We start from the raw sequence: 52,778 nt of genomic DNA on the forward strand, positions 1-52,778 counted from the left end.
CAAGCCAGGCAATGCCGATGGCCGTGATGACGACGGGCTTGGCCGACGGCGAGGCTGCGCCGCATGCCGCCGGCGCCGCTTACGTGGCGCAACTGCACACCAGTCTCGAAACGGTCAAGCCGCTCTGGCTGCGTCTCGAAGCGGCGGGCGTGTGCACCGGCCACCAGCATTTCGCCTGGGCCGAAGGGATCGTCGAAGGGCTTGTGCCGGAGAATGCCGATCTCGCCATCGTGGAGGTGCGGGATGTCGCCACGGGCGAACCGAGGATGCTTTTGCCGCTGATGCGGCGGCCTGCATTCGGCCATCGGGTAATCGAATGGCTGAGCTGCGGCGTGTGCGACTATGCAGCGCCGCTGCTGGCCGACGCGTCCCCTTGGACCCAGCAATCCGCCGAGGCCGCGTGGGCGGCAGTGCTTAACGTGCTGCCGCGGGCTGACCGCATCCACATCGCCGGCATCCCTAAGCAGGTCGGCGGTGTCGACAATCCGCTGGCGCTGCTGTCGCAGGCGCGCGATTCAATCCACTCGCATTACGGGATCGCCATGGACGGCGATGCCGAAACCGTCGTCAAGCGCATTTGCCGCCCATCCTTCGTCAAGGCGCTCAACAAGGATCTCCGCCGGCTCGATCGCAATGGCGGCTTGGCGCTGGTGGAAGCCGACACGCCGGCCCTTGTCGATTCGATCTTCGGCAAGCTGGTCGACATGCGGCTCAGCCGCTTCCGCGAGCTCGGCCGGTTCGATCTGCTGGCGCAGCCAGCGGTCGTCGATTTCTACCGCAAGGCCGCGCAGCGCGGTCTTGCCGACGGTTCGGTGCGGATCTTCGGCCTGCGCGCCGGCGACGTGACGGTCGCGGTCCAGTATCTGGCAGCCCATCTCGGTACCTTGCACGCGCTGCTGATCGCGATCGACCAGGCCGCGGTGCCCAATGTTTCGCCTGGACTTTGCATCATGGGCGAGCTGATCAGATGGGGGCGCGGCGCGGGCTTCAACTATTTCGACCTGTCGGTCGGCAACCAGAGCTACAAAGAGCATATGGGCGCGGTGAAGTCGGTTCTGTCCGAGCTTTGCTTCGGCATCACGCTGAAGGGCGTGGCCGCCAGCGAGGCCATCAAATACCGCGGCCGGGGCGTCGCTTTCGTGCGTGACAATCCACGCCTGTTCAAGGTCGCGCAGGAACTCATGCAGCGCTGGCGGCGGCTTCGGTCGGGTAGCTGAGCGGCGGCTTTGGCCAGCAAATTGACTCACATTCCGCTCTCCGCCATGCTTACGGGCAGCCGCATCTTTGGCGGCAGCGTGTTCGAGTGAGGCCATGGCCAGTCCCGTCGCCAGAGAAAAGTCCCGCCGCGCCGCGGTGAAGACCGCGCTCGAGCGCCACAAGGTCTATGTCACCGCGCAGCGCTTTTCCGGCGGCTCCTACAGCGCCCGGGTGCTGGTCGATGGCGAGGCATATTGGGTCGACGAATTCCGGCTCTCGCAACTTAAGCAAGGGCTGACACCTGCGGAGCTGGAATTGACGCCGGCGATTGACGATTGATCTTGGTGCCTTGCTCCGCCGCGATTTAGGAAAATCCGAAATGCTGGCGGGACAGCACCCCCCTCTGTCCTGCCGGACTGTCCGGCGGGACAGAGGGGGGTGTGACGGAACGCGACGTCGGCAAGGTGAGCTTGCCGCTGCAGCGGTCTGACCCATGTCCGCCAACCTCAAATCCTACCGGGCCAAGCGCCAATTCTCCCGCACCCCGGAGCCTGCCGGCGGCTTTGCCGGTGAAGGTGGCAACCGCTTCGTCGTGCATAAGCACCACGCCACCGCCGACCATTATGATCTGCGCCTCGAAGTCGACGGCGTGCTCAAAAGCTGGGCCGTCCCGCGCGGGCCCTCGCTCAATCCCGCCGACAAGCGCCTCGCCGTCGAGACCGAGGACCATCCGATCGAATATATCGACTTCGAGGGCGTCATCCCCGCTGGCGAATATGGCGGCGGGCCGATGATCGTCTGGGATACCGGCACCTGGGCGCCGATGGAGGATGTCGAGAAGAGCCTCAGGACCGGCGCCTTCAAGTTCCGGCTGGCCGGCCAAAAACTCAATGGCGGCTGGATGCTCACCCGGCTGAAGCCCAAGCCCGGCGAGGACGAGAACAAGAAGAACTGGCTGCTCTTCAAGGAGCGCGATCTCGCTTCCGACACCAAGCTCGACATCCTCGAGGCACGGCCTGAAAGCGTGAAGTCCGGCCGCCGCATCGAGGAACTGGTGGCGCCGCCAAAGAAGGCGGAACGCCTGCCGCCAAAGCGTGGCTCGCTGAAGCCCGGTGCGCTGCCCGGCGCGGTAAAGGGCGATCCGCCCGCCCGCATCGAGCCGCAACTGGCCACCCAGGTAGCGGAGCCGCCGGGCGGCGAACACCCCTCACGGAAAACGCCGGAGCTCTGGCTGCACGAGATAAAGTTCGACGGCTACCGCACCATGGCGCATGTGGTGGACGGCGAGGTGCGGCTGATCACCCGCGGCGGCATCGACTGGACCAAGCGCTATGGCGATCTTCCGCAGGCCTTTTCACGCCTGCCGGTTGCCCAGGCGATCATCGACGGCGAGATCATAGTTCTCGACGACAAGGGCATTTCGCGCTTCGCGCTGCTGCAGGACGCGCTGGCCGAAGGCGCGGGCTCGAAGCTGCATTTCTACGCCTTCGATCTGCTTCATCTCGACGGCTGGGACCTGCGCAAGGCGCCGCTCAACAAGCGCAAAGCGCTGCTTGCCGAACTGCTCGCCGGCCAGGCCGCCAATTCGGCCATCCAGTACAGCGACCATGTCGAGGGCGACGGGCAGGGTCTGTACGATCAGGCGTCCGAGCTTGGGCTGGAAGGTGTCGTCTCCAAGCGCGCCGACGCCATCTACATCAGCGGCCGCACCAAGAGCTGGACCAAGGTGAAGTCGCAGAAGACGGACGATTTCATCATCGCCGGCTATACGGTGTCCGACAAGGCGGAAGGGCTTGCGGCGCTCGGCATGGCCGAGTTCGAAAATGGCGAGCTGCAATATCGCGGCAAGGTCGGCACCGGCTTCGACAGCGACATGGCGCGGGATCTGCTCGCCCGGCTGGAGCGGCTGACCGCCGGCGCCAGCCCGCCCGAGGGCGTGCCGAGCGAGATCATGCGCGAGATGCATTGGGTGAAGCCGCTGCTGTCGGCGCGCGTGCGCTATTCGAACCGCACCGCCGACAATGCGATCCGCCACGGCGTCTTTCGCGGCTTGCGCGATGTCGGCGGGCTGACGACGCCGGTGCCGGTCAAGCGCAAGCGGCTGATCGCGGAATCCGATCTCGCCACCATCTGGGTCACCAATCCGGAGCGCCGGCTGTTCGGCAAGACCGGGCCCACAAAACTGGACATCGCGGTCTATTACGCGCTGGTCGGCGATTTCATGCTGCCGCATATCATCGGCCGGCCGGTGTCGCTGGTGCGCTGCCCGACCGGGCGGCCGCAGGACTGCTTCTTCCAGCGCCACGCCTTCACCGGCATGCCGCCCTCGGTGGCGGTGTTCGACAGCACCAATTCGGAAGGCGAGACCAAGACCTATCTCTCGGTCGAGGACGCCAAGGGCTATCTGGCGCTGGCGCAGTTCGGCGTCGTTGAGTTCCACACCTGGGGAACGCACCGAACAAAACTCGACAAACCCGACCAGATCGTCTTCGACCTCGACCCCGGCGAGGGGATTTCGTGGCGTGAAGTGGTGGAGGCGGCCGTGCACATCAAGACCGGGCTGGAGAGCCTCGGGTTGGTGCCATTCGCGAAGACCTCGGGCGGCAAGGGCATCCACATCACCGTGCCGGTGACCAGAAAGCAGAACTGGAAGAAACTGCATCAGGCCTCGAGTGCGATTTCGACCTTGCTGGCGGCAAGCGCGCCCGACACCTTCACCACGACGATGGGCAGGGAAAACCGCAAGAAGCGCATCTTCATCGACTTTCACCGCAACGCCCGCGGCCACACGTCAGCCGCGCCCTATTCGCTGCGCGCCCGCACTAATCTGCCGGCCTCGACCCCGGTGAGCTGGACCGACCTGGAGACGATCGATGCGCCGGAGGACCTGAACTACGCTTCGCTGCCGGGATTGCTGGAGACCTCGGGCGACCCCTGGGCGGAGATCGATGAGGCGGCGAGGGATCTGCCTTCCCGTTTTTCGTCATTCTAGGGTCTGCGCGCGTCGCTTCGCTCCTTGCTCCGCCCTAGAATGACGAAGCATCAAGGCTTTCGGCCAATCGCCAGCGTCTCAATCCCTCTCCATCGACGCTTGCTACAATTTGAACTATCCTCCGCGCCAACGCCGCCCGGAAAACACTTCGCTAGGATTTCGCGTCTATCATCGGGGGTCGGTGTAGGATTTCCACGGCGCTGCTCGTCCTACGGACGAAGCGCTGCAAAGAGCATGGGCCCAAACTGGGAACCGGTTTTGGACAAGACCATGCTCCAACATAGTGTCAGTGCATGGCCGCGTAGGAGTTCGTCATGGCGCCCAGGGCAAGTTGGAAAGGTTACCTCAAGCTCAGCCTCGTCAGCTGTCCGGTCCGGCTTTACCCGGCCACCAGCGCGAGCGAGCGCATCTCGTTCAACCAGCTGCATAAGAAGACCCACAACCGCATCAACATGAAGCCGGTCGATCCCGAGCTCGGCCTCGTCGAGCGTTCGGACCTCGTGCGCGGTTACGAATATGAGGATAAGCAGTACATCATCATCGACGACGCCGACCTCGATGCGGTCAGGATCGAATCCAACCACACGATGAACATCGAGGCCTTCGTCGACGAGGCCGAGGTGGACGTGATCTACCAGGACGCTCCCTATTACCTCGCGCCGGATGGCGCCATGGCGGAGGAGACCTTCGCGGTGCTGCGCGAAGCCATGCGCAAGTCCGGCAAGCTCGCGATTGCCCGCCTGGTGCTGTCCAGCCGCGAGCGCGTGGTGACGATCGGCGCGCGCGAAAACGGCATGTTCGTTTGCACCTTGAGGAATCCCAACGAAGTACGCGGCACAGCTGAATATTTCGGCAACATCCCGGCCGGCAAGCCGGATCCGGAAATGCTGGAGCTTGCGCTGGCGCTGATCAAGCAGAAGGAAACGCACTTCGATCCGAAGAATTATGAAGATCGCTATGAGGTGGCGCTGATGGCGATGATCCGCGAGAAGCTGAAAGGCCACAAGCCGATCATCGCGGCCGCGCCCGAGCGCGGCAATGTCATCAACCTGATGGATGCGCTGAAGGCGAGCCTATCGCAGCAGGCGAAGCCCCCGGCCAAGTCGAAGAGCAAGGCCGAGGAAGCGCCGGCGAAGCCGGCCAAGAAGGCGGCTGCGGCCGGCGCGCCTGAGAACCCGCTGAAGGCGAACCTGTTGAAGGCTGTCGGCAAGAGCAAGAAGTGACGGGAGGGCCAGTGATCGTTCCCGGCGCCGTCTTCGGCGTCATCGGCGCGCTGGCCGCCTTTCCGTTGCGCCTAGCTGCCCGCGAGGTCGAGCGCCGCCATGCGGAGCTGAGGCGCGGCGTCACCCGCCGCACCTCCCACGTCGTGTTCGGTCGCACGCTTCTGGCCAAGGTGGCGAAATCGGGCGATGCGGAGATCGAGCGCCGTGCGAAAGCGGAGCGCGAGGCCGGCCTTGCCCTGCTCAGCGAGAACGGCTTCCTGCGCCTGCTCGGCTTGATGAAGGCGCCCGACGCCTCGTCGCTCTCCAGGCAGTCGCTGATCGACCAATCGCGGCTCGACGGCGCCGATCTCGACATGCTGTCACTGTTCGATGCCTTCGAGCATGACGGCGAACCCTATTCCTTCCGCGACCTGATCCTGGCGAGGAAATATGCTGGGCTGATCGCCAGCGGCGCCACCTGGGGCGCGATCGCGCGCTCCGTGCACCGCTCTGGCCCGGTCGCCTCGCTTACCGCCAAGTCGCTCAATCTCGGCTCACAGCATGGCCGCCCGGATGCGATCTATCTCGACGAAGGCAGGAGCGAGCTCGACGGCCAGCTTTTGTTCGACCTCGGTTCACCCGAGGACGACACACTGGAGGAGCTCTTCGCCGAAGCCGAGATGGCGGAAGAGGAGGGGCGTCATGACGATGCGGCGGCCCTCTACCAGCGCTGCCTGACGATCGACCCGAAGGACGCGATCGCCGCCTTCAACCGCGCCAATTGCCTGCGCGGCGCTGGCCGCGTGGCGGAGGCCGCGCACGACTATGCCTGTGCCATAAAACTCGATCCGGGCTTCGTCGAAGCCTGGTTCAATCTCGCCGGCCTGATGAGCGACGAGGGCAAGATGGCTTCGGCGCGCAGGCATTTGCAGAAGGCGATGGCGCTGGACAAGACCTATGCCGACCCGGTGTTCAACCTAGCGCGGCTGGAGTTTGACGCCGGCAATCTGATGGAAGCCCGCCGGCTGTGGGTGCGCTATCTGGAGCTCGACGCGGACTCCGAATGGGCGCGGACTGCGCAGAAGGGCATACAGTTCGTGGATTTGCATATGGCAGGTGAGCGAGATGTTCGCGCTTGAGCACCCCCCTCTGGCCTGCCGCCCATCTCCCCCGCAAGGGAGGAGATTGGCAGCTCGCGCGCCCAGCTTATTCTTACAACGTCAGAGATTGGCGAAAGCTGAGGAGCGCTCAATCTCCCCCCTTGCGGGGGAGATGCCCGGTAGGGCCGAGGGGGGTGTGACGGAACACGGCCTCGCAAGCGAGACCCCTCCATGACCCACTTCCTCTTCGACGGCGACGACACCGCCCCCGTCACCATCCTTCTCGCGCACGGCGCCGGCGCGTCGATGGATTCGCCTTCCATGATCGCCACCGCCAAGGCGCTTGCAGCCGCCGGCTTCCAGGTCGCCCGTTTCGAGTTCCACTACATGGCGGCGCGTCGCTTCGGCCATCGCAAGCCGCCGCCGCGCGCCGAGACGGTGAACCCGGAATACATCAAGGCAATCGCCGATCTGCTCGCCAAGGGCGTGACCGGCAAGCTCATCATTGGCGGCAAGTCGATGGGCGGGCGCGTCGCCTCGATGGTCGCCGACGAGATGTTTGCCAAAGGCGAGATCGCCGGCCTGGTCTGCCTCGGCTATCCGTTCCACCCGCCGGGCAAGCCCGAGCAGTTGAGGACAAAGCATCTCGCTGACCTGAAGACGCCGACGCTGATCTTCCAAGGCACGCGCGACGAGTTCGGCACCAAGGACGAAGTCTCGACCTACGGGCTTTCCGACGCGATCGAGGTGATCTGGCTGGAGGACGGCGACCATGACCTGAAACCGCGCAAGGCGATCTCGGGGTTTTCGACCGCGGACCATTTGAAGACGGTGGCGGAGACCGTGAAGGCCAAGCTGGCGCCATGAAGCGCGAGCCGACAAATGAAGATCGCCACCTTCAACATCAATAACATCAACAGCCGGCTGGAAAACCTTCTGGCCTGGCTGGCCAAGGCCAAACCCGATGTCGTCTGCCTGCAGGAGTTGAAATCCCGCGACACCCAATTCCCGCTGACTAGGCTTGCAAAGGCAGGCTATGGCGCGGTGTGGAAGGGCGAGCCGACCTGGAACGGCGTCGCCATCCTGGCGCGCGGCGCCGAACCGGTGCTGACGCGCGACGCGCTGCCCGGCGACGACACCGACCGCCAGGCCCGTTACATCGAGGCCGCGGTCGACGGCGTCGTCATCGCCTGCCTCTATGCACCGAACGGCAACCCGCAGCCGGGGCCGAAATTCGCCTACAAGCTCGCTTGGCACGAGCGGTTCGCGGCGCATGCCGGGCAGCTTCTCGACACCGGTCTGCCGGTGGTGCTCGCCGGCGATTTCAACATCGTGCCCGAGCCGCGTGACATCTACGCCACCCGCTCCTACGACGACAATGCGCTGGTGCAACCTGAAAGCCGCGCCGCCTTCGCCGCGCTGATCGACCAGGGCTGGACCGACGCGCTGCGCAAGGTCTTTCCCAAGGAGGAGCGGCTCTACACTTTCTGGGATTACCGCCGGAACCGCTGGCCGCGCGACGCCGGCTTGCGGCTCGACCACATATTGCTGTCGAGGAAGCTCGCTCGAAAGCTGAAAGGGGCGGGCATCGACCGCGAGGTGCGGGGAGGGGAAAATCCCAGCGATCACGCGCCGGTCTGGGTGAAGTTGGAGTGAGAAAACAGAAACGCCAGCATCTCTTCGAGATAGCTTCCGCGAACATAACTTGCGGCGGCAACGCTCGACGCTAGTCTGCTAGGAAATTGAGGGGATTAAATCTTATGCTGTTGGTTTCGGTCATTTGTACCCGCCCATCGCTTCCCCGCCATGGCTGATACCATCCTCGTCGCGCTCATCTCAGCCCTCGTCCTTGCCGGTGCGATCGCCCTCATCGCGATCGCGCTGCGCTGGCGCCGCAAGCGTCGCAGGGCGCGCGGCAACCCCAATCCGGCCGGCGATTATGCGCCACGCGCCAAGTGGGCGCCGACATCCGGCAAGCTCAACTTCTCGTCCTTCGTCTACATGGATGTCGACGGCGACGGCACCTATGGTCAAGCCGACCGGCCGATGGCGGGCATCGTGGTGCGGCTTTATGACGAGCGCGGCGCCTTCCTTGCCTCGGCGCGCAGCAACGCCGCCGGTTTCGCCAATTTTCCAATGTCGTCGAAGCGCCGCAGCGCGGCGATCCAGAGGCCCGGCAGATATCGCTTCTCGGTCTCGGTGCCGCCCGGCTGGCGCGCCAGCAGCGCCAACGCGGACCAGGCGGTCCGCTTGATGGAAGCGCCGGGCTCCATGGTTGGCCTTGCCGGCGAGGGCCTGCCGAAGCCGGTCGGCCTCGCGGTGGGACGGGCGGCGGGCGGCAGCACGCCGGCTAGGGCGGAAGCGACGCTGTCGGTCATGGGCAAGGGCCAGTTGCTCCAAAGCCACGCGCTGCCTGCGGACGCGGCCTTTCGCTTCCCGCTGAGCGTCGATGCCGATGAAATCGTCATTGTCGGCTCAGGGCTCGATCGAAGGCTGACGCTGTCGGCCTACCCGGTCAATCTCGGCCTGTTGGCGCCCGGCGCGCTCGCGCCCGACGCGCTATCCGGCGCTGGGCGGCAGGCCGCCGGCGGCGGCGCGCCTGGAAATCTTCGGCGCGGCCGGCGTGCTGTCGGTTTTTGCCGGGCTGCTCTTCCTCGCCGGCCTGCTGCCCGGCGCCGCCAGGCACGATCCGGCTGCCCCGTTGTTTGGCCGCGATGCCAAGATCGCGCCGGCCGGCCATCCGCGACTGCGCCGCGCAGCACTCGCTTTGCCGCTTTTGGCCCTGCTCCTCATCGTCGCCGACCAGCTCGGTCCGTGGCGGGCGTCGGGGCCGGGCAGCGACGGGGCGAAGGAAGTCGCCACCGCGCCGGTGGAGCCTCAGCCACCCGGGCCGAAGCCCGAGCCGAAGGCGAGCGCAAAACCAACCTCGCCGAAGGCGAGCGCAAAACCAACCTCGCCGAAGGCGAACGCAAAACCGACCACGCCGGAGACGAACGTCGAGCCAGCCGCGCAGCAACAGGCCGCGAAGCCCGCGCCGTCCGAGCCGGTTGCGGCTCCCGCCCAGCCGGCGCCGCCAGCCGCCGCGCCGGCCGAGTCCGCGCCGCCTGCCCAACCGGCACGGCATGTCCAGCCGAACGAGCAGACGGCACTCGCGCCGGCAACGCCGCCGCAGACGGTGGCGCCGCCTCCGCCGGCGCCTCCGGCCCAACCGACCGCGCCGGAAGGTCACCGCGACGCCGTGGTCTGGCTGGCGGTGTCCGCCGACGGCCACGAGATCATGAGTGCCAGCACCGACCGCATGATCAAGCTCTGGGACATCGACGGCAAGCGGCTGATCCGCGATCTTGGTGAGCACAAGGACATGGCGCGCAGCGCGCTTTTTATGCCTGACGGCAAGACCGCGCTCACTGCCGGCGACGACGGCGAGGTCGTGCTGCGCCAGCTCTCCGACGGCACGGTGCTGCACGTCTTCTCCTCAGGGGCGAACGGCGGCGTCAGGCAACTGAAGGTCAGTCAGGACGGCAAGCGCGCCGTCAGCGGTCACGACACCGGTTCCGTGGTTGTCTGGGACCTGGAGAAGGGGACGGTGTCGCATGTGCTGCCGGGCCACGACTGGTCGGTGAGTTCCGTCGCCATCTCGCCCGACGGCACCAAGGCCCTCACCGGCAGCATCGACGGTGAGCTGAAGCTTTGGGATATCGTTGCCGGCAAGCAGCTGCGCAGCTGGCACGGCCACGACCGTGGCGCCTATGGCGCGGTCTTCCTGGCCGACGGCCATCACGCGGTGACCGGCAGCGGCGACTACACGATAAAACTCTGGGACCTCGACACCTTCAAGGAAGTCCGCCGCTTCGGCGGCCATTCCGGCACGGTCTACGCGCTCGCTCTGTCGGCTGACGGCAAACGGCTCGGCTCTGTCTCGCTGGATGGCACGGCTCGGATCTGGAACATGGACACCGGCGCCGAGATCGCCGAGTTCGACCCCGGCACCGGGCCGATGTACTCGGTGGCGTTTGCCGCCGACGGGACGCTTTTGACCGGCGGCATCGACCGCACCATCCGCGACTGGCCCGCGGCAGGCGGCGATGGCACGGTGGTGTTTGCCGGGGCGCCGGAATAACGTTGCCGATTGGCGAAAGCCCGTGTGACAGCCGATCTCCCCCTTGCGGAGATGCTCGGCAGGGCAGAAGGAGGTCGCTGTCCCGCCAGCCTATCCGAAGAAGGCCTGTACAAGAGCTGTCGGAGCAGCCATCGTCGCCCCGTGAGCAACACTGCCGAACCCACTTATTTTGTCCTGCAGGAGATCGATCCCGCGACCGGTTCGGCTGTCTCCGAGGCTCGAATCTGCGTCTTCGACTTGAAAAAGCTCAGCGCGGTTCTGGGTTGCAGCAGCACACAGCTATCAGGCTTGTGGGAATTGAACCCAGCGGATCTTGAGAGGCTGGGCGCGATAAGTGTTCCGGCCTGCGAGCCAGACCCGAGGTTCAATCGCATCGAGTCCTGGCATCCAGTCCGCGAGACACCGTATCTCGTTCATACAAATTTCGAACTGCCGCTGATGTTGGAAGGCCGCAAGCCGTTGGCGATGTTCCAAGACGCCTATCCAACACAGTGGCTGAAGGACACGCTGAAGCGCTTCGATCCCGTCGTTCGATCCGGTCGATTGGTCCGCCGCATCGTCGACACGCCGTTCACCGAGGCCGAGCGCGCGCTCTTCCCCGGGTTCCGGAAATGGCGACGCATCTTCTTCGCCTTGCCCGGAGAGGAATGGCGGATAGAGGCGTTTCTGCTGGTGTCGAAAGTCTCAGCGAAGACCGGCTGGAACGAAGCTCTCGAAAGGATGGAGGGCTCCCTTCTCGGCTATGAGGATTGGCAGAACGACTGGTGGATCGAACACAGAGCAGGGCTCCGGGAGGACGTTCGTGAAAACTAGGGTAGCGCTTGCCGGGCTATGGGAGAGACCGGCCGGACAGCATCCCCCTCTGGCCTGCCGCGCATCTCCTCCGAGAGAGGGAGATCAGCAGCTTCGGCGATAGCACCCCCCTGCACGTCGGCGATTGTCGACAGCCTGCGCGCGAGCAATCTCCCCTTGCGGGTGCGATGCCCGGCAGGGCAGAGGGGGAGGTGACGGAACGCAAGCTCTGCAAAGGAATTCGCCCGCCATCATGCCCACACTCTACCTCGTCGAAGCTTCGATCGCCGATCTGCGCCGTGCGCTGGAAGACGGCACCGTCACCAGTGTCGAACTGGTGGGCGCTTATCTCAGGCGCATCGCCCATTACGACCGCCACGGCATCGCGCTCAACGCCGTGCCCATCCTCAATCCAAACATGTTCGAAGAAGCGGCCGCCTCGGATCGCCGCCGTCGCGAGGGCAAGACGCTAAGTCCGCTCGACGGCATCCCCTACACCGCCAAGGACAGCTACAAGGCCAAGGGGTTGACGGTGGCGGCCGGTTCGCCCGCCTTCGAGCATCTCACGGCAAACGAGGACGCTTTCACCATTGCACGCCTGCGCGCGGCGGGCGCGGTGCTGATCGGCCTCACCAACATGCCGCCGATGGCCAATGGCGGCATGCAGCGCGGCGTCTATGGCCGCGCCGAAAGCCCGTACAACAGGGATTTCCTCACCGCCGCTTTCGCCTCCGGCTCTTCGAACGGTTCCGGCACGGCGACCGCCGCCAGCTTCGCGGCCTTCGGACTGGGCGAGGAAACCTGGTCGTCGGGCCGCGCGCCGGCTTCCAACAATGCGCTGGTCGCCTACACGCCGTCGCGCGGCGTCATCTCGGCGCGCGGCAACTGGCCTCTGGTGCCGACCATGGATGTGGTGGTGCCGCATACGCGGACCGTTGCCGACATGCTGGAGCTGCTCGATGTGATCGTCGCCGACGATGCCGAGACGCGGGGCGATTTCTGGCGCGTGCAGCCCTGGGTGCAAATCCCGAAAGCCTCGACGCTGCGGCCGGCGAGCTATGCGGGGCTTGCCGTGCAAGGCGCGCTCAAGGGTAAGAGACTCGGCGTGCCGAAAATGTATATCGGCAAAGACGAAGACGCCGACCGGCCGATCGAGACACGCGCCTCGGTGCTTGAGCTTTGGCGGCAGGCGGGCGCGCGATCTGGAAGCGCTCGGCGCGGAGGTCATTGAGGTCGATTTTCCTGTCGTCTCCAACTACGAGCGCGACCGCCCGGGCGCGCGCTCCATGGTCGACCGCAGGCTCATGCCGACGGAATTCGCCGAGCGCGAGATCTGGGACCTTTCCATCTGGTCGTGGGACGATTTCCTGCGCGCCAATGCCGATCCGGCGATCCCCGATCTTGCTTCGGTCGACGGCGCAAAGATCTTCCCGCAACCGCCGGGCACGTTGCGCGACCGCTATGGCGATGCCGATTTCGATCTGGCGCAATATGTCGAGCGCGCGAAGCAGGGCGTGGCGCGACTGGAAGATATCCCAACCGTCGAGGACGGTCTGAAGGGCCTGGAAGCAACGCGCCGCGCCGACTTCGAGGACTGGCTCGATGCCAACCGCCTCGATGCCGTGGTGCTGCCGGCCGTCGCCGATGTCGGCCCGGCCGATGCCGATGTCAACGAGGCTTCCGCCCGGCTTGCCTGGCGCAACGGCACCTGGGTCGCCAACGGCAATCTGGTCTGGCGCCATCTCGGCATCCCGACGGTGACGGTGCCGATGGGCACCATGGCCGATATCGGTATGCCGGTCGGCCTCACCTTCGCCGGCAAGGCCTATGATGACGTGGCGCTGCTGACCGTCGCCGGCGACTATGAGCGCGCCACAAGGCGCCGCACCGCTCCGCCGCGCACGCCGCCGCTGGCGGAGGATGTGTTTGCGGGGGACAGCGGTGTGACGAGTGGCGCCGGCGATGCGCCGGTTGCCCTGATGCTGACCGCCGAAACCGTCCGCGCCGGCGACACGGACGAGATCACGATCGCGCTGGAGATCGAGGCGGGCAAGCCGGGGCCGGAGGCGGCTGTGAAAGTCCACGTCAACGGCAAGCCGGTGATCATGCAGGCCGGGGGGAACCGCTACACCGGCCGGATCGTGGTGCCGGCCGCGACGCATCAAGGCTTCCACAGCGTATGGCGTGGTTCCTATGGCTCTATCGTCACCGCTATCGTGAGGCTGGCAGATGGGCGCACTGCCGGAGCATATGCCGTGACGGGCGGGATTGGTTAGCCCTCACCTTCTCCCGCAAGGGGAGAAGGTGTGCGCTCCTACTACCCCACCCAATCCACCAGCAACGCTGCCACTCCGAATACCGCGCCTGCCGAGCACACCGCAGTCCAGCCGCCCCAGGCCCAGGCGAGGCCGGCCAGCAGCGAGCCGATAGCGCCGCCGATGAAGAAAATGCCGACGAACAGCCCGTTGATACGGCCCCGCGCCTTCGGCTGCAGCAGGTTGACAGCACGGCGGCCAAGCGTCTGGTCGCCGGTGACTCCGATATCGAGCATCACGGCGCTGAGGCCCATGAAGATGAGCGGCAGCCATAGCGGGTCGGCCTCGGCCGAGCCGGCCCACGCGGCTAGGCCGAGCGCCGCGATCAGCACGAGATGGCACAGGATCGTGGCCGGGCGCGTAAGGCCACGGTCGCCGGCGCGGCCGAAGATTGGCGTCACCGCCGCACCTCCGGCGCCAACCAGCGCGAACAGCGCGATGCCTTTCTGGCCGAGATCGAAGGGCGGAGCCGAGAGGCGAAGCGCCACTGCCGTCCAGAACACGCTGAAGGCCGCCATCACCAGGCTCGCCGTGAAGGCGCGGCGGCGCAGCACGGGCTCCTGACCCAGAAGTCCGACCAGCGAGGCGATGAGCCCCGTGTAGCTTGCATGCGCCAGGGGCTTCCGCCTCGGCAGCGTTAAGCCAAGCAGGATGGCGAGCAGCCCAAGTGCCGCGGCACTGATGCCATAGAAGGCGCGCCACCCGAAGGCCTCGGCGACGAGGCTGGCGATCGGACGTGACAAGAGGATGCCGATCATCAGCCCGCTCATGACGTCGCCGATGACGCGCCCGTCCTGTCCGGGCGGCGCCATCGAGGCCGCGACCGGCACCAGCACCTGGATGCAGGAACAGGCCGCGCCGAGCACGAACAACACGGCAAGCAGCGAGGTGGCGGACGGCGCGAAGAAAGCGACCGCCGCCGCGAGTGCGGCCGCGGCGAGCATGCGCAGCACCAGCACGCGGTTTTCGACCAGATCCGACAATGGCACCAGGAAGAACAGCCCCGCCGCGTAGCCAAGCAGCGTGGCCATCGAGACCAGGCCACTCTCCGATGCCGCCGCGCCCAGCGACGGACCGATCAGTCCGACCAGCGTCTGCGGGGCGAACAGATTGGTGACGATGATGCCGACCGAGGCGGCGAACAGCAGGGTCTGGGACCGGGTGATAGTGCTGGCGGCCTCGCTTGGCCGTTCCGCCAATGGCGCGTTGTGTACGTGCATCAAAGTTTTCCTCGTCCGCATATTTCACGAGGACTTTATTCGGAATGATCATAATGCTACAATTGAAATGATCTGATAATGATTATGCGAGATGCGCATGAACATCCATGATCTCGAAGCCTTCGTCGCCGTTGTCGAGACCGGCTCCATTGTCGGCGCTTCGGCCAGACTCAACCTCACTCAGCCCGGCGTGACGCGCCGGGTGCAGAACCTCGAGGAGCGGCTGGCGACGCCTTTGCTCGACCGCCAGTCGAAGCCGCTCAAACCCACCGCATCTGGCCGCGAGGCCTATGAGCATGGCCGCCGCGTGCTGCGTTCGCTGGAGGATCTGAAGGCGGGCGTCTCGCCGGCGGGGGAGGTGAGGGGCGAATTCCGCCTCGGCATCATGCCCTATCTCTCGACCAGCGCGCTGTCTGAGCCGCTCGACAGTCTTCGCGCGGCCTTCCCGCAACTGACGCTGAAGATCACCTCCAGCTTGTCGCCGCGCCTGGTGGAGCAGGTGCTGCATAGCGAGATCGATGCCGTCGCGGTCTGCCTCGCCGAGGGTGTCGCGCCGCCGCCCGAACTCGTCGGCGACGATCTCGGCGTGCAGGCGGTGCTGCTGGTGGCTTCGCCAAGTCTCGGCGTGCCGAAGCCGGCCGAACTCAACGATCTCGCGCGCTACCCTTGGGTGCTCAACGAGACCGGCTGCGGCTTCCGCGCCTTCATCCGCCACCGCTTCGAGGCGGCGCGGCTGCCTTTCCATGTCGGCGTCGAGGCGCAGGGCGCGGATCTGAGAATGTCACTCGTGGCGCGCGGCCACGGCATCGGTGTCGTCACGCCAGGCGCCCTGTCGGGCAGCCAGTGGCGCGACGCGGTCGAAGTGATCGATTGCCCTGGCTTCAAGCCGCAAGTGCGCTGCTGGCTGCTCCACCGCCCCCCGGCCGGCAGGCTGGCGCGCCCGATCGCCGTCTTCCGCGACGCGCTGGCGGAGGCGCTGAAGGGCCCGATGCCGCTGATGTCGTAGGTGCGCTATCTCAACCCCAGCTAAATCAGACCGGTCGCCTGCAAGCCATCATTCCTCCTCAGGCTCTTTCATCGCGCGATGCCACGGTTGGTCCTTGCCGTCCCGCCAGGCACACCAGCCATAGGGGAGGTCCCAGAGTTCGCGGAGCGAGCTATCGAATTTCACCATCTCAGACAGGCCGACAAGCATGGCGTCGGCCATCCTGAAATCGACAGCCCGGTTCAGGAACTGCCAGGCGCCATCGTCGTCATCGTGAGCAACGTAATCTACAATGTGCTCGCCCCTGATTATCTGATGAATCGTAATGACGGCCACATTTGGCGGATCGTCAAAAGGCCAATTAGGTCAGCGACAGTCATACGCAAGTTCCCGTGGGTTGGCGTATGATGCTTCTCGTCAGGAAGGCAATGAAGCGAGCCAGGCGTCCCAGCATTCCTGTTGCATCCTTGGAAAGGCAGGCACCACATCGTGGCCATCGGCAAAGATGTTGACCAGGTCCGTCTCCTTCGGTGGCTGTCCCATCCTTATTTTGCAGGCGATTAGTCCCCGGCTCATTTCGATCACCGTTCCCTCCGGGTATACTCTCCCGCTGGCGCCGTAGCAGAAAGGCAGCAGTCCATCCAGTTCAAGGCGCAGGCGAATCTGGAATAGCGCTTCGAAATAGTCGTCCTCTTCGACCTCGATGACCTTGTCCCGATAACTGCAGACGAGTCGGCATTTTGTCCCCGCATCATGCAGCGTAAAGACAGCCTGCTCGTCATTGCCGTGTGTGCCTGCCCCGATCAGGAATACGGTGTATTGTTCCATCATCCTGCCCCCATTGCTTGTAACGATAGTTGCATCGCGCGCACATTGCAACTCTAGACTGTTCATAATCGCTTATGAGTTGTACCTTGTCCTTGACCCATCCCCTACCCACGCTATCTTCGCGCCATGCCGAACACCGCCCCCTCCGCAGCAGCGCCGCTGATCGTCATCGATCTGCAGGCCGGCATGTTCGATGGCCGTTTCGATCCGCCGATCCACGACGCCGACACGATCGCCGAGCGCGCGCGCAGGCTGATTGACTGGGCGCGGCGTTCCGGCCGCAAGGTGGCGTTCATCCGCCATGACGGGCCGGAAGGCGATCCGCTGGCGCCGGGCGCCTCCGGCCTGGCCGGTATGGCCGCTGCTCGGCCAGCACGCCGACGAGCCGACCTTCGGCAAAAGCGTCGGCAATGCTTTTTCCAACCCAGAACTCGCCGAATGGGTGGCCGGGCAGGGCGCAAACGACGTCGTGCTCATCGGCGCTCAGACCGATTTCTGCGTCGCCGCCACCGTAAAGGGCGCCTTCGCCCAAGGCCTCGGCGTCACCCTGGTTTCCGATGCGCATTCGACGCTGGATTCCTTGCAGGAAAAGGCGCCCGACATCATTGCCCGCCACAACCAGGCCTTCGAGGAACAGGGCGTGCGGATGAAAACGACGGCGGAGCTGACGGAAGGCTGAGCGCCATCTCCCACAAGGGAGAAGGATGAACCCCAACCCAAGGAGCTATTTTTGCCCACCCTCACTCTTCCCGCCGAAGGCGGCTGCCGCTGCGGCCGTGTGCGTCTGAAGATATCGGCAAGGCCGCTGCTCACCATGGCCTGCCACTGCACCGGCTGCCAATCGATGTCGTCGAGCGCCTATTCGCTGAGCGCGGCGATCCCGTCGGAAGGCTTCGAGGTGACCAAGGGCGAGCCGGTGGTCGGCGGTCTGCATGGCGCGTCGAAGCATTATTTCTGCGGCTACTGCATGACCTGGATGTTCACGCGCCCGGAAGGGATCGACTGGTTCGTCAATCTGCGCCCGACCATGCTCGACGACCATGCCTGGTTCACGCCCTTCATCGAGACATGGGCGGCCGAGAAATTGCCCTGGGCGGCAACGGCGGCCGTGCATAGCTATGAAGCGCTGCCGTCCTTCGAGGAATATGAGCCGCTGGTCGCCGAATACGCCGGCACCCAAGGCTGATCAAAGCGGGCCGGTCGAAAAACGGCGATCTAGGGCAGGGGCGCCCTTGCCATTTCCGTTCATGGTCGACGCGGCCGTTGGGGGCGCATTGTTGGGGATGTGCTTGGGCGTCCGCGTCGACCACGGCGGCCTCATACCGCAGGCTTCACCATGGCACATTTGCCACCCGCTGAAACTTCCGCGAAAACGGTATATGGCGGCGGTTGCACTTGCTTTGCTGCACACGGAGGAGAAAGCAAGGGCGAAACAGTTTCTATCCCTTGCTGCATTGACCTCGTCCGCCCGACCGGCGACGACTGACGCTTCCTTTTCAATGGATTGCATCGTGAATCAGACTCATTTTCTCAACGCCAGGCTCGCCGACGGCACGGTCGCTGACCTCACCGTAGCCGACGGCCGCTTCAGCGCCATCGCGCCTGCAGCCAATACGACGCCGCCGCAGGCCGGCACCATCGATCTTGCCGGCCAGTTGGTGCTGCCGGCTTTCGTCGAGGGCCATATCCATCTCGACACTTCCTTCTATGGCGACGCCTGGCGTCCGCACATTCCCTGCACCAATGGTTTCGATGTGCGCGAGCGGGTCGCTTTCCAGATGTGCAACCTCGAGCAGGCGGCACCAATGAAGGAGCGGGCGAGAAACCAGCTCGAGCTCTGTGTCGGCAATGGCAGTCTCGCCATGCGCAGCCACGTCATGGTCGATGCCGCGGTCGGGCTGAAGCATGTGGAGACGATTCTAGGGGTGCGGGAGAAATACCGCGACCTGATCGACATCCAGCTCGTCGCCTTCCCGCAGAGCGGCATCCTGTCCTCGCCAGGCGCGGCGGAGCTGCTCGACGAGGCGCTCAAGCTCGGCTGCGACCTGATCGGCGGCCTCGACCCGGCAAGCTTCGACCGCGATGTGAAGGGCCACCTCGATGTCGTCTTTGGCCTTGCCGAAAAGCACGGCGCCGGCGTCGACATCCACCTGCATGACCGCGGCTCGCTCGGCCTGTTCGAGATCGAGGAGATCGTCACCCGGACCACGGCGTCGGGCATGCAGGGAAAGGTCGCCGTCAGCCATGCCTATGCGCTGGGCGACATCTCCGCCGATGCGTTGGCCCGGGCGGCCGAGAGGATAGCGGATGCCGGCGTCGCCATCATGACCAACGCGCCCGGCGATCATCCTTTCCCGCCCGTGGCGGCGCTGCGCAAGGCGGGTGTCACGGTCTTTGCCGGTTCCGACAACATCCGCGATTCCTGGTGGCCCTATGGCGATGGCGACATGCTCAACCGCGCCAACATTATCGGCTACCGCTCCGGCTTCTACGAGGATTGGGAACTGGAAGCCGCCTACGACATGGTGAGCTGTGCCGGCGCCAAGGCGCTCGGGCTAGAAGGCTACGGCATCATGGTCGGCGCCAAGGCGGATTTCGTTGTGCTGAAGGCCGAGCACGTCCCGGAAGCGGTGGTGGCGGCGCCGAAGGAGCGCACCGTCTATCGCGCCGGCAGGGAAGTGGCGCGGGGCGGAAAAGTGAGTGCGAGATGCAACTGATTTAGGGGGCGCCCGTTTGTGCCGAGCTACAAGCCGCGCCGCCGCCTCGCTAGTTAGGGGAATCAGCCCATCAGGCGACAAGCCCAAGCGCCTGACATTGCGCGCCATGCAAGCTCCCGATTTTCGCACAGACCGCGTGGCCGATCCTACAAACTAATTTGCATGCATATGTTTCAAGCCGCTCCGGCTTCGTGAAGCATTTCACCGTTCGCGCGCTATCGACTGGTTACAGACGCATCGCAAAAGCGGCGCTGGGAAGAGGCGGCGCCGGTTTTCCGCCGCTGATTGATATGGAGGCTCTCATGATCAAAAGTCTTAACAGGATCCGCGCCGCCTTCGCGCAGGCCAGCAAGCGCCGGAGAACGACGCGCGAGCTCTACGAACTGCCGGCGGAGATCCAGAAGGACATCGGCTGGCCCGAGCGGGCCGAGCCCGACGAAATCCGCCTGCCGTTCTAGTCGCGCGGCGCCGACGCGAGGGCATCGGCGGTCGTGGTGGCTTGATGGGTCCCCGCCGGTTACCCCAGCCACCACCACAAGCCGCCAGCCGCCAGCGCGATCAGCACCGCGACGCCGGCAAGCATCAGATAGGATCCCGCGATCATGCCGTTGATGATCTTCTTGATGCTGGCCCGGTCGTTGAGATTGGGGAACGGCTCGTTGGGCAAAGCGACGCCGAGGAAATCGCAGAGCGGCGCCCAGCCATCGCTGACCTTGAACACCAAGAGCTTTTCCGGCGGCACTGCCGCCTTCACCTCTTCGATATAGGAATTGTAGCGCGCGACCGCCTTGTCGCGGTCGTTCATCACGCCTTTCAGCGTCCGGCCCCAGACCAGCTTGCGCGACATGTCGCCGAACTTGCGGCCGAATGGCGTCAGCCATTCCAGCACCTTGAACTGCCAGACATTCTCGGTGAAATAAATCGTGTCGATGGTGCTCTCATACCAGGCTTCGGCGCCGCGCGGGTGCAGCGTCAGAAGCACTTTGGCGTCCGGATAGGCGACCATCAGCTCGCGCCACACGCAGCAGCCCGGATTGTCCACGGTCGCACGATAATTGGCGAAGACACGGTTCCAGTCGTGCTGCGTGCCGGGCGGGCTGTTCGCCACCTTTCGCCAGAAATCGAGGTGGCCCTTGTTGGCCTTATTGATGATGACTTCCTGCATGTGATAGCTCGGAAAACCGAGCCGGTTCAGGGCGGCGAAAGTCGACCACGTGCCGGTGCGGCCGAATCCGGCCCCGATGACCTCGAGTGTCATGCGCGTTCCCCGTTCGTCCGGATTGATTTTCTCTCGGCTTCCGGTTCCTTGGCCGCGATCGTGCGCCTGTCCGGCCGACCGCGCAATGGCTTTCCATTAGCATACGTTGAAATCTGTAGGCCAAATGTTGCCCCGACGATGCGCCATGACCGTTTTGTGTATTCACGCGAAAGGCGTGGCCTGATAATAGGTCAATGAAGCTGACCTAAATAGGCACTGCGGAGGTGCGCCTTGACCCTGTTGAATCTTCTGGCCTCGCGCTCTTCGCGCATGAAGGCTTCCGAAATCCGCGAGCTCCTGAAACTGCTCGACCAGCCGGACATCATCTCCTTCGCTGGCGGCATTCCCGACCCCTCGCTGTTTCCGGCCGAAGCCATCGGCGGTGCCTACCAGGCCATGCTGGGCGGCGCGGAGGCGGGCGCCGCGCTGCAATACCAGGTCAGCGAAGGTTTTCTGCCGCTGCGCAAATGGCTGGCCGCCTATATGGGCAAGCTCGGCGTACAATGCGACGAAGGCAACATCTTCATCACCTCCGGCTCGCAGCAGGCGCTCGACTATCTCGGCAAGCTCTTTTTGTCCCCCGGCGACACTGCGCTTGTGACATGGCCGACCTATCTCGGCGCGCTCCAGGCCTTCAACGCCTATGAGCCGCGCTACGACCGGCTGAACACCGCCGGCGGCAACATGACGCCGGAGGCTTATCGCGCCGCCGCCGCTGCAAATGGCGGCAAGGTGAAGTTCGCCTATCTGGTGCCGGATTTCGCCAACCCGACCGGCAACACGCTGAACGTCAAGCAGCGCGAGGCGGTGCTCGATCTTGCCGGTGAGCTGGACATCGCCGTCATCGAGGACGCCGCCTATCGCGCGCTGCGCTATGACGGGGAGGGCGTGCCGCCGATCCTGGCGCTCGACTGCGCCCGCTCCGGCGGCATCGATCATGCCCGCACGCTCTATTGCGGCTCCTTCTCGAAGATCCTGTCGCCCGGCATGCGCGTCGGTTGGGTCTGCGCGCCGCGCCACGTCGTGGAGAAGCTGGTGCTGATGAAGCAGGCCTCCGACCTGCACAGCCCCTCGATCAATCAGATGGTCATGCATCGCGTCGCCGAGACCATCTTTGACGCACAGGTGGACAAGCTGATCGGCGCCTACCGCAAGCGCCGCGACGCGCTGCTTGGCGCGCTTGAGGCCAATATGCCGGAAGGCATTTCCTGGAGCCGTCCGGACGGGGGAATGTTCGTCTGGCTGACGCTGCCGGAAGGCACGGACGCAACCGAGCTCCTGACCCGCTCGGTGAAGGAGGCCCGCGTCGCCTTCGTGCCCGGCAACGCCTTCTACGCCGACGGCACCGGCCGCAACACGCTGCGCATGTCCTTCACCCTTGCCGACGACCGCGCGGTGAACGAGGGTGTGCCGCGGCTGGCGAAGCTGCTGCGGGGCTGAGCTGGCCATCACCTCATTCTCGCGCAGGCGTGATTGGTAGTGCGCAGGCGTGATTGTCCGCGCGGCCGATTCCTCGGCTAGTGTCGCTCTGATCCAACACCCCCTGGATCGAACCGACCGTGGGGTCCCACCTCCATGGTCCGAACGAAAGAGCCCCGACGGCCTCCACCGGCGGGGCTTTTTTGCTGTCCAGGCGGGCGGTCGCGCCAGCTTGCCCTTTTTCGGACCGCTTTTCCGCTACGCTCTGTTGTTCAGGGAGGATCAAATGACCTTGCGCCTCGGCCTCACCATGCTTGCCCTAATCGCCTTCGCCACCCAGGCGCAGGCGTTCGAGATTTCCAGCCCGTCGGTCTCCGACGGCAAATGGGACGCGAAATATCTCGGCGATAAGGCCGGCTGCGGCGGACAGAGTGTCTCGATCGCGCTTGGCTGGAAGGATCCGCCAGCGGGAACGAAAAGCTACGCGCTGACCATGTTCGACACCGATGCCAATGGCGGCAAGGGGTTCTGGCACTGGCTGGCCTGGAACATCCCGGCCAGCGCCAAGGGGCTGCGCGAGGGTGCCGGCGCGCAAGGCGGCAAGCGCATGCCCAAGGGCTCGGTGCTGGGCAAAGGCGGCGTCGGCCGCGCCGGCTATTTCGGCCCGTGCCCGCCTCCCGGCAGCGGCGACCATCACTATGTTTTCACGCTGTACGCGCTGGGTGAAAAGACATTGCGCATACCGGCCAACCCGCTGCCGGAGATGGTCTCGGTGGCCGCCAAGAGCTCGGCGCTCGGCGTGGCGACCGTGACCTATACCTATGGGAGGTAGCGGGGCGCCGGTGACGCCAAATCTTCCGGCGAGATTACCTCACTCGGCCGCCTCGAGCTTATCCTGCGTCTTCGTCTCGAAGTCGCTGGCGTCGTGGCGTTCGCGCAGCTGGAAGGCCGGATCGCCGGACATGCGGTTGACCATGCGCCCGCGGCTCACCGCCGGCCGCGCGTCGATCGCGTCGGCCCAGCGCTGCACATTCTTGTACTCGTGCACGGACAGGAACTCCGCGGCGTTGTTGTAGCTGCGGCCCTTGGCGAGCCCTCCATACCAGGGCCACACCGCAATGTCGGCGATCGTGTAATCGGGGCCGGCGAGATACTCGCTCTCCGCCAGCCTGCGGTCGAGCACATCCATCTGCCGCTTTGTCTCCATGGCGAAGCGGTCGATCGCGTATTCGATCTTGTGCGGCGCATAGGCGTAGAAATGGCCGAAGCCGCCGCCGAGATAGGGCGCGGAACCCATCTGCCAGAACAGCCATGAAAAGGTCTCAGCTCGCGCCGCGCGCTCGGTCGGCAGGAATTCGCCGAATTTTTCGGCGAGATAGGTGAGGATCGAGCCGGACTCGAACACGCGCACCGGCTTTGGCTCGCTGTGGTCCATCAGCGCCGGGATCTTCGAGTTCGGGTTGACCTTGACGAATCCGCTGCCGAACTGGTCGCCGTCGCCGATCTTGATCAGCCAGGCATCGTATTCCGCGCCCTTATGGCCGAGCGCCAGAAGCTCCTCCAGCATGATCGTCACTTTCTGACCGTTGGGCGTGGCCAGCGAGTAGAGCTGCAGCGGGTGCTTGCCGACCGGCAGTTCCTTCTCATGCGTCCGGCCCGCGATCGGCCGGTTGATCGAGGCGAACTCGCCGCCATTCGGCTTGTTCCAGGTCCAGACTTTCGGCGGGATATATTCGTCCATGTGCGGAGGCCTTGTGGATTTCAGCTTGTGGATTCAGGGGGCTGCGACGTCTCCTGATGGCGATAGACTTAGGTGCGGTCGCGCGCGCGTCAAAGAAAAAAGTTCAATCTTCGTTGAACTAGTGCTTGTGCCAGCTTGGCAAGGGAAGATCTGCCCTTGCGCCGCGCGCCTTCGGCCATACTTATAGACAAAGACCGCAATGCAGGATGGATTGATGACCATCGGGAAAATTTCGCGCTCCGTCGTTGCCGTGCGCGCCATGGTGCCGGACGACGCTTTCACCGCCAATGCGCTGGGTACGCGCCGTGAGGGCAGCGGCGTGGTGATCCGCGACAATGGCCTTGTGCTCACCATCGGCTATCTCATCACCGAGGCCGAGGAAGTGTGGCTGACCGACCAAGACGGCCGCGTGGTCGCGGCTCATGCGCTGGCCTATGACCAGGAGACCGGCTTCGGCCTCGTCCAGGCGCTGGCGCCGCTCGGACTGCCGGCGGTCCAGTTCGGCAGCGCCAGGAAGGCCAATATCGGAGATGCCGTGACGCTCGCCGACGGCATCGGCCAGCAGGTCGATGCCCACATCGTCACCAAGCAGGAATTCGCCGGCTACTGGGAGTATCTGATCGACGAGGCGATCTTCACGGCACCCGCGCATCCGTCCTGGGGCGGTGCGGCGCTGTTCGACCGCGACGGCAAGCTGCTTGGCGTCGGCTCGCTGCGCCTGCAGATGAGCCGCGCCGGGGAGGTCGCCGACATCAACATGGTCGTGCCGATCGACCTTCTGACGCCGATCCTCGACGATCTCATCAAGCGCGGCCAGGCGGCCAAGGCGCCGCGCCCATGGCTCGGCGCCTTCTCGGCCGAGTCGAACGGCATGGTGGTGGTGATGAGCGTGGCCGAAGGCGGCCCGGCCGCCCAGGCGGGCCTGCGTCAGGGCGACATCATCTCCGACGTGCGCGACGGCGAGGTCGACGGTCTGGCGGATTTTTACAGAAAGCTCTGGCAGAATCCGGCCGGCTCGGAAATCCCGCTGCGCGTCGTGCGCGACGGCCGCGAAACCTGGCTGCGCGTCAAATCCGCCGACCGCAATTCCTTCCTGAAGAAGCCGCAACTGCAGTAGCTCTGAAGCGCCGATGCATCCCAGGCTGCTGAAGACCTTCCTGGCGGTCGCGCGAACGCACAACGTCACGCGCGCGGCACAGGAGGTCAATCTCGCGCAGTCGAGCGTCAGCGACCAGATCCAGGCGCTGGAAACCGAGCTGGGCGCGCACCTCTTCACCCGCTCGCGGCAGGGGCTTGACCTGACGCCGGCGGGCGAGGCGCTGAAGCCCTATGCCGAGGACCTGCTGGCGCTTGCCGACGATGCCCGGGCCGCCGTAAATCTCACCCGCGCCGGGACGGCCGGCAGCCTGTCGATCGGCGCCTTGGAGACGATCGCCTCGGCAAGGCTTGCCGGCTGGCTCGCCCGTTTCCGGGCCAAGCATGCCGGTATCGACATCAAGCTCAAGGTGGCCGGCAGTGGCGAGCTGCTGCGCCGGCTGGGCGACGGCGAGATCGACGTCGTTTTCTGCTTCGAGCGACCCGCCGAACTTGAGGAGGCCGTCGCACCGGACCCGCGCTTTGCCAGGCGCGTGGTAGCGGCCGAGCCGCTGGCGCTCATCGCGCCGCCCGGCGACAACCGGACCGATATCGACTTGGCGGCGCTGGCCGAGAAGCATTTCGTCGCCACCGAGACCGGCTGCGTCTACCGTGCCATGGTTGAAAAGGCGTTCGCCGAAGCGGGCCTGGGCGAGCCAAGCTTGGCCGCCGAAGCCGGCAGCATCGACGCCATCACCGGGCTGGTGGCGGCAGGCGCCGGCTTCGGCCTCGTGCCGCGGCTGGCGGTTGCCGCCGCGATCGAGCGCGGCGAAGTCGCCGAGCTTGCCTGGCCGGGCTCGGTCCGCTCGGCCGACATCGTAATGACCTGGCGTCGACGGCGCGTGCAGCCCCCGGTGCTGAAAGCGCTGCTCACTGCTATAGGGGAGGGCTTCGCGCCGGTCACACCAGCCGGTGCCCGCCCTCGACATGCAGCGTCTCTCCGGTCGTGAAGCCGTTGCCGATCAGGAAGCGGATTGCGTCGGCAATGTCCTCGGGCCTTCCGACCCGCCCCGCGGGCAATCGCTCCGCCATGGCGGCCAGGGTCTCGGCCTTCCTGTCGCCCGCGACGAACTCCCAGATCGGCGTATCGACCCAGCCTGGCGAGACGGCGTTGACGCGGATCGGCGCCAGCTCGACGGCCAGAGCCCGCACCAGCCCTTCCAGCGCTGCGTTGACAGCCGCGACGACCGAGCCGCGCGCCGCTGGCCGATAGGCGGCGATGCCCGAGACGAAGGTGAGGGAGCCGCTCGGCGGCAGCATCGGCGCGCCATGCTTGGCGAGCAGCAGCGGTCCATGGAACTTGCTTTCCACCACACGCTGCGCGGCTGGAAGCTCGATCTGTGGCAACAGCCGGTAGGCGCCCTTTATGTCGGCCGCCGTGCTGACGATATGATCGACCCTGCCGATGCGCTGAAACAGTGCGGCGACCTCATCCTCGCGGCTGATGTCGGCCACCGCCGTTTCGAGTGTATCTCGGCGGCCGAGCGCTTCCCGCGCCGCGCTCAGCTTCGCTTCGCCGCGCCCGGCGATGATGACGTGCGCGCCTTCCTCGAGGCATCGTCTGGCAAGCGCCAGCCCCATGCCCGAACTGCCGCCGACGACCAGGATTTTTTGCTTGTCCATGTCCACGCCCTTCCTCTGCATCGGCAGGGGTTTTGGCAGGCTGCCGCGCGAAGCGGAAACGGAAGAAACCGATTATGGTATCGGAGCGTCCGATGGCATGTACCGCCTGCTGACAGAAACTGGCACCAGCGGTTGCTACAACCGCCGCGGAATCGTCCACATTGGTGTACGATGAACACGAGGTGACGATGGCCCCGATCAAGGTCGATCCAGACAAGGTGCGTGAATTTCCCGATGCGGAAAGCTTCTATGCCTGGCTTGCCGACAATCACGCCGGCGAAAGCGAGGTCTGGATCAAGATCCACAAGGTCGGTTCGGGGCTACCGTCGATCACGCCGAAGGAAGCGATCGACGTCGTGCTCTGCTTCGGCTGGATCGATGCGGTGCGGAAGTCGCTCGACGACAAGAGCTTCCTGCAGCGCTACACGCCGCGCGGCAAAAAGAGCATCTGGAGCAAGATCAACATCGACAATGTCGCGCGCCTGATTGAGGCGGGCCGCATGACCGAGCACGGCCTGCGCGAGGTCGAGGCCGCCAAGGCTGATGGCCGCTGGGATCGCGCCTATGGCGGATCGAGGGAGATGACCATCCCGCCCGACCTGCAGGCCGCGATCGATGCCGAGCCGAAGGCGAAGGCAATGCTGGAGAAGCTTTCGGCGCAGAACCGCTTCGCGCTCGCCTTCCGCACCCACAACATGAAGACCGAGGCAGGGCGCAAGAAAAAGATCGCCGATCTGGTGGCGATGCTGAAGCGCGGCGAGACGATCCACCCGCAGAAGAAGTAGGGCATGATCCCGAACCGAACGACCGCGGCTAGCGAAAGTGGTCGCCGGCTTTCGGAAAAGATCATTCCGCACTAGAACCGCAAACAAAAACGCCGCCCGGAAGGGAGGGCGGCGTTTTCGGGAAGCGATGATCCTGAACCCTTTGCAAGCGGTCCAGGATCATCCGGTCATGAAACGCGACAGGTCTTACGCGGCCTTCTTCGCAACATGCTTCTTCACATGGTGCTTGCGCACGTGATGCTTCTTCACGTGATGCTTGCGGTGGTTCCTAACGTGGTGGTTGCGGGCGTTATGGCGGCGATGATGCTTCTTCAGCTTCTTGTGCGGGCCATTGGCGGCGGGCTTTGCCGTTTCGGCGGCCGCCGGAGCGGCGGTGGTCGCGGCCGGAGCCGTGGTCGTCGCCGGAGCCGTGGTCGTCGTGGTCTGGGCGTTGGCGGCCGGCACCGCGAAAGCGAGCGCGACGGCAAGGCCGAGTGCGGAAAGAAGGGTCTTTTTCATAGTCGGCATTCCTTTCGAGGATCGATGTCTGTTGTCGCGCCGCGTCGTTCGGCTGCTCCGCTTACCGTTATGACAGCAGCTCTTTTCGCGAGTTTTTCCACACTGTTGAATCTTGTTTCCCGATCGTGTCCGGCTCCTCCCCGCGGAAAGGGATGGCCGCGGGGCAAGTGCGGGCCGGCAACAGTCGCCGTGGCGATCAGCCATCGGCTTGCGATGAAGGCGGCCATCCACCGGCCGGTTAGGGCAGGCTTTTCATGAGCCCAATCGCACGATGCGTGCGAGTTCCGCGCCCTAATCATTCGATCCGATCGGTGCCATCTTGCTGTCGACGTCCGAACAGGAGCAGGAACAATGACCACCAACACAGATCCTTCCGGCAAGGTGGCGCTCGTCACCGGCGGCAACCGTGGCATTGGCCTGGAGACGGCAAGGCAACTGGCCGAACTCGGCTTCGCCGCGCTGATCGGCGTGCGTGATCTTGCCAAGGGCGAGGCGGCGGCGAAGCGGCTTCACGGCAAGGTCGAAGCCATCGAGTTGGATGTCGCCGCGCCCGAGGCGGCGGCCCGCGCCGCGGCAGAGGTCGAACGCCGGTTCGGTCGGCTCGATATTTTGGTTAACAACGCGGCGATCCATTACGACCCTTCGGCGCGGGCGCTCAAGCCCGACTGGACGGTGATCCGCGAGGCCTTCGAGACCAATGTCTTCGGCGCCTGGCGCGTGGCCGCTGCCTTCGCGCCGCTGCTTGGCGCTTCCGGCCATGGCCGGCTGGTCAACGTCTCGTCGGAGGGTGGTTCGCTCGCTTCGATGGGTGCCGGCGCGCCGGCCTACTCGACCAGCAAGGCGACGCTCAACGCGCTGACCCGCATCCTGGCCGCGGAACTGCGCGGCTCAGGCGTCCTGGTCAATTCGATCTGCCCCGGCTGGGTCGCGACCGAGATGGGCGGTCCCGGCGGGCGGCCGGTCGCGGAAGGAGCGGCCGGCATCGTCTGGGCCGCGACCTTGCCCGACGATGGGCCGACCGGCGGCTTTTTCCGCGACGGCAAAGGGCTGCCGTGGTGAGCGGCCGGTCATTGTCGGCGCGCAGTCCGAAGCCTAGCGTTCCGATGTCTTCGACAGCAAAACAAGTGGCCGCGAGGTGAGGGCGACGCTTGGTGTTCAAGGCTGACGAACGGTCACGCTGCTGTGACACCACCTGCCTATGCGCCATGCTACGAAAATAGCATTCCAGGCTCGCGAAATGTGATGCTAGGTTCCTGCATGCGGGGCGGTAGAGGGTCGAGCAGAGGAGGGCAACCGGGCGCGAAACCCGCACTTTCCAAGATATCGGGCGCAACCATTGAACCATCGCGAGGCCGCCGCGTTTCCTGTGGCTGGCCACCAGGGAGGAACCACCAGTGAAAGCATCCTGTCTCGTCTCGGCCGCGCTGCTCGCGGCGACCGCAATGCCGGCGGCGGCCGGCCAGATTTCCGACGGCAAGGTCAAGATCGGCATCTTGAACGACCAGTCGGGTGTCTACGCCGATTTCGGCGGCAAATGGTCGGTCGAGGCCGCCAAGATGGCGGTTGAGGATTTCGGCGGCAAGGTGCAGGGCGCGCCGATCGAGATCGTCAGCGCCGACCATCAGAACAAGCCCGACATCGCCTCCAACATCGCGCGCCAGTGGTACGACACCGAGCAGGTCGACGCGATCATGGAACTCACGACCTCGTCCGTGGCCCTGGCCGTCCAGGGGCTTTCCAAGGAAAAGAAGAAGATCGACATCGTCACGGGTGCTGCCGCCACCGACCTCACCGGCAAGCAATGCTCGCCCTACGGCTTCCACTGGGCCTATGACACCCATTCGCAGGCCGTCGGCACGGGCGGCGAGCTGGTCAAGCAGGGCGGTGACAGCTGGTATTTCATCACTGTCGACTACGCCTTCGGCTATTCGCTGAAGGACCAGACCGCCAAGCTTGTCGAGGCGAGCGGCGGCAAGGTGCTGGGCGAGGTGCGCTATCCGCTCGGCTCCACCGACTATTCGTCCTTCCTGCTCCAGGCGCAGTCCTCCGGCGCCAAGATCGTCGGGCTCGCCAATGCCGGCCTCGACACGTCCAACTCGATCAAGCAGGCCGCCGAGTTCGGCATCGTCGCCGGCGGCCAGCGGCTGGCGGCGCTGCTGTTCACGCTGGCCGAAGTGCACGGTCTCGGCCTGCAGGCGGCGCAGGGCGTCGTGCTGACCGAAGGGTTTTACTGGGACCGCGATGATAAGAGCCGCGAATTCGCCCAGCGCTTCTTCAAGCGCACCAACCGCATGCCCAACATGATCCAGGCCGGCACCTATTCGGCGGTGACGCAATATCTCAAGGCTATCGACAAGGCTGGCACCGACGAGACCGAGGCGGTGGCCAAGGAGCTGCATGAGATGCCGGTCAACGACGTCTTCACCGCCAATGGCAAGGTGCAGGCCGACGGCTCCATGGTGCACGACATGTATCTCTATCAGGTCAAGAAGCCGGAAGAGTCCAAGAAAGACTGGGATTACTACACTTATCTGGCGACGATTCCCGGCGACAAGGCCTTCATGAAGGCCGAGGACAGCGGTTGCCCGCTCGTCACCAAGTGACGCCCGACACCGCCACCGCTGTCCGCCAGGACAGCACCGATGAGACGCCGCGGGTGGTGCTTTCCGCCCGCGGTCTGCGGCGCGACTTCGCCGGCTTCGTCGCGGTCAAGGATGTCGACCTCGATGTCCACCACGCCAGGATCCATGCGCTCATCGGCCCGAACGGCGCCGGCAAGACGACCATCTTCAACCTGCTGACCAAGTTCCTGCAGCCGACCAGCGGCAGGATCGAGTTGCTCGGCACCGACATCACCCGCACGCCGCCGGCGAAAGTGGCGCGCATGGGCCTCGTCCGCTCCTTCCAGATTTCGGCGATCTTTCCGCACCTCTCGGTGCTCGACAATGTGCGCGTGGCGCTGCAGCGCCCAAGCGGGCTGGGCTACCAGTTCTGGCGCCCGGTCTCGGCGCTCGAACAGTTGACGCCCAGGGCGCGGGAGCTGCTTGCCATCGTCGGCCTCGACGACGCGGCGCATCGCCTGGCGGGCGATCTCTCCTATGGGCGCAAGCGCGTGCTGGAGATAGCCACGACATTGGCACTCGACCCGAAAGTGCTTCTGCTCGACGAGCCGATGGCCGGGATGGGGCATGAGGATGTCGGCATGATCTCCGGGATCATCCGCTCGCTGGCCAGGGACCGCGCCGTGCTGATGGTCGAGCACAATCTCACCGTTGTCGCCGACCTCTGCGACTGGATCACCGTCATGCAGCGCGGCCAGGTGCTGGCTGCCGGCGACTACGCCACCGTCAGCCGTGACGAGCGCGTGCGCGTCGCTTACATGGGGACGGAGCATGAGTGAGCCGCTGCTTGCCGTGCGCGACCTGAACGCCTGGTATGGTGAGGGCCATGCGTTGCACGGCGTCAATCTCGACGTCATGCGCGGCGAGACCGTGACGCTGCTCGGCCGCAATGGCGTCGGCAAGACGACGACGCTGCGCGCCATCATGGGACTGATCCGCAAGCGCACCGGCTCCGTAACCTTCAACGGCAAGGACCTGATCGGCCTGCCGCTTCACCGCATCGCCCATCAGGGCGTCGGCTTCGTGCCGGAGGAGCGCGGCATTTTCGCGACGCTGACCGTCGACGAGAATCTCGTCCTGCCGCCGGTGGTGGCCAAGGGCGGCATGAGCGTGGAGGAGATCTTCGAGCTCTTCCCCAACCTCAAGGAACGCCGCAACAGCCAGGGCACGAAGCTATCGGGTGGCGAGCAGCAGATGCTGGCGATCGCCCGCATCTTGAGGACCGGCGTCGAGATGCTTTTGCTCGACGAGCCGACGGAAGGGCTGGCACCGGTCATCGTCCAGCGCATCGGCGAGTTGCTGGCGACGCTGAAGAAGCGCGGTATGACCATCCTCCTAGTCGAGCAGAATTTCCGCTTCGCCGCCCGCATCGCCGACCGTTTCTACCTGATGGACCACGGCAAGGTGGTGGAAGGCTTCCCGGTCGGCCAGCTTTCAGCGCACACCGATAAGCTGCACGAGGTGCTGGGGGTATGATGGCGCAATGACCATGATCTTCGGCATCCCCGTCCAGGCACTGCTCGGCCAGCTTTTGGTCGGCCTGATCAACGGCTCGTTCTACGCCATGCTCAGCCTTGGGCTGGCCGTCATTTTCGGCCTCTTGCGCATCATCAACTTCGCCCACGGCGCGCTCTATATGCTGGGCGCCTTCATTGGCTACCTGCTGCTGGTGCATATGGGCGTCGGCTACTGGCCGGCGCTTGTCCTTGTGCCACTGATCGTCGGCCTGTTCGGCATGCTGGTCGAGCGCCTTGCTTTGTCGCGGCTCTACCGTCTCGACCCGCTTTACGGCCTGCTCTTCACATTCGGCCTCGCCTTGGTGATCGAAGGGGTGTTCCGCTATTACTACGGCGTCTCCGGCAACCCTTATGCCGTGCCAACACTGCTCGCCGGCGGCACCAATCTCGGTTTCATGTTCCTGCCCAATTATCGCGGCTGGGTGGTGGTCGCCTCTCTCATCGTGTGCATCGGCACCTGGCTTTTGATCGAGAAGACCCGGCTCGGCTCATATCTGCGCGCCGCCACCGAGAATCCGCAACTGGTGCAGGCCTTCGGCGTCAACGTGCCGCTTTTGCTCACGCTCACCTACGGGTTGGGCGCGGCTCTTGCGGGCCTCGCCGGCATTCTCGCCGCGCCTGTCTATCAGGTCAGCCCGCTGATGGGCTCGGACCTCATCATCGTCGTCTTCGCCGTCGTGGTGGTCGGCGGCATGGGCTCGATCCTCGGCGCCATCGTCACCGGCTATATGCTTGGCCTCGCCGAGGGCCTGACCAAGGTGTTCTATCCCGAGGCCTCGAACCTCGTCGTCTTCGTCATCATGGCGATCGTGCTTCTGTTGCGGCCCGCCGGTCTGTTCGGGAGGGACGCCTGAGATGAGCGAGGCGACCCTTCACGCGGAACGCGCCACCTCCGTCAGGCTGGAACGGGCGCTGGTTGCGCTGGGCATCGCGGCGCTGGTCGCGGCGCCCTTCGTCATCTACCCGATCTTCGTGATGAAGATGCTTTGCTTCGCGCTCTTCGCTTGCGCCTTCAACCTATTGCTCGGCTATACCGGCCTGCTTTCCTTCGGCCATGCCGCCTTCTTCGGCGGCGCGGCCTATTTCTGCGCCTATGCGGTGAAAGCCTGGGGCTGGCCGCCCGAGGCCGGCATTCTACTCGGCACCGCGGGTGCTGCGGGCATGGGCCTCGTCATGGGTTTCCTCGCCATCCGAAGGCAGGGCATCTATTTCGCCATGATTACGCTGGCGCTGGCGCAGATGTTCTATTTCTTCTGCGTGCAGGCGCCTTTCACCGAGGGCGAGGATGGCATCCAGGGCGTGCCGCGCGGGCATCTCTTCGGCGTCGTCGATCTCAACGCGCCGATGACCATGTACTTCTTCGTGCTGGCGATCTTCCTGATCGGCGTTTTCGCGGTCTGGCGCATCGTCAACTCGCCCTTCGGCATGATCCTGCGCTCAATAAGGGAGAATGAGAACCGCGCCATTTCGCTGGGCTATTCCGTGGGCCGCTATAAGCTCGCAGCCTTCGTCATGTCGGCGGCCCTTGCCGGCCTTGCTGGAGCTACGAAGGCGATCGTCTTCCAGTTCGCCACGCTCACCGACGTCACCTGGCAAATGTCGGGCGAGGTGATCCTGATGACGCTGCTCGGCGGTATCGGCACCATGGTCGGCCCGGTGGTCGGCGCCGGCCTGGTGGTCGGCCTGGAGAACACGCTGGCCACTTCCGGCTTCCCGGTGACGATCGCCACCGGGCTCATCTTCATGGTCTGCGTGCTGATCTTCCGCCGCGGGATTGTCGGGGAGATCTACGCCCGGTGGCTGGGGCTGAAGGGCTGAGTTTGCGAGGGCCTTCTCAACTTCGTCATCTATAGACGGAGCGGGACCGAAGCGGACGCGTAGACCCCGAGGATCCATGCCGTGACATCGGCCAAAGGATGCAGTGAGAGCCTTACCCCACCGGCACCTCCAGCCCCACCTTCACCCGGTCCATCGCCACGAACGTGCGAAACCTTTTGACGTTGTTGTTCTCGAAGAACAGCCGTCTGGTCAGCGCCTCGTAATCGGCCATCGTCGCCACAGTGACGACGAGGATGAAATCGGCCTCGCCGGTGACGTAGTAGCATTGCTGCACTTCCGGCACTTCGGCAAAGCCGCGCTTGGCGGCGTCGATCAGCTCGGCGCGCTCGCTCTCCACTTCCACCTCGACGAAGATGGTAATCGGGTGGCCGACCTTGGCCGGGTCGACCAGCGCGACATTGGCGCGGATGACGCCGGTTTCCTCCATACGCTTGATGCGCCGCTGCACGGCCGGTGCCGAGAGGTTGACCCTCTCGCCGATCGTGCGCTGCGGCGTGGTGTTGTCCTTCTGCAGGATCGCGAGGATGGCTCGGTCGAAGGCGTCGAGTTCGGATGAAATAGGCATAGCAACATTCCAGGCGAAACAAACTTGCATTTCAGGCACCAAAAGAGAGCGCCTTTCTCGCCCGGCTTGCAATAAATTTCAGCAGGTCAAACACGGAGAAAAGCCGATCCATGTTCCTGCTCAACAGTCATCCCGACCATCGCCAGCCGCTGATCGAGGAAGACGCCGCGACGCTTGGGCTGGCCGGCGCCGGGGAGGCCGAGCGCTTTCTTGCCGCGCGCGACAACCATGCCGAGACGCCGCTTCATGCCTTACCCGCGCTGGCGGGCGAACTCGGCATCGGCACGCTGCACGTCAAGGACGAAGGCAAGCGTCTCGGCCTCGGTAGCTTCAAGGCGCTGGGCGGCGCCTATGCCGTGATGCATCTCGTGCTGGAGGAGGCAGGCAGGCGGCTCGGCCGCGCCGTCGCGGTCGAGGAACTGCACAAGCCTGAGGTGAAGGCGATCGCCGCGCAAATGACCTTCGCCTGCGCGACCGACGGCAACCATGGACGCTCGGTGGCGCAGGGCGCCGGCCTGGTCGGCGCTCGCTCAGTCATCTTCGTCCATTCGGGCGTCAGCAACGAACGCGTGACGGCCATCGCCCGATTCGGCGCCGAGATGGTGCGCGTCGCCGGCGATTACGACCAGTCGGTCAGAGAAGCCGCCCGTGTTGCCGCAGAGCGCGGCTGGACCGTCGTCTCCGACACGTCCTGGCCGGGCTACGACCGCATCCCGGGGCTGGTGATGCAGGGGTATACGGTGATTGTGCGCGAAGCGCTGAGGCGCTTGCCTGAGCCGCCTACCCATGTCTTCCTGCAGGCCGGCGTCGGCGGTTTCGCCGCGGCGGTCGCCGGTCACCTCGCCATCATGCTTGGCGAGGATCGACCGACCGTGACCGTAGTCGAGCCGGCGCGGGCGGCCTGTATCTATGAGACGGCCAAGGCTGGACGCCCGGTCACGATAGCGCACAGCAAGCCGACCGTCATGGCGATGCTCGAATGCTACGAGCCGTCGCTGGTCGCCTGGCGCGTCTTGTCGCGAATCGGCGATGCTTTCATGACCGTGGACGAGGAAGATGCTGTCTCGGTGATGAACCGCCTGGCGCGGCCGTCGGGCAATGACCCGGCGATCGTCTCTGGAGAGAGCGGCGGGGCGGGGCTCGCCGGGCTGATCCGCGCCGCCGACGACAGGAAAATGCGGGCCGCGCTCGGCCTCGATGGGAACTCTCGCGTGCTGATCATCAATTCCGAAGGCGCGACGGATCCCGGCCGCTATGCCGAGTTGGTCGGCATGGCGCCGGACGAGGTCGCAAACGCAAGGCTGCCGGCATGAGCAATCTGACGATCAACGCCGACCGGCTTCTGGGCCGTATCCAGGAACTCGGCGGTATCGGCCGCGACGCGCAGGGCAGGCTGGTCCGCGTCGCCGCCTCCGACATGGACAGGCTCGGCCGCGATCGCCTCGTCGGCTGGCTGGAAGAGGCGGGGCTTGAGGTCGCCATCGACCGCATCGGCAACATCTTCGGCATCTGGAAGACAGGCGCCAACGAAAGCCAGGCGCCGGTCATGCTCGGCTCGCATATCGACACGGTGATCGATGCCGGCATCTATGACGGCTGCTATGGCGTGCTTGCCGGCCTCGAAGCGATCGAGAGCCTGAAGGAGGCCGGTTTCGTGCCGGCGCGCCCGGCGGTCGTCGCTGCTTTCACCAACGAGGAAGGCGTGCGCTTCTCGCCCGACATGATGGGCTCGCTGGTCTTTGCCGGCGGCCGGGACCTCGGGGAAGCGTTGGCCTCGGTCGGCACCGACGGCACGGTGCTGGGCAAGGAGCTCGAGCGCATCGGCTATGCCGGCAGCCACGAGCCCGGCTTTCTCAAGCCGCATGCCTATGTCGAATTGCATGTCGAGCAGGGGCCGGTGTTGGAGCGCGAGGGCATCGCCGTCGGCGCGGTCGAGAACCTGCAGGGCATTTCCTGGCAGCGCATAACCATCGACGGCGAGGCCAACCATGCCGGCACCACGCCGATGTCGATGCGCCGGGATGCCGGTGTCGCCGCGGCCCGGGTGATCGGCTTTCTCGCGGACCGCGTCGGCGCCTCGTCGACGCGCACGGTCGCGACCGTCGGCACCATCGCCTTCGAGCCGAACGCGATCAACGTCATCCCGTCGCGGGCGACCTTCACCATCGATCTCCGCGATCCTAACGAAACCCACCTTCGCGAACAGGAGGCCGCGCTCGCTGCCTTCCTCGACGAGCTTTCCGCAAGCGCTGGTGTCGCCGTCCATGCGGAAAGCCTGGCGCGTTTCGAGCCGGTGACCTTCGATGCCGGGATTGTCTCGCTGATCGAGGACGGCGCCAGAGCCGCCGGTCTTTCGTGCCGGCGCATGACGTCTGGCGCCGGCCACGACGCCCAGATGATCGCTCGCATCGCGCCGTCGGCGATGATCTTCGTGCCGAGCCGGGGCGGCATCAGCCACAACCCGGCCGAGTTCACCGCTCCCGACGAACTGGTCGCCGGCGCCAACATCCTGCTTGGCGTCGCCGCCCGGCTGGCGGCCGATTGCATGGCGGGAGGAATGCAGATGGGCGTGCCGCGGAGGTGAAATACCACCAAAAATAGTCATGCTGGCTGTATCGGGACGACCCGAAGCGAACGTTCGGCGACATCCAATCGAAACAAACTTCAATCACTTAGCCAATTGAAGCCCCGGAATCGCGCCAGAAATCGCGCCCGCCAACAGAGTTCAGTGCCTCGCAGGTAGACTAGCATGCTGCTTCTCAACCAACGTCCCGAACACAACCAGCCGTTGGTTGCCGCCGATGCCGACTCGCTCGGCATGGCGGGGGGCGAGCGGGCCGAGCATTATCTCAAGGCGCGCCGCGACCATGCCGAGACGCCGCTGCACGCCTTGCCGGCGCTGGCCGACGAGCTCGGCATCTCGGCGCTTCATGTCAAGGATGAAGGCCAGCGTCTTGGCCTTGGCAGCTTCAAGGCGCTGGGCGGCGCCTACGCCGTCATGCGGCTGGTGCTGGAGGAGGCCGGCAAGCGCCTTGGCCGCGATGTCGATATTTCGGAGATCGGCGAGCCGAGAGTGCGCGAGATCGCCTCCGGCATGATCTTCGTCTGCGCCACCGACGGCAACCATGGCCGCTCCGTGGCGCAGGGCGCCAGCCTCGTCGGCGCGCGTTCGGTGATCTTCGTCCATGCCGGTGTCAGTGCCGAGCGCGTTGCGGCTATCGCCCGCTTCGGCGCCGAGATCGTCGAGGTCGAGGGCGGTTACGACCATGCGGTGCGCGAAGTCGCCCGTGTCGGCGCCGAGCGCGGCTGGAAGATCATCTCCAACACGTCCTGGCTTGGCTATGAGCGCGTCCCCGGACTGGTCATGCAGGGTTATACGGTGATCGTGCGCGAGACGCTGCGGCGTATGGCCGAGCTGCCAACGCATGTCTTCCTGCAGGCCGGCGTCGGCGGCTTCGCGGCGGCGATCGCCGGCCATATGGCTGTCATGCTCGGGTCCAGGCGGCCGAAATCCGTGGTGGTCGAGCCGCGGCGCTCGGCGTGTCTCTACGCTTCGGCCGAGGCCGGACGTCCGGTCACGATCTCAAATCAACAGCCGACCGTGATGACGATGCTCGAATGCGCCGATCCCTCTCTCGTCGCCTGGCGCGTTCTGGCGCGCGTCGGCGATGCCTTCATGACGGTGGATGAGGAGGACGCGGTCGCGGTGATGAAGCGGCTGGCGCGGCCCCTGGGCAACGATCCGGCGATCGTCTCCGGCGAGAGCGGCGGGGCAGGCCTCGCCGGGCTGGTCCGTGCCGCAGGCGACAAGCATATGCGCGCGGCTCTCGGCCTCGACACGCATTCGCGCGTGCTCGTCGTCAACTCGGAGGGCGCGACCGACCATGGCCGCTTTGCCGAGCTGGTCGGGATGGCGCCGGAAGAGGTCTTCCTGCAGACTGCCTGAGAGCATTCCAGGAAGGTCGGCGCGTGATTTCCGTCCGGAATTGCATCGAGAAAATGTTTGAGAGCGACGATGGCTGAACTCGACCTTGAGGCACTGCATCGCGAGATGGCGGCATGGCGGCGCGATCTCCACGCCCATCCCGAGTTCGGCTTCGAGGAAAAACGCACCGCGGCCTTCGTCGCGCAAAAGCTGCGCGAGTTTGGGCTGGAGGTGGCGGAGGGTGTCGGCCGCACCGGTGTCGTCGGCACGCTGACCAGGGGCAGCGGCAACCGCGCCATCGCGCTGCGTGCCGACATGGACGCGCTGCGCATCGCCGAACAAGGCACGCAGGCCTGGCGCTCGCAAACACCCGGCACCATGCATGCCTGCGGCCATGACGGCCACACCTCGATGCTGCTCGGCGCGGCCAAGCTGCTTGCCGGTGAGGGCGGCTTCGACGGCACGGTGCGCTTCATCTTCCAGCCTGCCGAGGAATGGGGCAGGGGCGCGCTGGCCATGCTGGACGACGGGCTGCTCGAGCGCTTCCCCTTCGAGGAGATCTTTGGGCTGCACAATATGCCGGGTCTTCCGATCGGCCATTTCGAGACCCGGAGCGGTCCGGTGATGTCGGCCGAGGACAATTTCGAGATCGTGCTGAAAGGCCTCGGCGGCCACGCGGCGCGGCCGCATGCCGGCCAGGAGACGCTGGTCGCCGCCTGCGCAGTGGTGGTCAACTTGCAGACCATCGTCTCGCGGCGCCTGAGCCCGGCCGATATCGCCGTCGTCTCGGTGACCGAGCTCGTCACCGACGGCACCCGCAACGCACTGCCGGGGTTGGCGCGCATCCTTGGCGATTGCCGCAGTTTCCGGCCCGAGGTGAGCGCCGCGATCGAACAGGAAATGCGCCGCATCGCCGAGGGCACGGCTCAGGCCTATAACGTTGCGGCTGAAGTCACTTACACCCGCGAGTTCGTGCCGTTGATCAACGACGCGGCATTGGTGGATGAGGCGCTTGCGGCGGCCAGGACGGTGTTGGCCGACGACGCTGTCCGCGTCGCGGCCGAGCCCATGACCGCTTCGGAGGATTTCGCCCGGTTCCTGACCCACGTGCCCGGTTGCTTCGTCTTCATGGGCAATGGCGCCACCGCACCGCTGCATAACCCTGCCTATGATTTCAATGACGACGGCCTGCTGCACGGCGCACGGTTTCATGCGGCAGTGGTGCGGCGAAGGCTGGCGGTGGGCTAGAACGTCGGCTGTTGGCGAAGGCGGTCGAGCGCTGATCTCCTCTCAACTGGGGGCATCAGCAGCTCCGACCCGGTAACTCTTTTTTCTCTGCTTTCATGCAGTATTGCCGGGGCAGGACGGCAAGAACAAAGAATGGCGGACGACGAAAAACGCAACGGCAGTTTCTGGGCGCTAGCGCTTGACCGCGCTCATCTGGGCCTTTGGGACTGGAATCTGTCGGCCGGCGATTGTTACTATTCGCCGACCTGGTCGAAGATGCTGGGCTATGAAGCGGGCGAACTCGCCAACACGCCCGATCTGTGGCTGAAACTTACCCATCCCGACGACCGCCAGCGCGCGCAGGAAAGCGGCGACCGGCATATTGCGGGTCTCGTCGATTCCATCGAGACGGAGCTTCGCCTGCGCCATAAGGACGGCCACTGGGTCTGGGTGCTCGATCGCGGCGGCATTGTCGAGCGCGACGCGGACGGCAAGCCGCTCAGGCTGATGGGCGTGCAGACCGACATCACCCGGCAGAAAGAGGCCGAGGCGGCGCTCGAGCAGGTCAATATCCGCTTCCGCTTGGCGCTCGCGGCCAGCGGCACCGGCATCTGGCACTTCGATATTGGCACCCAAAAGAGCTACTGGGATGCCCGCACGCGCGAGATATTCGGGCTGGTGAGCGATACCGACGAGGTCACCGCCGGCCTCTGGCACACCTACCTTCATCCGGACGACAAGGAGGCCACGGAGCGGGCTCACCTGCCGCCCCCGGACTCGCAGGGAGTCACGGCCTCGCAGTATCGCATCATCAGGCGCGACGGCGAGATCCGCCACATTGAGTCGCTGGTGCGCTTCATCGCCGATGTCGGTTCGGCCGGTCAGATACTCGGCACCGTGCGCGACGTCACCGAGGAGAAGCAACGTGCCGAGGGACTTGCCTTCGCCGCGTGTCACGATGCGCTGACCGGGCTGCTCAATCGCTCGGCATTTGACCGGTTGCTTGCCGAGAACATCGCCCTGGCAGAGCGCCTGCCGCTCGCGGTGTTCTATGTCGATCTCGACTATTTCAAGGCGCTCAACGACTATGCCGGCCATGCCGCCGGCGACCTGGCGCTGAAGAGCGTCGCCGCAGGCATCCTCGCCAGCCTGCCCGCCTCGGCGCATGCGGCGCGGCTCGGCGGCGACGAGTTCGCACTGATGGTGCCGAACTGCAAAGACGCCTGTGCCGAGCAGATTGCCCGCGCCGTGCTTGCCGCCGTGCGCGATGCCGATCTCGGCCCGGCCGTCAGCTCGCGCAGGCTTGCCGCCAGCATCGGCATCGCTTTCGTGCGCGACCGCAACATGAGCGTGGCCGATGCGCTCGCCTGCGCCGACGATGCCTGCTACGCCGCCAAGGCCGGCGGACGCGACCGTTTCGCCGTGTTCTCGCCGGAGACGACGGCAGGCGCCGGCGGCCTCAACGCCGCGCGGCTGGCGGCCGACGTGGTCGATGCGATGGAGGACGGCCGGCTGAAGCTGTTCGGCCAGGAAATCCACCGGCTCGGACAGCCTTGGGAAGACAGCCGTCATGTCGAAGTGCTGGCCAGGCTCGAGGCCCGAACCGGCAGCATGATCCCGCCCGGCGATTTCATGCCGGTCGCCGAACGCTTCGGCCTTGCGGCGCGGCTCGACCGCTGGATCATCCGCACCGCGCTGACACGCCATGGCGAGGCGATGCGCGCCGGCGCCGTCTCGCTCGACTTCAACCTGTCGGCGCAGACGCTTTCCGACCCGCGGCTCTGGGATTTCGTCGACGAGGCCATCGCCGAGAGCGGCGCCCCGCCGTCGGCCGTCGGCTTCGAGATCACCGAGACCGCCGCCGTCACCAATTTTGACGCGGCCGAAGCATTTGTGCGCCGGGCGCGTGAACGCCATTGCCGCGTCAGTCTCGACGACTTCGGCGCCGGCATGAGCTCTTTCGAATATCTCAGGCGCTTCCCCATCGATGCCATCAAGATCGACGGCTCCTTCGTCGAGCACATCGCCGAGAGTCGCTTCGACCGCGAGATCGTCTCGGCGATCACCGGTATCGCCCGCTCGATGGGCGCCGCCGTGGTGGCCGAGAAGATCGAGGAGAAGAACGCGTTGGAGATCCTCATGGGCATGGGCGTCGCCTATGGCCAGGGCTATTTCCTGCACCGGCCCGAGCCGCTGGAAGCGATCGTGGCGAGGGCGACGGGCGGGATTGCAGGAAAGCGGTTTGGCTGACCGCCAATCTCCTTCATCAAGGCGTCCCACAAGAGGAGAGATTGCTTAGCCGATCAGCCACCTCAGTATGCCCGCCGAGCCAACCCCGATCACCACCGTCGGCAGCATCGACAGCCTTGTCGCGGCGAGCATGGTTATGGCCAGCGCCGCGAGGTCGGCCGGGTTCTTCGAGACGAAGTCCGGCGCGATCACGGAGATCAGCACGCAGCCGGGGGCGGCTTCCATCACCGCCATGGCGCGCGGGCTGAGCGCCCTGTTCCTCAGCACCACATAGCCGCCGATGCGGGTGAGGTAGGTCACGCCGGCCATTGCCAGGATGGCGAGCACGGTCATCGGATCGATCATTTGTTACCTGCCAGAATCCAGGCGGCCACAAGGCCGGACAGCGCGCCGGCCGCCACATACCAGGCGCCGGGCACGACGAGATAGGTGAGCGCGGCCACCGCCAGGCTGACCAGCCAGGGCCGTGCGGCAAAGCCCTTCCACATGCCGCGCAGCAGCACGAGGAAGACGGCCGGGAAGGCCATCGCGAAGCCGTATTTCCCGACATCGCCGAGCACCGGGCCGAGCGCCGCGCCGCACGTCGTAAACGCCACCCAGGCGAGATAGAAGGGCAGGCCGGCGCCCAGATAAAAGGGCAGGCTGAAGGCTAGCGGCAGCCCGGCGGCAGCGCGGCGTTGGGCGTCTGCCAGGCCAACCGCCCAGCTCTCGTCGCACATCAAAAACAGCGCCGGAAAGACCTGTCGCTTCGGCAGGTGCTTGATGAACGGCGCGAGGGCGGCGCCCATCAGGAAATGCCGGCTGTTGACCAGCAGGGTGATGCCAGCAATCAGAAGGATATGCGGCGGCGAGGCCCAGAGCTGGATAGCGGCGAATTCGGAGCCGCCGGCGAAGTTGAGGCCGGTCATCAGCGGCACCTCGATGACAGAGAGGCCTTTCTGCGCGGCCTGCGCGCCCAGCACCAGCGCGTAGGGGATGATGCCGAGCAGCACCGGCGTCGAGGCGGCAAGCCCGCGCCGGAACTCGGCGCCGCGGCCGTTGCTGGTTTGCTCCCCGGCGAGGGCGATGTCGGAAACGCTCATAGCTTTGCCTTTGGCCGGCCTCGCGGCCGCCATTCTCCCGGTCGGTTGTGGGTTGTCGATCGCCGAACAATAGCCGAAACGCCGGGCAATCGGGTTGCGAAGATGCGTCGTTTTTGCCAAGATTTGGCATCGGGTAGCGCATTCAGGCAAAAGATTGGAATTCTGAACCATGAAGCTCGATGAGATCGACAAGCGCATCCTGCGCGCGCTGCAGCGCGACGGGCGCATGGCCAACAACGACCTTGCCAGGGAAGTCGGCCTCTCGCCGTCGCCTTGCCTGCGGCGCGTGAAACTGCTGGAGGAGGCAGGCGTCATCGACCGTTATGTCGCGATGCTCAACCCGGCCAAGATCGGCCGCGGCCAGACCTTCTTCACCCGCATCTGGCTGAAGCAGCAGGACGAGGACACGATCGAGCATTTCGCCGCTGAGGTGGCGAAATTCCCGGAAGTGATGGAGTGCTATCTGATGCTGGGCGATTGCGATGCCATGGTGCGCATCGTGGCGGCAGGCATCGACGACTACCGCCGCTTCCAGTCGGAGCATCTGAGCCGGATCAAGGGCGTGCAGAACGTCAAGACGGACGTCCCCAGCCAGACGATCAAGCAGACGTCGGAAATGCCGCTGTAGAGGCCTTCTTCCTTCTCTCCTTGTGGGAGAAGGTGTCGCCGAAGGCGACGGATGAGGGGTGCTCCTGGGAAAGCCGACGTCTCACTTCGCTGGAACACCCCTCATCCGTCTCGGCGCTGCGCGCCGATCCACCTTCTCACGCAAGGGGAGAAGGGGGACACCGTCAATGGTGCGCGTGGTGCTCCGCATTCCTCTTGCGCGTTGCAGCCGCCTTCTTGGCCGACGCCGAACGCGCGGCCGCGGATCGCTCGCCCGACGCCTTCCCGCCAGCCTTGCCGCCCTTGTGCGCCGCCGGATGGCCGGTGTGCTTGCCGCGGCCCGAGCCGCCTTCCTTCTTGCCGCCGCCGTCATCCTTGTTGACCGTCGCCCAGGCACGCCGCTCTGCTTCCTTCTCGGAGACGCCGCGCTTCTCATAGCCTTCGGCGATATGGTCCGCCTTGCGCTCCTGTTTGTCGGTGTATTTCGATTTGTCTCCGCGTGGCATTGTCTTGCTCCTTTGTTGCGCTGAGTGAAGCCGCAGACCGGCCTCAGGAACCCTTTTTCTTGGCGACGTCGCCAAGGTCGGACCGTTCCGGATCCTTGTTGTTCTCGCCGGCGGCGTCACGATCCTCGTCGGGATCGTCCTTGGCCGGCAGGTAGCCGCGCGGCTTGTTGGCCTTCGGGCCTTCCCAGCGCGGCCATTGATCGGAGGTTCCGGGACGTCCTGTGTTCGGTGAATTGCTCATCTCTCAACCTCGCTTCTTTCTCGGGGCGGTCAGCCCTCCGCTTTCATGGTTCGGGCGATCTTCAAGAGCTTGTCGCGGTCATGCCCGTGCTCGCGGATCAGCTCGCGCGCCTGCTTCGGCGACAGATCGGTGTTCTCCGCCAGGAAACGTACATCGGGATCGTCGCCGCCCTTGGTCGGCAGGTTACCTGACCGAGTTCCTGCTGCGCCTGGTCGGTTGGGAAGTTCGCTTTTCTGCATGGTTTTGTCCTTCCGATACTGAACCAACCCTTCGCGGCGAGGCTGGTTCCTTTTCGTTCGCGAGTTTGGCTGGCCATCTTAAGTATCGGCAGGCTCCGGCGCGAGTGCGCCAGGCTCGCCGTCAGCCCGTCAGCTTCTGCTCGACTTTCGTGACCAGGCCGCCGCCTTGCTCGGATGGCACGGCATCACTCCGGCGATCAGGTTTCCTGCTTTTCCTGGCGGCGCGCGGAAGCTTCCTTCTTGCGGCGCAACACCTCGTCGGTGCCGACGATGTCCTTCGCGCCGCCGGTGATCGCTGTCGAAACGACAGCCGGCGGATCGCTGGCCGGAAAACTGTCCTCGAGTCCGGACTGCAACTGCTCTTCCAGCGTATCCGGATCTTCCGACCGCCCTTCGGCACGACGGTTATCGATTTCTTCCAGATCCTGCTTGGCGTCAGGGTGCTCACGCACGTTGCGCAGCGTGGACACGACAAGCTCGACGGCGAACTCCCTCATCGCTTCCGAATCCGGCGCGGCGATGTCGGTCTCCTCGACCAGCCGGATCAACGACGCCTCGAGTCTGTCCAGATCCTTCATTCCTTGTCGACGGGCGAGTTTCTGTGCGAGCGCATTGATAAGGATTGGCGCAAAAGCCGAATAGGCCTTCAGGCGGGTCTCATCGACCCGCTCAGGATGAAGCGTATGCATAGACATCAGCTGCCCTCCTTCAAATGCCGGCGTTCTGCGGCGACGGCATCTAAGCAACCGGGAGGAGCCGAACTGGTTCCATGCGCCATCGGCGGATAGCGGTTCAAGTTCCGACAACCACGCCCAGCGACCGGCGCCGACCCCAGCCTTACGGCCCCGGCTTTGAACCGGGGCCGCTTCATCAGGCCATGGCAGCAAACCGAAGCCCTGGCCTCAGCGCCTTCTATGCGGCCGCCTGCAACGCTCGCTTGTTGGCCCCGCTTTCACCCAGCTTGGTAAGTGCTTCGTCCGTTGCGGACTCTTCCTTGAGCGTGTCGCGCAGCAACGGCAGCGCTTCCTTCAGGCCGAGTTGCTCTGCCCAGGCGATCAGCGTGCCGTAGCGCGCGATCTCGTAGTGCTCGACCGACTGGGCAGCCGCTACAAGGCCGGCATCGAGAGCCGGCTCATTTTTATATTCCTCGAGGATCTCCGAACCTTCTTCGATAATGCCGTCGATCGCCGGACAGGTCTTGCCGCGCGCAGGTTTGCCGAGGATTTCGAAAACCTTCTCGAGTCGGTCGACATGGCCTTCCGTCTCGACGCGATGCTTCTCGAAAGCCGCGCTTACTTCTTCCGCTGACGCGGCTTTGGCCATTTTCGGCAGCGTCTTCAGGATTTTCTTTTCCGCATAGTAAATGTCTTTGAGGCCGTCCACGAACAGGCTTTCCAGGCCGTTCGAGGCTTCGGACGAACGCTTCGTCGCCATCGATTTCTCCATGATTTGAAAGGTGCAACTCCAAAACGAGGGCGGCGCGGTGCAGAGCACCGACGCCACCTTTTTCACTCAGCGCTGGCCACCCTTGCGGCCGGCTTCCGAGGCACGCTGGCGGTCTTCGGCGAAGTTGCCGCTTCCGCCTCTATGCTGACCGGCGCCCCGCTGATCCATGTTGCGGTCCTCAGCTTGCTGTTGCCCGCTGCCGCGATGCTGATCGTCGCGATTCTTGTGGCTCTGCTGGCCAGCCTTGACGTGCTGTTCGTGGCTTCCGCCTTGATTGGGCATATCGAATTCTCCGTTGGTTCGGATTCTTCTTCAGGGTGATTCAAGGACGCGTTCGGCATCCTTGAGTAAAAGGAACAGGCGGGGAATGGCTATGTTCCGGCTGAAACATTTCGTGACCGGATACGACTGAAGTCCGACTTAGCCGAAGCATTGGGCCGGCTTGTGCAACCAATCCGCTCTTTGAGAATTGGGGAGCGGCCGTCGAGAAAAGCCCCCTCCATCGCCGGCCGCCCTGGTGCCCGCCGATCGCCCCCCGCGCAATTTCGGCGGGCACCAATATTCATGAACAACAAGGCCGCTTAACCGGCTTCGGAGCGAGACGACGTTTTGACCTATATCTCTGCAAAGCCCACCCGGCAGGACACCGAAAGCCTGCCTGCCAATGACAACCAGCGCGCCACCCGTGCCGATCTTTCCTTCCTCGATCTCATCAACGACGAGGATGAGGTCGCCGACATTGCCAGGCGCGCGGAGCGTCTCGGCCACGCTACGCTCATTGCAATGGCGGTCGGCCTGGCGGCCTTGCCGCTGCTTTGTTTGCTGCTAGCCTGAATCGGCCGGCCAGGCGCTTGGTCAGCCCGCGCCAACTCCCACAAAGCGCGTTCTATCTTCCGGAAAAGAAGGCGCCGAGCGTCGCAGCCGTTTCGATCGGCGACTCCTCCGGAAAGAAGTGACCGCCGGGCAAGGCGCCGCCGCTGACGTCGTCCGCCCAGTCCCGCCACAGCGCCTCCGGGCCGCCTTCCTGCGCATACCATTCGGCCAGCGCCCCATGCTCGCTCCATAGCGCCAGCAGCGGGCAGGTGATGCGCCGGCCGGCCTCCCTGTCGGCCCGGTCATGCTCGCGATCGAGGGAAGCCGCCGCGCGATATTCTTCGCAAATCGCATGGATGTGCGCCACGTCGCGTAGCGCACCAATATAGAGTTGCCGCACTCCGGGCGGGAACGCGTCGGGCGACGATCCCCAGCCGGAGAGCGCATTGTCGACGATGGCATCGGCGGCGCCCGCAAGCATCGTCTCCGGCAGCGGCTCGGGCTGCGCCAGCAGCGACCACGGCCAGTAGCCGAGTGCCAACCTGTCATCGGCGCGGTCCCAGGCATCGGCGGTGGGGATGACGTCGAGCACGGCGAGCTTCTCGACACGGTCCGGGTGGTCGAGCGCCAGCCTGTAGGCGACGCGCCCGCCGCGATCATGACCCGCTACCATGAAGCGGCGAAAGCCGAATGTCTCCATCAGAACGATCATGTCGGCGGCCATGGCGCGCTTGGCATAGGGCGCATGGTCGGCGGCCGAGGGCGGGCAGGAGCTTTGCCCATAGCCGCGCAGATCGGCGCAGACGACGGTGAAATCCCGTGCCAGGCCAGGAGCCACCTCGCGCCACATCGCGTGGGTTTCGGGGAAACCGTGCAGCAGGAGCAGGCCGGGTCCGCTGCCGGCGTGCCGGGCGAAGATCCTTGCTTCGCCGGTGTCGATCTCGCGGCTGTCGAAATCCTCAAACATTGCTTGTCTCCGGAGGCTGGCGCCGACAGCGTCGACCGCCTCACGTCCAGGCGGAATCCAATGTCAGCGACGCTTCGAAAATCTGGTCGCGCTTTTCGTCCAGCACTTTGACAATGATGTTGAGATGCCTGCCGCCCGGCATCTCGTCGCGAGCGACGTCGTGCAGGATGCGCAGCGCCTCCATGCCGGCGCTCTCCCGGCTGGGAAAGAGCTGCCCCTCGGCGTCTTCCTGGCTGTGGTCCGCGTTGTAAAGGTCGAAATAGAAGCGTTCCATCGGCACGTCGTCCCCGGAAATTTCGAGGTTCAATTCACCAGCGCGGTCATGGTTCCAAGCCGCAGATATCGAGGGAAAAATCCACGTCGCGCCGGCTCTGGGCGGGTGGCCGCCTGCAACCAGCCTCGGTCTGCCGCGTTAGCCGTTGCAACGGAGAGGCCGAATTGCTGGAATCGCTATACCTCAATCTCAGCCAGCACGACGCCCTCTCGGAGGAAGAGAAAGCGCTGCTTACTTCCACGATCTCGATAGAGAAGTATGTCGACGTCGGTGAGGACATCGTCTCGGAGGGAACCAGACCGACCTACAGCACGCTGATCATAGACGGGTTGGCTGCCCGCTACAGGGTGTTGGAGGACGGCGGCCGCCAATTCACCTCGCTGCAGGTCGCCGGCGATTTCGTTGACCTTCATGCCTTCCTGCTCAAGACCATGGATCACGGCATCGTCGCGTTGTCGCCCTGCCATGTGGCTGCAGCGGAGCATAGCAAGCTCAAGACGATCACCGAGCAGGCACCGCATCTCACCCGGCTGTTGTGGCTCGACACGCTCGTCGACGGCGCCATCCATCGCGAGTGGATCGTGGCGATGGGACGCCGCTCCAAGCTCTCCCACCTCGCGCATCTGATATGCGAGCTGTTTATCCGGCTACAGGTGGTGAAGAAGACGCGCGAGATGAGTTTTTACCTGCCGCTGTCCCAGGCTCAACTGGCCGACGTGCTCGGCCTGTCCGTGGTCCACATGAACCGGGTGATTGGCACGCTGCGACGCATGAATGTCATCAACTGGACGAACCATATGATCACGATCCTCGACTGGGAGCGGCTGGTTACGATCGCCGAGTTCGATCCGACCTATCTCAGCATGGTGCGCGAGCCGAGATAGCTCTCTAGCTGTGCGGCTTCTTGGAGCTCGACCAGAGCTCGTCCAGCATGGTCAGCGCCGCACTTGGCTGTGCGGATTTCAGCAGCCCCTGCTGCGCGGCGGCCTTCTTGAAGGCGGCAAAAGCGACGGACGGCCGGCAGCTGCCCGCGATCGCGTCGTCCACCAACCGCGCCGCCTTGAGATAGTCCGGTGCTTCCTTGTTCTTCCAGGTACCGGCGAGCGCCTTCTTGGCCTCTGCGACCGTGGTGACCACCATCGTGCCGCCGCTGACGAAGCGAATGGTGAGCGGCAGGAAACGGCTCATCGGTTGATCACCATCCGAACCATTCGCCCGTTCGCCAGACAAGGCCGACAAAGGGCGCGGCCGTGGTCATGGCGGCGACAAAGACAAGAAGCGGATTCATAGGCAAGGATTTCATGGTGCACCACAAGGTTGGGGATGGCCGTAAACGATGACTTGGCCAGTCGGTTGCATTCGCCTGGCGGTGCTGAGGTTACATATTGCTTGCGGGCCGGGCAGGAGGCGCCGGCCGGTGTGGCGGACGCGGTCTCGGCCTGAGCGGGATATCCGCCAGCGAGGCGCGGATCACCCTGGCTGGGATCGGCGGTGCGGCGGCACGGCGGCGCAGCAAAGCAGCCGAGAGCGTACCGATGAGAGCTCGAACATCCATGGGACTCCTCCCGAAGAGTCCCCCCAAATGACGAAGGGTTAGCACCATGGCCGAGCGGCCGCATTTAACTTTGATGTAGGCCGAAGCTCCTGGCGGTGTGCGATGAACCTGGCCAACCTTTTCTGACGACATGCGTTGTCTCTCGGGCATCGGCGTCAACGTGGTCGCGCCCGGTCCGGTCCGGAGGCCGCTCAATCCGCCCGAAAAGCAAGCGGAAGACGTTTCGCAGTTCGGCGCCGACTCGACGATAAAGCAACCCGCCCGGCTGGACGAGATCGCGCCGGCCTCTGTGGTCCTGGTCTCGCCGATCTCGGCCCCACGAGCACTGACCAAGGGGAGGATACTATGAACAAAGCGCTTCTCATCGCGGCCTTCGTTCTGACTTCCGCTCTGCCCGCGGCTGCGCAGACCGCCCAGCCGCTGGACGAGCAACCGAAGGATCAGCAGGCGCAGAACTGTCAGGCCAAGCCCGAACCCAACGACCAGCGGCAGAAACAGAAGCAAGAGGCCGATACGGATGAACTGTCGAAGCAGCTTGGCAATTGCGGCGGCGTGCTGAAGCCGCCGCCGACCGGCGACAAGAACGCGGCCCGGCCGCCGCCGACCGGCAGTGACATGCCGGTGATCAAGCCCGGCCAGGTGCCGCCGCAGACGGGTCAATAAGACCCAAATCTTCAAACGAAAGATTAGTTTTCGCGCTTCCCGCCCTCGGCCGGCTTGACGGCTGGCAAGCTGTGGGCTTCGCGGATCATCCGCAATGCCTCGTCGCGAGTGAGACCGCATTTGCGGGCAAAATAAGCGGCCTCGAGGATTTCAGCGCGAGATGCTTCTGAAATGCCTGCGAGGACCTGTCTGCTTTTCTTCTTGGCCATCGGCTCACCGTGCCCATGAATCATTTAGTCAGCTAATTATATATCCACTGTGTCCTGTTGCAAAATCGCCATCGGTTTTGACAGCGTCCATTGGGGCTTGCGGCCGCTCTGACCTTCCCGCTGCCGAACATGCCGAGCCGCTACTTGTTCCGAAGGAGTTTCCGCGGCATCGGCAGAGTCAGCGAGCTCCAAAGTCGGGACGTTCCGTCGATCTCCATCACTAGACCTTAGGAACGAAAGCCAGTTCTGCGAATTGGTATTCGTCTCGACAGCAACAGGAGGTTACTATGGGACGAGGTATATTGCTTTGGCTGCTGGGGGTTCCGATCCCGATCATCATCCTGCTTATGCTGTTTGCGCGGTAGGAGATGTGCGATGAATCCCGCTGTAACCGACGTCGAGCTTTCCGGCGCGACCGAGTCTTCCTCTTCCGCAGTGAGTTGGGGTCCGATCGTCGCCGGAGCCTTCGCCGCGGCGACACTGACGGTGGTGTTGATGCTGATCGGCTCCGGGTTGGGGCTAACCATGGTTTCGCCCTGGACCGGTGCCAGCGCCTCGGCCACCACTTTTGCGGTTTCGGCCGCCGTGTGGCTGATCGTCGTGCAATGGCTGTCGGCCGGGCTGGGCGGCTACTTGACCGGCCGGCTACGGACGAAATGGGTCGGCATTCATGACAACGAAGTCTACTTCCGCGATACCGCGCATGGATTTCTGGCGTGGGCGCTGGCGACGCTGCTGGTTGCCGGCGTGTTCGGCTCTGCCTTGTCCGCAACAATCGGCGCGGGCGTGCAAGCGGGGGCCAACGTCGCGGCAGGCGCGGCCGCGGGTGCTTCGTCGGCGGCCGCGAATGACGCCGCCGCAACCGACAACAACACCTTGGGTTACTTCGTCGACCAACTCTTCCGCCCTGCAGACACCGGTACCGTCGCCCCGGCTGGCCAGAATGACGTCGGCACGACGGCGCAGGCAACACGCATCCTTGTGGCGAGCGCCGCCAAGGGCGAGGTCTCGGCCGACGACAAAGCCTATCTTGCGAAGCTGGTAGCTTCCCGCACCGGGCTTTCGCAGGCCGATGCCGCCAAACGCGTCGATACCGTGCTTGCGGGGGTCGAAGACGCCAAGAACAAGGCGAAGGCGGCCGCCGACACCGTCAGAAAGGCAGGTGCCACCTTCGCGCTCGTCGGCGCCCTGTCGATGATCGTTGGAGCTTTCATTGCCAGCGTCGCCGGCGCGCTCGGCGGCAGGCAACGTGACGAAGACGAAGCGCTTTTCGTTCGCCGATGACACAGCCCGGGCTGTTCGGCAGCTATCATTGGAATGCGCCCGCGGGCTTCACCGGCGGGCGTCTATACGCGTGATCCCTACGACAAACGCCGATGCGGCGGCCTCACTGAGCCTGCTGGCCCTCCCGCCGCTCTTCCTGCCGTTTCTCGATCTCGTAGGAGAGCCAGCGACAGAACATGCCGACAATCGAGGTGGCGGCTCCCCCGAGGAGAGACGCTGTCAGCAATGGACTTTTCGAGGCGCCATCCCAACTGACGATCACCAGCAGGATCACGCTCACCGTGGAGATCAGATAGCCTGTACCCTTGAGCAGATGAAGCGACGATCTGGTCATGCTGGCCCGCCTTCGAAGTAAATAATCAATGCTGACCAAGGTTCCATCCGCGCACTGTCCTCCAGCTGCCTGGTGGGTTGCAGCTCAGGCGTCGACCGTCTTTCCGCGTTAGGTGCCGCAGCGGGCGCGGCCCTCACAAGAACCATTGAATGATCAGGCCGACCGACGACATACCCATTGCCAATGTCGATAGCCAGCCCAGCGCACGCAGCCAACCTTGGACCGGGAATTCTCCCATGATATCCTTACCGGCAGCCATCAGCATCATCATGACCATGACCGGCACAGCGCACATGCCGTTTATCACGGCGCTCCAGTAAAGCGCCTTGATCGGGTCGATCGGAGTAAACATGATCCTGGTGCCAAGAGCGGTCGCCGCGGCGAGCGTGGCGTAGAAGGCGGCTGCTTCCTTCGGCTTGCGCTGAAGGCCGACCGGCCAGCGCAGGGCTTCGCCTACTGCGAATGCCGCCGAACCCGCCAGTACCGGGACTGCCAGAAGTCCGGTGCCTATGATGCCTGCTGAGAAGATGATGAAGGCGAACTTTCCGGCCACGGGCTCCAGCGCCTTTGCCGCGTCGGTGGAAGAAGCGATATCCGTCACCCCCGCCTTGTGGAGCGTTGCGGCTGTGGTGAACATGATCGCAACGCCGATCAGGTTCGAAAAGGCCATTCCGACCAGCGTGTCGGCG

The 52,778-nt window shown here is 64.8% G+C and carries 60 protein-coding genes and 2 pseudogenes (2 of these 62 cut by a window edge); 39 read left to right on the forward strand and 23 right to left on the reverse strand.

Going from position 1 to position 52,778, the window contains the following annotated elements:
* The 7 genes from ACVMIM_RS17735 to xth all read left to right on the forward strand — a co-directional run.
* Positions 1-1,217, forward strand: the 3' portion of a protein-coding gene (locus ACVMIM_RS17735; protein WP_476113562.1) for a GNAT family N-acetyltransferase. It extends 4 nt beyond the left edge of the window; 1,217 of the gene's 1,221 nt are visible here — the last part of the coding sequence; its start codon lies off the left edge, out of view; its stop codon occupies positions 1,215-1,217.
* 94 nt (positions 1,218-1,311) lie between these two features.
* Positions 1,312-1,536, forward strand: a complete 225-nt coding sequence (locus ACVMIM_RS17740) for a hypothetical protein (protein ID WP_041001388.1) — start codon at positions 1,312-1,314, stop codon at positions 1,534-1,536.
* Between the two features lie 154 nt (positions 1,537-1,690).
* Positions 1,691-4,189: a DNA ligase D gene (gene ligD, locus ACVMIM_RS17745; protein WP_476113563.1), complete on the forward strand. Its 2,499-nt coding sequence runs from the start codon at positions 1,691-1,693 to the stop codon at positions 4,187-4,189.
* Positions 4,190-4,503: 314 nt separating this feature from the next.
* The gene (gene ku / locus ACVMIM_RS17750) at positions 4,504-5,412 is read left to right on the forward strand and encodes a non-homologous end joining protein Ku (protein ID WP_041001386.1); all 909 of its coding nucleotides are present in this window, start codon (positions 4,504-4,506) and stop codon (positions 5,410-5,412) included.
* An 11-nt stretch (positions 5,413-5,423) separates the two neighbouring features.
* Positions 5,424-6,530, forward strand: coding sequence for a tetratricopeptide repeat protein (locus ACVMIM_RS17755; protein WP_476113566.1), 1,107 nt, complete (start codon positions 5,424-5,426; stop codon positions 6,528-6,530).
* A 192-nt stretch (positions 6,531-6,722) separates the two neighbouring features.
* The gene (locus ACVMIM_RS17760; protein ID WP_476113568.1) at positions 6,723-7,358 is read left to right on the forward strand and encodes an alpha/beta hydrolase family protein; all 636 of its coding nucleotides are present in this window, start codon (positions 6,723-6,725) and stop codon (positions 7,356-7,358) included.
* A gap of 15 nt (positions 7,359-7,373) precedes the next feature.
* On the forward strand, positions 7,374-8,147 hold the full coding sequence (xth, locus tag ACVMIM_RS17765; protein ID WP_041001383.1) for an exodeoxyribonuclease III: 774 nt from the start codon (positions 7,374-7,376) through the stop codon (positions 8,145-8,147).
* A 413-nt stretch (positions 8,148-8,560) separates the two neighbouring features.
* On the opposite strand, the gene ACVMIM_RS17770 is transcribed toward xth, so the two are convergent.
* Positions 8,561-8,869: a hypothetical protein gene (locus tag ACVMIM_RS17770; RefSeq protein ID WP_476113570.1), complete on the reverse strand. Its 309-nt coding sequence runs from the start codon at positions 8,867-8,869 to the stop codon at positions 8,561-8,563.
* A gap of 245 nt (positions 8,870-9,114) precedes the next feature.
* Between ACVMIM_RS17770 and ACVMIM_RS17775 the strand changes: the two genes are divergently transcribed.
* The 3 genes and pseudogenes from ACVMIM_RS17775 to ACVMIM_RS17785 all read left to right on the forward strand — a co-directional run bounded on the left by ACVMIM_RS17775 (position 9,115) and on the right by ACVMIM_RS17785 (position 13,679).
* On the forward strand, positions 9,115-10,611 hold the full coding sequence (locus ACVMIM_RS17775) for a WD40 repeat domain-containing protein (protein WP_476113572.1): 1,497 nt from the start codon (positions 9,115-9,117) through the stop codon (positions 10,609-10,611).
* 141 nt (positions 10,612-10,752) lie between these two features.
* Entirely contained in the window at positions 10,753-11,424 is a 672-nt protein-coding gene (locus ACVMIM_RS17780; RefSeq protein WP_476113574.1) for a hypothetical protein, read from the forward strand.
* A gap of 232 nt (positions 11,425-11,656) precedes the next feature.
* Positions 11,657-13,679 (forward strand): annotated as a pseudogene (locus ACVMIM_RS17785) (amidase).
* Between the two features lie 41 nt (positions 13,680-13,720).
* Here the strand turns inward: ACVMIM_RS17785 and ACVMIM_RS17790 are convergent.
* On the reverse strand, positions 13,721-14,938 hold the full coding sequence (locus ACVMIM_RS17790; RefSeq protein WP_476113576.1) for an MFS transporter: 1,218 nt from the start codon (positions 14,936-14,938) through the stop codon (positions 13,721-13,723).
* Positions 14,939-15,035: 97 nt separating this feature from the next.
* Here ACVMIM_RS17790 and ACVMIM_RS17795 point away from each other — a divergent pair, with 97 nt between their 5' ends.
* A complete protein-coding gene (locus tag ACVMIM_RS17795) occupies positions 15,036-15,944 on the forward strand; it encodes a LysR family transcriptional regulator (RefSeq protein WP_476113578.1) in 909 nt (302 codons plus the stop codon).
* Between the two features lie 48 nt (positions 15,945-15,992).
* Here ACVMIM_RS17795 and ACVMIM_RS17800 read toward each other — a convergent pair whose 3' ends face one another.
* Both ACVMIM_RS17800 and ACVMIM_RS17805 read right to left on the reverse strand, forming a co-directional pair.
* Positions 15,993-16,259, reverse strand: coding sequence for a hypothetical protein (locus ACVMIM_RS17800; RefSeq protein WP_476113580.1), 267 nt, complete (start codon positions 16,257-16,259; stop codon positions 15,993-15,995).
* 81 nt (positions 16,260-16,340) lie between these two features.
* Complete coding sequence (locus ACVMIM_RS17805) at positions 16,341-16,751, reverse strand: hypothetical protein (protein ID WP_476113581.1); 411 nt, start codon at positions 16,749-16,751, stop codon at positions 16,341-16,343.
* Positions 16,752-17,052: 301 nt separating this feature from the next.
* On the opposite strand from ACVMIM_RS17805, the gene ACVMIM_RS17810 reads away from it, so the two are divergent.
* The 4 genes from ACVMIM_RS17810 (at position 17,053) to ACVMIM_RS17825 (ending at position 19,926) form a co-directional block, all read left to right on the forward strand.
* Positions 17,053-17,430 carry a cysteine hydrolase family protein gene (locus tag ACVMIM_RS17810; protein WP_476113583.1) on the forward strand — a complete coding sequence of 126 codons (378 nt, stop codon included), beginning with the start codon at positions 17,053-17,055 and terminating at the stop codon, positions 17,428-17,430.
* A gap of 51 nt (positions 17,431-17,481) precedes the next feature.
* The gene (locus ACVMIM_RS17815; RefSeq protein ID WP_041001373.1) at positions 17,482-17,937 is read left to right on the forward strand and encodes a GFA family protein; all 456 of its coding nucleotides are present in this window, start codon (positions 17,482-17,484) and stop codon (positions 17,935-17,937) included.
* 313 nt (positions 17,938-18,250) lie between these two features.
* Positions 18,251-19,468, forward strand: coding sequence for an amidohydrolase family protein (locus ACVMIM_RS17820; RefSeq protein ID WP_476113584.1), 1,218 nt, complete (start codon positions 18,251-18,253; stop codon positions 19,466-19,468).
* A gap of 302 nt (positions 19,469-19,770) precedes the next feature.
* Positions 19,771-19,926 (forward strand): DUF1127 domain-containing protein, encoded by a 156-nt coding sequence (locus tag ACVMIM_RS17825; protein ID WP_224516067.1) that lies wholly within the window; start codon positions 19,771-19,773, stop codon positions 19,924-19,926.
* A gap of 59 nt (positions 19,927-19,985) precedes the next feature.
* On the opposite strand, the gene ACVMIM_RS17830 is transcribed toward ACVMIM_RS17825, so the two are convergent.
* The gene (locus ACVMIM_RS17830; protein WP_041001367.1) at positions 19,986-20,726 is read right to left on the reverse strand and encodes a sulfotransferase family protein; all 741 of its coding nucleotides are present in this window, start codon (positions 20,724-20,726) and stop codon (positions 19,986-19,988) included.
* Between the two features lie 270 nt (positions 20,727-20,996).
* Here ACVMIM_RS17830 and ACVMIM_RS17835 point away from each other — a divergent pair, with 270 nt between their 5' ends.
* Both ACVMIM_RS17835 and ACVMIM_RS17840 read left to right on the forward strand, forming a co-directional pair.
* Complete coding sequence (locus ACVMIM_RS17835; protein WP_476117282.1) at positions 20,997-22,166, forward strand: aminotransferase-like domain-containing protein; 1,170 nt, start codon at positions 20,997-20,999, stop codon at positions 22,164-22,166.
* A 265-nt stretch (positions 22,167-22,431) separates the two neighbouring features.
* Positions 22,432-22,977: a YbhB/YbcL family Raf kinase inhibitor-like protein gene (locus ACVMIM_RS17840; protein WP_476113586.1), complete on the forward strand. Its 546-nt coding sequence runs from the start codon at positions 22,432-22,434 to the stop codon at positions 22,975-22,977.
* 39 nt (positions 22,978-23,016) lie between these two features.
* Here ACVMIM_RS17840 and yghU read toward each other — a convergent pair whose 3' ends face one another.
* Positions 23,017-23,886 carry a glutathione-dependent disulfide-bond oxidoreductase gene (gene yghU, locus ACVMIM_RS17845; protein ID WP_476113587.1) on the reverse strand — a complete coding sequence of 290 codons (870 nt, stop codon included), beginning with the start codon at positions 23,884-23,886 and terminating at the stop codon, positions 23,017-23,019.
* Between the two features lie 214 nt (positions 23,887-24,100).
* Here yghU and ACVMIM_RS17850 point away from each other — a divergent pair, with 214 nt between their 5' ends.
* Complete coding sequence (locus tag ACVMIM_RS17850; RefSeq protein ID WP_041002667.1) at positions 24,101-25,003, forward strand: S1C family serine protease; 903 nt, start codon at positions 24,101-24,103, stop codon at positions 25,001-25,003.
* 13 nt (positions 25,004-25,016) lie between these two features.
* Positions 25,017-25,970, forward strand: coding sequence for a LysR family transcriptional regulator (locus ACVMIM_RS17855; protein ID WP_476113588.1), 954 nt, complete (start codon positions 25,017-25,019; stop codon positions 25,968-25,970).
* Here the strand turns inward: ACVMIM_RS17855 and ACVMIM_RS17860 are convergent.
* Positions 25,921-26,643 (reverse strand): SDR family oxidoreductase, encoded by a 723-nt coding sequence (locus ACVMIM_RS17860; RefSeq protein ID WP_476113590.1) that lies wholly within the window; start codon positions 26,641-26,643, stop codon positions 25,921-25,923. The genes ACVMIM_RS17855 and ACVMIM_RS17860 overlap by 50 nt on opposite strands.
* Between ACVMIM_RS17860 and ACVMIM_RS17865 the strand changes: the two genes are divergently transcribed.
* Both ACVMIM_RS17865 and ACVMIM_RS17870 read left to right on the forward strand, forming a co-directional pair.
* Positions 26,642-26,818 carry a hypothetical protein gene (locus tag ACVMIM_RS17865; RefSeq protein WP_476113591.1) on the forward strand — a complete coding sequence of 59 codons (177 nt, stop codon included), beginning with the start codon at positions 26,642-26,644 and terminating at the stop codon, positions 26,816-26,818. The genes ACVMIM_RS17860 and ACVMIM_RS17865 overlap by 2 nt on opposite strands.
* 13 nt (positions 26,819-26,831) lie before the next feature.
* Positions 26,832-27,428, forward strand: a complete 597-nt coding sequence (locus ACVMIM_RS17870) for a YdeI/OmpD-associated family protein (protein ID WP_041001356.1) — start codon at positions 26,832-26,834, stop codon at positions 27,426-27,428.
* Between the two features lie 186 nt (positions 27,429-27,614).
* On the opposite strand, the gene ACVMIM_RS17875 is transcribed toward ACVMIM_RS17870, so the two are convergent.
* Positions 27,615-27,926 carry a hypothetical protein gene (locus ACVMIM_RS17875; RefSeq protein ID WP_476113592.1) on the reverse strand — a complete coding sequence of 104 codons (312 nt, stop codon included), beginning with the start codon at positions 27,924-27,926 and terminating at the stop codon, positions 27,615-27,617.
* Between the two features lie 351 nt (positions 27,927-28,277).
* Between ACVMIM_RS17875 and ACVMIM_RS17880 the strand changes: the two genes are divergently transcribed.
* The 6 genes from ACVMIM_RS17880 to ACVMIM_RS17905 all read left to right on the forward strand — a co-directional run bounded on the left by ACVMIM_RS17880 (position 28,278) and on the right by ACVMIM_RS17905 (position 33,882).
* Entirely contained in the window at positions 28,278-28,985 is a 708-nt protein-coding gene (locus tag ACVMIM_RS17880; RefSeq protein WP_476113593.1) for an SDR family NAD(P)-dependent oxidoreductase, read from the forward strand.
* Positions 28,986-29,320: 335 nt separating this feature from the next.
* The gene (locus ACVMIM_RS17885) at positions 29,321-30,529 is read left to right on the forward strand and encodes an ABC transporter substrate-binding protein (RefSeq protein ID WP_476113594.1); all 1,209 of its coding nucleotides are present in this window, start codon (positions 29,321-29,323) and stop codon (positions 30,527-30,529) included.
* Positions 30,526-31,326, forward strand: a complete 801-nt coding sequence (locus ACVMIM_RS17890) for an ABC transporter ATP-binding protein (protein WP_476117284.1) — start codon at positions 30,526-30,528, stop codon at positions 31,324-31,326. The genes ACVMIM_RS17885 and ACVMIM_RS17890 overlap by 4 nt, the downstream gene beginning before the upstream one ends.
* On the forward strand, positions 31,319-32,023 hold the full coding sequence (locus tag ACVMIM_RS17895; protein WP_476113596.1) for an ABC transporter ATP-binding protein: 705 nt from the start codon (positions 31,319-31,321) through the stop codon (positions 32,021-32,023). The genes ACVMIM_RS17890 and ACVMIM_RS17895 overlap by 8 nt, the downstream gene beginning before the upstream one ends.
* A gap of 7 nt (positions 32,024-32,030) precedes the next feature.
* Positions 32,031-32,918, forward strand: coding sequence for a branched-chain amino acid ABC transporter permease (locus ACVMIM_RS17900; protein ID WP_476113597.1), 888 nt, complete (start codon positions 32,031-32,033; stop codon positions 32,916-32,918).
* A gap of 1 nt (position 32,919) precedes the next feature.
* Positions 32,920-33,882 (forward strand): branched-chain amino acid ABC transporter permease, encoded by a 963-nt coding sequence (locus ACVMIM_RS17905; RefSeq protein WP_278050228.1) that lies wholly within the window; start codon positions 32,920-32,922, stop codon positions 33,880-33,882.
* A 112-nt stretch (positions 33,883-33,994) separates the two neighbouring features.
* Here ACVMIM_RS17905 and ACVMIM_RS17910 read toward each other — a convergent pair whose 3' ends face one another.
* On the reverse strand, positions 33,995-34,468 hold the full coding sequence (locus ACVMIM_RS17910; RefSeq protein ID WP_476113599.1) for an Lrp/AsnC family transcriptional regulator: 474 nt from the start codon (positions 34,466-34,468) through the stop codon (positions 33,995-33,997).
* 110 nt (positions 34,469-34,578) lie between these two features.
* On the opposite strand from ACVMIM_RS17910, the gene ACVMIM_RS17915 reads away from it, so the two are divergent.
* The 5 genes from ACVMIM_RS17915 to ACVMIM_RS17935 all read left to right on the forward strand — a co-directional run bounded on the left by ACVMIM_RS17915 (position 34,579) and on the right by ACVMIM_RS17935 (position 41,870).
* Positions 34,579-35,781 (forward strand): diaminopropionate ammonia-lyase, encoded by a 1,203-nt coding sequence (locus ACVMIM_RS17915; RefSeq protein WP_476113600.1) that lies wholly within the window; start codon positions 34,579-34,581, stop codon positions 35,779-35,781.
* Positions 35,778-37,052 carry an allantoate amidohydrolase gene (locus ACVMIM_RS17920; protein WP_476113601.1) on the forward strand — a complete coding sequence of 425 codons (1,275 nt, stop codon included), beginning with the start codon at positions 35,778-35,780 and terminating at the stop codon, positions 37,050-37,052. Before ACVMIM_RS17915 ends, ACVMIM_RS17920 begins: the two co-directional genes overlap by 4 nt.
* Positions 37,053-37,217: 165 nt before the next feature.
* Positions 37,218-38,414, forward strand: coding sequence for a diaminopropionate ammonia-lyase (locus ACVMIM_RS17925; RefSeq protein ID WP_476113603.1), 1,197 nt, complete (start codon positions 37,218-37,220; stop codon positions 38,412-38,414).
* A 69-nt stretch (positions 38,415-38,483) separates the two neighbouring features.
* Complete coding sequence (locus tag ACVMIM_RS17930; RefSeq protein ID WP_476113605.1) at positions 38,484-39,641, forward strand: M20 aminoacylase family protein; 1,158 nt, start codon at positions 38,484-38,486, stop codon at positions 39,639-39,641.
* Between the two features lie 132 nt (positions 39,642-39,773).
* Positions 39,774-41,870, forward strand: a complete 2,097-nt coding sequence (locus ACVMIM_RS17935; RefSeq protein WP_476113607.1) for an EAL domain-containing protein — start codon at positions 39,774-39,776, stop codon at positions 41,868-41,870.
* Positions 41,871-41,915: 45 nt separating this feature from the next.
* Here the strand turns inward: ACVMIM_RS17935 and ACVMIM_RS17940 are convergent, their stop codons facing one another.
* A complete protein-coding gene (locus ACVMIM_RS17940) occupies positions 41,916-42,215 on the reverse strand; it encodes an AzlD family protein (protein WP_476113608.1) in 300 nt (99 codons plus the stop codon).
* On the reverse strand, positions 42,212-42,952 hold the full coding sequence (locus ACVMIM_RS17945; protein WP_476113610.1) for an AzlC family ABC transporter permease: 741 nt from the start codon (positions 42,950-42,952) through the stop codon (positions 42,212-42,214). Before ACVMIM_RS17945 ends, ACVMIM_RS17940 begins: the two co-directional genes overlap by 4 nt.
* A gap of 169 nt (positions 42,953-43,121) precedes the next feature.
* Between ACVMIM_RS17945 and ACVMIM_RS17950 the strand changes: the two genes are divergently transcribed.
* Positions 43,122-43,580, forward strand: a complete 459-nt coding sequence (locus tag ACVMIM_RS17950; protein ID WP_476113612.1) for an Lrp/AsnC family transcriptional regulator — start codon at positions 43,122-43,124, stop codon at positions 43,578-43,580.
* A 163-nt stretch (positions 43,581-43,743) separates the two neighbouring features.
* Here the strand turns inward: ACVMIM_RS17950 and ACVMIM_RS17955 are convergent, their stop codons facing one another.
* The 6 genes from ACVMIM_RS17955 to ACVMIM_RS17980 form a co-directional block, all read right to left on the reverse strand.
* Entirely contained in the window at positions 43,744-44,064 is a 321-nt protein-coding gene (locus ACVMIM_RS17955) for a plasmid stabilization protein (protein WP_140752066.1), read from the reverse strand.
* 43 nt (positions 44,065-44,107) lie between these two features.
* Positions 44,108-44,305, reverse strand: a complete 198-nt coding sequence (locus tag ACVMIM_RS17960) for a hypothetical protein (protein ID WP_041001324.1) — start codon at positions 44,303-44,305, stop codon at positions 44,108-44,110.
* Between the two features lie 29 nt (positions 44,306-44,334).
* Positions 44,335-44,544: a hypothetical protein gene (locus tag ACVMIM_RS17965; RefSeq protein ID WP_476113614.1), complete on the reverse strand. Its 210-nt coding sequence runs from the start codon at positions 44,542-44,544 to the stop codon at positions 44,335-44,337.
* A 197-nt stretch (positions 44,545-44,741) separates the two neighbouring features.
* Complete coding sequence (locus ACVMIM_RS17970; RefSeq protein WP_476113615.1) at positions 44,742-45,233, reverse strand: hypothetical protein; 492 nt, start codon at positions 45,231-45,233, stop codon at positions 44,742-44,744.
* A gap of 223 nt (positions 45,234-45,456) precedes the next feature.
* Positions 45,457-45,978 (reverse strand): YciE/YciF ferroxidase family protein, encoded by a 522-nt coding sequence (locus ACVMIM_RS17975; RefSeq protein WP_041002661.1) that lies wholly within the window; start codon positions 45,976-45,978, stop codon positions 45,457-45,459.
* Positions 45,979-46,056: 78 nt separating this feature from the next.
* Positions 46,057-46,158 carry a KGG domain-containing protein gene (locus ACVMIM_RS17980; protein ID WP_157900456.1) on the reverse strand — a complete coding sequence of 34 codons (102 nt, stop codon included), beginning with the start codon at positions 46,156-46,158 and terminating at the stop codon, positions 46,057-46,059.
* On the opposite strand from ACVMIM_RS17980, the gene ACVMIM_RS17985 reads away from it, so the two are divergent.
* Both ACVMIM_RS17985 and ACVMIM_RS17990 read left to right on the forward strand, forming a co-directional pair.
* Positions 46,132-46,311, forward strand: coding sequence for a hypothetical protein (locus tag ACVMIM_RS17985; protein ID WP_476117473.1), 180 nt, complete (start codon positions 46,132-46,134; stop codon positions 46,309-46,311). The genes ACVMIM_RS17980 and ACVMIM_RS17985 overlap by 27 nt on opposite strands.
* A 288-nt stretch (positions 46,312-46,599) precedes the next feature.
* Positions 46,600-46,824: a hypothetical protein gene (locus tag ACVMIM_RS17990; RefSeq protein ID WP_278050236.1), complete on the forward strand. Its 225-nt coding sequence runs from the start codon at positions 46,600-46,602 to the stop codon at positions 46,822-46,824.
* A 52-nt stretch (positions 46,825-46,876) separates the two neighbouring features.
* Here the strand turns inward: ACVMIM_RS17990 and ACVMIM_RS17995 are convergent, their stop codons facing one another.
* Together ACVMIM_RS17995 and ACVMIM_RS18000 are read right to left on the reverse strand one after the other, a co-directional pair.
* Positions 46,877-47,770, reverse strand: a complete 894-nt coding sequence (locus ACVMIM_RS17995; RefSeq protein WP_476113618.1) for an alpha/beta fold hydrolase — start codon at positions 47,768-47,770, stop codon at positions 46,877-46,879.
* 40 nt (positions 47,771-47,810) lie between these two features.
* Complete coding sequence (locus tag ACVMIM_RS18000; RefSeq protein ID WP_041002659.1) at positions 47,811-48,044, reverse strand: DUF6894 family protein; 234 nt, start codon at positions 48,042-48,044, stop codon at positions 47,811-47,813.
* A gap of 164 nt (positions 48,045-48,208) precedes the next feature.
* Between ACVMIM_RS18000 and ACVMIM_RS18005 the strand changes: the two genes are divergently transcribed.
* The gene (locus ACVMIM_RS18005) at positions 48,209-48,928 is read left to right on the forward strand and encodes a Crp/Fnr family transcriptional regulator (protein WP_041002657.1); all 720 of its coding nucleotides are present in this window, start codon (positions 48,209-48,211) and stop codon (positions 48,926-48,928) included.
* A gap of 4 nt (positions 48,929-48,932) precedes the next feature.
* On the opposite strand, the gene ACVMIM_RS18010 is transcribed toward ACVMIM_RS18005, so the two are convergent.
* Entirely contained in the window at positions 48,933-49,232 is a 300-nt protein-coding gene (locus ACVMIM_RS18010; protein ID WP_041001312.1) for a DUF982 domain-containing protein, read from the reverse strand.
* 512 nt (positions 49,233-49,744) lie between these two features.
* Here ACVMIM_RS18010 and ACVMIM_RS18015 point away from each other — a divergent pair.
* Both ACVMIM_RS18015 and ACVMIM_RS18020 read left to right on the forward strand, forming a co-directional pair.
* Positions 49,745-49,948 (forward strand): annotated as a pseudogene (locus tag ACVMIM_RS18015) (hypothetical protein); the annotation flags it as partial.
* A complete protein-coding gene (locus ACVMIM_RS18020; RefSeq protein ID WP_041001308.1) occupies positions 49,945-50,262 on the forward strand; it encodes a hypothetical protein in 318 nt (105 codons plus the stop codon). The pseudogene ACVMIM_RS18015 and the gene ACVMIM_RS18020, both read left to right, overlap by 4 nt.
* 23 nt (positions 50,263-50,285) lie before the next feature.
* On the opposite strand, the gene ACVMIM_RS18025 is transcribed toward ACVMIM_RS18020, so the two are convergent.
* Positions 50,286-50,471, reverse strand: coding sequence for a hypothetical protein (locus ACVMIM_RS18025; protein WP_041001306.1), 186 nt, complete (start codon positions 50,469-50,471; stop codon positions 50,286-50,288).
* 375 nt (positions 50,472-50,846) lie between these two features.
* Between ACVMIM_RS18025 and ACVMIM_RS18030 the strand changes: the two genes are divergently transcribed.
* On the forward strand, positions 50,847-51,755 hold the full coding sequence (locus ACVMIM_RS18030) for a membrane protein (protein ID WP_041001303.1): 909 nt from the start codon (positions 50,847-50,849) through the stop codon (positions 51,753-51,755).
* A 103-nt stretch (positions 51,756-51,858) separates the two neighbouring features.
* Here the strand turns inward: ACVMIM_RS18030 and ACVMIM_RS18035 are convergent, their stop codons facing one another.
* Together ACVMIM_RS18035 and ACVMIM_RS18040 are read right to left on the reverse strand one after the other, a co-directional pair.
* A complete protein-coding gene (locus tag ACVMIM_RS18035) occupies positions 51,859-52,089 on the reverse strand; it encodes a hypothetical protein (RefSeq protein ID WP_041001301.1) in 231 nt (76 codons plus the stop codon).
* A 133-nt stretch (positions 52,090-52,222) separates the two neighbouring features.
* Positions 52,223-52,778: the 3' end of an NRAMP family divalent metal transporter gene (locus ACVMIM_RS18040; RefSeq protein ID WP_476113621.1), read on the reverse strand. The gene runs 755 nt beyond the window's last position; only the last 556 of its 1,311 coding nucleotides appear in the window; the start codon falls outside the window, past its right edge; the stop codon is at positions 52,223-52,225.

It is taken from the genome of Mesorhizobium sp. USDA 4413 (assembly GCF_056280365.1).

What these genes read in the sequence shown, in the direction of transcription:
- ACVMIM_RS17740 (WP_041001388.1), top strand. Translation starts at nt 1,312, where the DNA reads ATGGCCAGTCCCGTCGCCAGAGAAAAGTCCCGCCGCGCCGCGGTGAAG.
- ligD (WP_476113563.1), top strand. Translation starts at nt 1,691, where the DNA reads ATGTCCGCCAACCTCAAATCCTACCGGGCCAAGCGCCAATTCTCCCGC.
- ku (WP_041001386.1), top strand. Translation starts at nt 4,504, where the DNA reads ATGGCGCCCAGGGCAAGTTGGAAAGGTTACCTCAAGCTCAGCCTCGTC.
- ACVMIM_RS17760 (WP_476113568.1), top strand. Translation starts at nt 6,723, where the DNA reads ATGACCCACTTCCTCTTCGACGGCGACGACACCGCCCCCGTCACCATC.
- xth (WP_041001383.1), top strand. Translation starts at nt 7,374, where the DNA reads ATGAAGATCGCCACCTTCAACATCAATAACATCAACAGCCGGCTGGAA.
- ACVMIM_RS17770 (WP_476113570.1), bottom strand. Translation starts at nt 8,869, where the DNA reads ATGACCGACAGCGTCGCTTCCGCCCTAGCCGGCGTGCTGCCGCCCGCC.
- ACVMIM_RS17790 (WP_476113576.1), bottom strand. Translation starts at nt 14,938, where the DNA reads ATGCACGTACACAACGCGCCATTGGCGGAACGGCCAAGCGAGGCCGCC.
- ACVMIM_RS17795 (WP_476113578.1), top strand. Translation starts at nt 15,036, where the DNA reads ATGAACATCCATGATCTCGAAGCCTTCGTCGCCGTTGTCGAGACCGGC.
- ACVMIM_RS17805 (WP_476113581.1), bottom strand. Translation starts at nt 16,751, where the DNA reads ATGGAACAATACACCGTATTCCTGATCGGGGCAGGCACACACGGCAAT.
- ACVMIM_RS17810 (WP_476113583.1), top strand. Translation starts at nt 17,053, where the DNA reads ATGACGGGCCGGAAGGCGATCCGCTGGCGCCGGGCGCCTCCGGCCTGG.
- ACVMIM_RS17820 (WP_476113584.1), top strand. Translation starts at nt 18,251, where the DNA reads ATGGATTGCATCGTGAATCAGACTCATTTTCTCAACGCCAGGCTCGCC.
- ACVMIM_RS17825 (WP_224516067.1), top strand. Translation starts at nt 19,771, where the DNA reads ATGATCAAAAGTCTTAACAGGATCCGCGCCGCCTTCGCGCAGGCCAGC.
- ACVMIM_RS17830 (WP_041001367.1), bottom strand. Translation starts at nt 20,726, where the DNA reads ATGACACTCGAGGTCATCGGGGCCGGATTCGGCCGCACCGGCACGTGG.
- ACVMIM_RS17835 (WP_476117282.1), top strand. Translation starts at nt 20,997, where the DNA reads ATGAAGGCTTCCGAAATCCGCGAGCTCCTGAAACTGCTCGACCAGCCG.
- ACVMIM_RS17840 (WP_476113586.1), top strand. Translation starts at nt 22,432, where the DNA reads ATGACCTTGCGCCTCGGCCTCACCATGCTTGCCCTAATCGCCTTCGCC.
- yghU (WP_476113587.1), bottom strand. Translation starts at nt 23,886, where the DNA reads ATGGACGAATATATCCCGCCGAAAGTCTGGACCTGGAACAAGCCGAAT.
- ACVMIM_RS17850 (WP_041002667.1), top strand. Translation starts at nt 24,101, where the DNA reads ATGACCATCGGGAAAATTTCGCGCTCCGTCGTTGCCGTGCGCGCCATG.
- ACVMIM_RS17855 (WP_476113588.1), top strand. Translation starts at nt 25,017, where the DNA reads ATGCATCCCAGGCTGCTGAAGACCTTCCTGGCGGTCGCGCGAACGCAC.
- ACVMIM_RS17865 (WP_476113591.1), top strand. Translation starts at nt 26,642, where the DNA reads ATGTCCACGCCCTTCCTCTGCATCGGCAGGGGTTTTGGCAGGCTGCCG.
- ACVMIM_RS17860 (WP_476113590.1), bottom strand. Translation starts at nt 26,643, where the DNA reads ATGGACAAGCAAAAAATCCTGGTCGTCGGCGGCAGTTCGGGCATGGGG.
- ACVMIM_RS17870 (WP_041001356.1), top strand. Translation starts at nt 26,832, where the DNA reads ATGGCCCCGATCAAGGTCGATCCAGACAAGGTGCGTGAATTTCCCGAT.
- ACVMIM_RS17875 (WP_476113592.1), bottom strand. Translation starts at nt 27,926, where the DNA reads ATGAAAAAGACCCTTCTTTCCGCACTCGGCCTTGCCGTCGCGCTCGCT.
- ACVMIM_RS17880 (WP_476113593.1), top strand. Translation starts at nt 28,278, where the DNA reads ATGACCACCAACACAGATCCTTCCGGCAAGGTGGCGCTCGTCACCGGC.
- ACVMIM_RS17895 (WP_476113596.1), top strand. Translation starts at nt 31,319, where the DNA reads ATGAGTGAGCCGCTGCTTGCCGTGCGCGACCTGAACGCCTGGTATGGT.
- ACVMIM_RS17900 (WP_476113597.1), top strand. Translation starts at nt 32,031, where the DNA reads ATGACCATGATCTTCGGCATCCCCGTCCAGGCACTGCTCGGCCAGCTT.
- ACVMIM_RS17905 (WP_278050228.1), top strand. Translation starts at nt 32,920, where the DNA reads ATGAGCGAGGCGACCCTTCACGCGGAACGCGCCACCTCCGTCAGGCTG.
- ACVMIM_RS17910 (WP_476113599.1), bottom strand. Translation starts at nt 34,468, where the DNA reads ATGCCTATTTCATCCGAACTCGACGCCTTCGACCGAGCCATCCTCGCG.
- ACVMIM_RS17915 (WP_476113600.1), top strand. Translation starts at nt 34,579, where the DNA reads ATGTTCCTGCTCAACAGTCATCCCGACCATCGCCAGCCGCTGATCGAG.
- ACVMIM_RS17920 (WP_476113601.1), top strand. Translation starts at nt 35,778, where the DNA reads ATGAGCAATCTGACGATCAACGCCGACCGGCTTCTGGGCCGTATCCAG.
- ACVMIM_RS17925 (WP_476113603.1), top strand. Translation starts at nt 37,218, where the DNA reads ATGCTGCTTCTCAACCAACGTCCCGAACACAACCAGCCGTTGGTTGCC.
- ACVMIM_RS17930 (WP_476113605.1), top strand. Translation starts at nt 38,484, where the DNA reads ATGGCTGAACTCGACCTTGAGGCACTGCATCGCGAGATGGCGGCATGG.
- ACVMIM_RS17935 (WP_476113607.1), top strand. Translation starts at nt 39,774, where the DNA reads ATGGCGGACGACGAAAAACGCAACGGCAGTTTCTGGGCGCTAGCGCTT.
- ACVMIM_RS17940 (WP_476113608.1), bottom strand. Translation starts at nt 42,215, where the DNA reads ATGATCGATCCGATGACCGTGCTCGCCATCCTGGCAATGGCCGGCGTG.
- ACVMIM_RS17945 (WP_476113610.1), bottom strand. Translation starts at nt 42,952, where the DNA reads ATGAGCGTTTCCGACATCGCCCTCGCCGGGGAGCAAACCAGCAACGGC.
- ACVMIM_RS17950 (WP_476113612.1), top strand. Translation starts at nt 43,122, where the DNA reads ATGAAGCTCGATGAGATCGACAAGCGCATCCTGCGCGCGCTGCAGCGC.
- ACVMIM_RS17955 (WP_140752066.1), bottom strand. Translation starts at nt 44,064, where the DNA reads ATGCCACGCGGAGACAAATCGAAATACACCGACAAACAGGAGCGCAAG.
- ACVMIM_RS17960 (WP_041001324.1), bottom strand. Translation starts at nt 44,305, where the DNA reads ATGAGCAATTCACCGAACACAGGACGTCCCGGAACCTCCGATCAATGG.
- ACVMIM_RS17965 (WP_476113614.1), bottom strand. Translation starts at nt 44,544, where the DNA reads ATGCAGAAAAGCGAACTTCCCAACCGACCAGGCGCAGCAGGAACTCGG.
- ACVMIM_RS17970 (WP_476113615.1), bottom strand. Translation starts at nt 45,233, where the DNA reads ATGCATACGCTTCATCCTGAGCGGGTCGATGAGACCCGCCTGAAGGCC.
- ACVMIM_RS17975 (WP_041002661.1), bottom strand. Translation starts at nt 45,978, where the DNA reads ATGGCGACGAAGCGTTCGTCCGAAGCCTCGAACGGCCTGGAAAGCCTG.
- ACVMIM_RS17985 (WP_476117473.1), top strand. Translation starts at nt 46,132, where the DNA reads ATGCTGACCGGCGCCCCGCTGATCCATGTTGCGGTCCTCAGCTTGCTG.
- ACVMIM_RS17980 (WP_157900456.1), bottom strand. Translation starts at nt 46,158, where the DNA reads ATGGATCAGCGGGGCGCCGGTCAGCATAGAGGCGGAAGCGGCAACTTC.
- ACVMIM_RS17995 (WP_476113618.1), bottom strand. Translation starts at nt 47,770, where the DNA reads ATGTTTGAGGATTTCGACAGCCGCGAGATCGACACCGGCGAAGCAAGG.
- ACVMIM_RS18000 (WP_041002659.1), bottom strand. Translation starts at nt 48,044, where the DNA reads ATGGAACGCTTCTATTTCGACCTTTACAACGCGGACCACAGCCAGGAA.
- ACVMIM_RS18010 (WP_041001312.1), bottom strand. Translation starts at nt 49,232, where the DNA reads ATGAGCCGTTTCCTGCCGCTCACCATTCGCTTCGTCAGCGGCGGCACG.
- ACVMIM_RS18020 (WP_041001308.1), top strand. Translation starts at nt 49,945, where the DNA reads ATGAACAAAGCGCTTCTCATCGCGGCCTTCGTTCTGACTTCCGCTCTG.
- ACVMIM_RS18025 (WP_041001306.1), bottom strand. Translation starts at nt 50,471, where the DNA reads ATGGCCAAGAAGAAAAGCAGACAGGTCCTCGCAGGCATTTCAGAAGCA.
- ACVMIM_RS18030 (WP_041001303.1), top strand. Translation starts at nt 50,847, where the DNA reads ATGAATCCCGCTGTAACCGACGTCGAGCTTTCCGGCGCGACCGAGTCT.
- ACVMIM_RS18035 (WP_041001301.1), bottom strand. Translation starts at nt 52,089, where the DNA reads ATGACCAGATCGTCGCTTCATCTGCTCAAGGGTACAGGCTATCTGATC.